44 protein-coding genes and 6 tRNA genes (1 of these 50 only partly in view) are annotated in these 53,554 nt (G+C 63.3%); 38 read left to right on the top strand and 12 right to left on the bottom strand.

Annotation, left to right across the window (positions count from 1 at the left end; genetic code table 11):
• The first annotated feature begins 42 nt into the window (after positions 1–42).
• From ACF8R3_RS13350 to ACF8R3_RS13330, 5 genes are all read left to right on the top strand, one after another.
• Positions 43–118, top strand: a tRNA-Ala gene (locus tag ACF8R3_RS13350).
• A 42-nt stretch (positions 119–160) separates the two neighbouring features.
• A tRNA-Glu gene (locus ACF8R3_RS13345) sits at positions 161–236 on the top strand.
• Positions 237–395: 159 nt separating this feature from the next.
• Positions 396–830, top strand: coding sequence for an acyl-CoA thioesterase (locus ACF8R3_RS13340; protein WP_392515708.1), 435 nt, complete (start codon positions 396–398; stop codon positions 828–830).
• A gap of 50 nt (positions 831–880) precedes the next feature.
• Positions 881–1,852 carry a tRNA-dihydrouridine synthase gene (locus tag ACF8R3_RS13335; protein ID WP_058637682.1) on the top strand — a complete coding sequence of 324 codons (972 nt, stop codon included), beginning with the start codon at positions 881–883 and terminating at the stop codon, positions 1,850–1,852.
• 131 nt (positions 1,853–1,983) lie between these two features.
• Positions 1,984–2,427 carry an Hsp20 family protein gene (locus ACF8R3_RS13330; protein ID WP_027916483.1) on the top strand — a complete coding sequence of 148 codons (444 nt, stop codon included), beginning with the start codon at positions 1,984–1,986 and terminating at the stop codon, positions 2,425–2,427.
• 66 nt (positions 2,428–2,493) lie between these two features.
• Here the strand turns inward: ACF8R3_RS13330 and ACF8R3_RS13325 are convergent, their stop codons facing one another.
• On the bottom strand, positions 2,494–5,778 hold the full coding sequence (locus tag ACF8R3_RS13325; protein ID WP_078478225.1) for a bifunctional diguanylate cyclase/phosphodiesterase: 3,285 nt from the start codon (positions 5,776–5,778) through the stop codon (positions 2,494–2,496).
• Between the two features lie 56 nt (positions 5,779–5,834).
• Entirely contained in the window at positions 5,835–6,713 is an 879-nt protein-coding gene (locus tag ACF8R3_RS13320) for a LysR family transcriptional regulator (RefSeq protein WP_058637680.1), read from the bottom strand.
• 130 nt (positions 6,714–6,843) lie between these two features.
• Here ACF8R3_RS13320 and leuC point away from each other — a divergent pair, with 130 nt between their 5' ends.
• From leuC to ACF8R3_RS13215, 21 genes are all read left to right on the top strand, one after another.
• The gene (leuC, locus tag ACF8R3_RS13315; protein WP_058637679.1) at positions 6,844–8,277 is read left to right on the top strand and encodes a 3-isopropylmalate dehydratase large subunit; all 1,434 of its coding nucleotides are present in this window, start codon (positions 6,844–6,846) and stop codon (positions 8,275–8,277) included.
• Positions 8,274–8,918, top strand: coding sequence for a 3-isopropylmalate dehydratase small subunit (gene leuD, locus ACF8R3_RS13310; RefSeq protein ID WP_058605545.1), 645 nt, complete (start codon positions 8,274–8,276; stop codon positions 8,916–8,918). The genes leuC and leuD overlap by 4 nt, the downstream gene beginning before the upstream one ends.
• Positions 8,919–9,057: 139 nt before the next feature.
• Positions 9,058–9,822 (top strand): class I SAM-dependent methyltransferase, encoded by a 765-nt coding sequence (locus ACF8R3_RS13305; protein WP_058637678.1) that lies wholly within the window; start codon positions 9,058–9,060, stop codon positions 9,820–9,822.
• Between the two features lie 54 nt (positions 9,823–9,876).
• The gene (gene leuB, locus ACF8R3_RS13300) at positions 9,877–10,959 is read left to right on the top strand and encodes a 3-isopropylmalate dehydrogenase (protein ID WP_023535973.1); all 1,083 of its coding nucleotides are present in this window, start codon (positions 9,877–9,879) and stop codon (positions 10,957–10,959) included.
• 62 nt (positions 10,960–11,021) lie between these two features.
• The gene (gene asd / locus ACF8R3_RS13295; RefSeq protein WP_058637677.1) at positions 11,022–12,134 is read left to right on the top strand and encodes an aspartate-semialdehyde dehydrogenase; all 1,113 of its coding nucleotides are present in this window, start codon (positions 11,022–11,024) and stop codon (positions 12,132–12,134) included.
• Between the two features lie 181 nt (positions 12,135–12,315).
• Positions 12,316–13,320, top strand: coding sequence for an aspartate-semialdehyde dehydrogenase (locus tag ACF8R3_RS13290; protein WP_078478227.1), 1,005 nt, complete (start codon positions 12,316–12,318; stop codon positions 13,318–13,320).
• Positions 13,321–13,391: 71 nt separating this feature from the next.
• Complete coding sequence (locus ACF8R3_RS13285) at positions 13,392–16,007, top strand: FimV/HubP family polar landmark protein (RefSeq protein WP_392515707.1); 2,616 nt, start codon at positions 13,392–13,394, stop codon at positions 16,005–16,007.
• A 111-nt stretch (positions 16,008–16,118) separates the two neighbouring features.
• Positions 16,119–16,973 (top strand): tRNA pseudouridine(38-40) synthase TruA, encoded by an 855-nt coding sequence (truA, locus tag ACF8R3_RS13280; protein ID WP_058605539.1) that lies wholly within the window; start codon positions 16,119–16,121, stop codon positions 16,971–16,973.
• Positions 16,974–17,031: 58 nt separating this feature from the next.
• Positions 17,032–17,652 carry a phosphoribosylanthranilate isomerase gene (locus ACF8R3_RS13275; protein WP_145256428.1) on the top strand — a complete coding sequence of 207 codons (621 nt, stop codon included), beginning with the start codon at positions 17,032–17,034 and terminating at the stop codon, positions 17,650–17,652.
• A 218-nt stretch (positions 17,653–17,870) separates the two neighbouring features.
• The gene (gene accD, locus ACF8R3_RS13270) at positions 17,871–18,764 is read left to right on the top strand and encodes an acetyl-CoA carboxylase, carboxyltransferase subunit beta (protein ID WP_058605537.1); all 894 of its coding nucleotides are present in this window, start codon (positions 17,871–17,873) and stop codon (positions 18,762–18,764) included.
• Positions 18,764–20,071 (top strand): bifunctional tetrahydrofolate synthase/dihydrofolate synthase, encoded by a 1,308-nt coding sequence (gene folC, locus ACF8R3_RS13265; protein WP_058637673.1) that lies wholly within the window; start codon positions 18,764–18,766, stop codon positions 20,069–20,071. The genes accD and folC overlap by 1 nt, the downstream gene beginning before the upstream one ends.
• Positions 20,055–20,711 (top strand): SPOR domain-containing protein, encoded by a 657-nt coding sequence (locus ACF8R3_RS13260; protein WP_058637672.1) that lies wholly within the window; start codon positions 20,055–20,057, stop codon positions 20,709–20,711. The genes folC and ACF8R3_RS13260 overlap by 17 nt, the downstream gene beginning before the upstream one ends.
• Before the next feature lie 159 nt (positions 20,712–20,870).
• Entirely contained in the window at positions 20,871–21,428 is a 558-nt protein-coding gene (locus tag ACF8R3_RS13255) for a CvpA family protein (RefSeq protein WP_058605534.1), read from the top strand.
• Positions 21,429–21,470: 42 nt separating this feature from the next.
• A complete protein-coding gene (gene purF, locus ACF8R3_RS13250) occupies positions 21,471–22,976 on the top strand; it encodes an amidophosphoribosyltransferase (protein ID WP_392515706.1) in 1,506 nt (501 codons plus the stop codon).
• A gap of 17 nt (positions 22,977–22,993) precedes the next feature.
• Positions 22,994–24,205 carry an O-succinylhomoserine sulfhydrylase gene (locus tag ACF8R3_RS13245; protein WP_027916499.1) on the top strand — a complete coding sequence of 404 codons (1,212 nt, stop codon included), beginning with the start codon at positions 22,994–22,996 and terminating at the stop codon, positions 24,203–24,205.
• Positions 24,202–24,975 carry an SDR family oxidoreductase gene (locus ACF8R3_RS13240; protein ID WP_058605532.1) on the top strand — a complete coding sequence of 258 codons (774 nt, stop codon included), beginning with the start codon at positions 24,202–24,204 and terminating at the stop codon, positions 24,973–24,975. The genes ACF8R3_RS13245 and ACF8R3_RS13240 overlap by 4 nt, the downstream gene beginning before the upstream one ends.
• Positions 24,976–25,195: 220 nt before the next feature.
• A tRNA-Val gene (locus ACF8R3_RS13235) sits at positions 25,196–25,271 on the top strand.
• Positions 25,272–25,337: 66 nt separating this feature from the next.
• A tRNA-Asp gene (locus ACF8R3_RS13230) sits at positions 25,338–25,414 on the top strand.
• 98 nt (positions 25,415–25,512) lie between these two features.
• A tRNA-Asp gene (locus ACF8R3_RS13225) sits at positions 25,513–25,589 on the top strand.
• 133 nt (positions 25,590–25,722) lie between these two features.
• Positions 25,723–25,799: transfer RNA gene (locus ACF8R3_RS13220), tRNA-Asp, on the top strand.
• Positions 25,800–25,995: 196 nt separating this feature from the next.
• Complete coding sequence (locus ACF8R3_RS13215) at positions 25,996–26,880, top strand: DUF2242 domain-containing protein (RefSeq protein ID WP_196126093.1); 885 nt, start codon at positions 25,996–25,998, stop codon at positions 26,878–26,880.
• A gap of 49 nt (positions 26,881–26,929) precedes the next feature.
• On the opposite strand, the gene ACF8R3_RS13210 is transcribed toward ACF8R3_RS13215, so the two are convergent.
• The 4 genes from ACF8R3_RS13210 to ACF8R3_RS13195 all read right to left on the bottom strand — a co-directional run bounded on the left by ACF8R3_RS13210 (position 26,930) and on the right by ACF8R3_RS13195 (position 30,886).
• Positions 26,930–27,589 (bottom strand): 3-oxoacid CoA-transferase subunit B, encoded by a 660-nt coding sequence (locus ACF8R3_RS13210; protein ID WP_058637669.1) that lies wholly within the window; start codon positions 27,587–27,589, stop codon positions 26,930–26,932.
• Entirely contained in the window at positions 27,586–28,287 is a 702-nt protein-coding gene (locus ACF8R3_RS13205; protein ID WP_058637668.1) for a 3-oxoacid CoA-transferase subunit A, read from the bottom strand. The genes ACF8R3_RS13210 and ACF8R3_RS13205 overlap by 4 nt, the downstream gene beginning before the upstream one ends.
• Positions 28,288–28,722: 435 nt before the next feature.
• Positions 28,723–29,763 (bottom strand): AraC family transcriptional regulator, encoded by a 1,041-nt coding sequence (locus ACF8R3_RS13200; RefSeq protein WP_078478232.1) that lies wholly within the window; start codon positions 29,761–29,763, stop codon positions 28,723–28,725.
• 4 nt (positions 29,764–29,767) lie between these two features.
• On the bottom strand, positions 29,768–30,886 hold the full coding sequence (locus tag ACF8R3_RS13195) for a nitrilase-related carbon-nitrogen hydrolase (protein ID WP_145256411.1): 1,119 nt from the start codon (positions 30,884–30,886) through the stop codon (positions 29,768–29,770).
• Between the two features lie 185 nt (positions 30,887–31,071).
• Between ACF8R3_RS13195 and ACF8R3_RS13190 the strand changes: the two genes are divergently transcribed.
• Both ACF8R3_RS13190 and ACF8R3_RS13185 read left to right on the top strand, forming a co-directional pair.
• Positions 31,072–33,108, top strand: a complete 2,037-nt coding sequence (locus tag ACF8R3_RS13190) for an FAD-dependent oxidoreductase (RefSeq protein ID WP_392515705.1) — start codon at positions 31,072–31,074, stop codon at positions 33,106–33,108.
• A gap of 42 nt (positions 33,109–33,150) precedes the next feature.
• A complete protein-coding gene (locus tag ACF8R3_RS13185) occupies positions 33,151–34,041 on the top strand; it encodes a 1-aminocyclopropane-1-carboxylate deaminase/D-cysteine desulfhydrase (RefSeq protein ID WP_058637664.1) in 891 nt (296 codons plus the stop codon).
• On the opposite strand, the gene ACF8R3_RS13180 is transcribed toward ACF8R3_RS13185, so the two are convergent.
• Positions 34,032–34,577, bottom strand: a complete 546-nt coding sequence (locus ACF8R3_RS13180; RefSeq protein WP_392515704.1) for a cytochrome b — start codon at positions 34,575–34,577, stop codon at positions 34,032–34,034. The two genes, ACF8R3_RS13185 and ACF8R3_RS13180, sit on opposite strands and share 10 nt — an antisense overlap.
• A gap of 129 nt (positions 34,578–34,706) precedes the next feature.
• Positions 34,707–35,636 (bottom strand): DUF1853 family protein, encoded by a 930-nt coding sequence (locus ACF8R3_RS13175; RefSeq protein ID WP_392515703.1) that lies wholly within the window; start codon positions 35,634–35,636, stop codon positions 34,707–34,709.
• A 90-nt stretch (positions 35,637–35,726) separates the two neighbouring features.
• Between ACF8R3_RS13175 and ACF8R3_RS13170 the strand changes: the two genes are divergently transcribed.
• The 10 genes from ACF8R3_RS13170 to ACF8R3_RS13125 all read left to right on the top strand — a co-directional run bounded on the left by ACF8R3_RS13170 (position 35,727) and on the right by ACF8R3_RS13125 (position 47,405).
• Positions 35,727–36,617 (top strand): NAD(+) kinase, encoded by an 891-nt coding sequence (locus tag ACF8R3_RS13170; RefSeq protein ID WP_023533692.1) that lies wholly within the window; start codon positions 35,727–35,729, stop codon positions 36,615–36,617.
• Positions 36,617–37,588 carry a metallophosphoesterase gene (locus ACF8R3_RS13165; RefSeq protein WP_058605522.1) on the top strand — a complete coding sequence of 324 codons (972 nt, stop codon included), beginning with the start codon at positions 36,617–36,619 and terminating at the stop codon, positions 37,586–37,588. The genes ACF8R3_RS13170 and ACF8R3_RS13165 overlap by 1 nt, the downstream gene beginning before the upstream one ends.
• The gene (locus tag ACF8R3_RS13160; protein ID WP_392515702.1) at positions 37,585–38,472 is read left to right on the top strand and encodes a rhomboid family intramembrane serine protease; all 888 of its coding nucleotides are present in this window, start codon (positions 37,585–37,587) and stop codon (positions 38,470–38,472) included. The genes ACF8R3_RS13165 and ACF8R3_RS13160 overlap by 4 nt, the downstream gene beginning before the upstream one ends.
• Before the next feature lie 13 nt (positions 38,473–38,485).
• Complete coding sequence (locus ACF8R3_RS13155; RefSeq protein ID WP_023533690.1) at positions 38,486–38,746, top strand: YeaC family protein; 261 nt, start codon at positions 38,486–38,488, stop codon at positions 38,744–38,746.
• Complete coding sequence (locus tag ACF8R3_RS13150; RefSeq protein ID WP_392515701.1) at positions 38,743–39,573, top strand: DUF2797 domain-containing protein; 831 nt, start codon at positions 38,743–38,745, stop codon at positions 39,571–39,573. The genes ACF8R3_RS13155 and ACF8R3_RS13150 overlap by 4 nt, the downstream gene beginning before the upstream one ends.
• Before the next feature lie 13 nt (positions 39,574–39,586).
• Positions 39,587–42,244 carry an aminopeptidase N gene (gene pepN / locus ACF8R3_RS13145; protein WP_197844335.1) on the top strand — a complete coding sequence of 886 codons (2,658 nt, stop codon included), beginning with the start codon at positions 39,587–39,589 and terminating at the stop codon, positions 42,242–42,244.
• A 276-nt stretch (positions 42,245–42,520) separates the two neighbouring features.
• Complete coding sequence (locus ACF8R3_RS13140) at positions 42,521–43,546, top strand: YCF48-related protein (RefSeq protein ID WP_197844334.1); 1,026 nt, start codon at positions 42,521–42,523, stop codon at positions 43,544–43,546.
• Positions 43,547–43,566: 20 nt separating this feature from the next.
• Complete coding sequence (locus ACF8R3_RS13135; RefSeq protein ID WP_392515700.1) at positions 43,567–45,942, top strand: RND family transporter; 2,376 nt, start codon at positions 43,567–43,569, stop codon at positions 45,940–45,942.
• A gap of 76 nt (positions 45,943–46,018) precedes the next feature.
• Positions 46,019–46,309, top strand: a complete 291-nt coding sequence (locus tag ACF8R3_RS13130; protein WP_392515699.1) for a DUF5629 family protein — start codon at positions 46,019–46,021, stop codon at positions 46,307–46,309.
• Entirely contained in the window at positions 46,275–47,405 is a 1,131-nt protein-coding gene (locus tag ACF8R3_RS13125) for a lactonase family protein (protein ID WP_392515698.1), read from the top strand. The genes ACF8R3_RS13130 and ACF8R3_RS13125 overlap by 35 nt, the downstream gene beginning before the upstream one ends.
• Before the next feature lie 25 nt (positions 47,406–47,430).
• On the opposite strand, the gene ACF8R3_RS13120 is transcribed toward ACF8R3_RS13125, so the two are convergent.
• From ACF8R3_RS13120 to ACF8R3_RS13105, 4 genes are all read right to left on the bottom strand, one after another.
• A complete protein-coding gene (locus ACF8R3_RS13120; protein WP_145256388.1) occupies positions 47,431–48,024 on the bottom strand; it encodes a glutathione S-transferase in 594 nt (197 codons plus the stop codon).
• Positions 48,021–51,665 carry an AAA family ATPase gene (locus ACF8R3_RS13115; protein WP_392515697.1) on the bottom strand — a complete coding sequence of 1,215 codons (3,645 nt, stop codon included), beginning with the start codon at positions 51,663–51,665 and terminating at the stop codon, positions 48,021–48,023. Before ACF8R3_RS13115 ends, ACF8R3_RS13120 begins: the two co-directional genes overlap by 4 nt.
• Positions 51,662–52,897, bottom strand: coding sequence for an exonuclease SbcCD subunit D C-terminal domain-containing protein (locus ACF8R3_RS13110; RefSeq protein ID WP_392515696.1), 1,236 nt, complete (start codon positions 52,895–52,897; stop codon positions 51,662–51,664). The genes ACF8R3_RS13115 and ACF8R3_RS13110 overlap by 4 nt, the downstream gene beginning before the upstream one ends.
• Positions 52,898–53,031: 134 nt before the next feature.
• Positions 53,032–53,554 carry the 3' portion of a BatD family protein gene (locus ACF8R3_RS13105; RefSeq protein ID WP_078478240.1) on the bottom strand. 1,106 nt of this gene lie beyond the right edge of the window, so only the last 523 of its 1,629 coding nucleotides appear in the window; the start codon falls outside the window, past its right edge; it ends in the stop codon at positions 53,032–53,034.

The raw sequence follows: 53,554 nt of genomic DNA, 5'->3' as shown, positions 1-53,554 counted from the left end.
AAGCAGTGTTTCGACAGTGCTGGGCCGCGAGGCTAAAAATCCGGGGCTATAGCTCAGCTGGGAGAGCGCCTGCATGGCATGCAGGAGGTCAGCGGTTCGATCCCGCTTAGCTCCACCAATTACTGCCAGGGTTTGCATTGCAGACTTTTGCGAAGGTTACGTCCCCTTCGTCTAGTGGCCTAGGACACCGCCCTTTCACGGCGGTAACAGGGGTTCGAGTCCCCTAGGGGACGCCACGTTTACCCGCGTTTTGCGGGACTTTAAAGGCTCATTCGCATATTGAATGGGCCTTTTGTTTTTTCTACCGAAAAAATCCCAACGCCGCCCTCCGTTCTGGGGTAGACATTTTTCGTTCGCTCACTGCTAAATCCCCCTTTTGCCCTTGGGACATCAACATGAGCTGGGACCTGCCCACACCTTTCATCATCGACGTGCATGTCGGCAGTGAAGACATCGATGGCCTGGGGCATGCCAACAATGCCGTCTACGTCACCTGGCTGGAGCGGTGCGCCTGGCGGCATTCCCAACGCCTGGGATTGGACCTGGCGGCGTATTGCCGGCTTGATCGCGCCATGGCGGTGGTCCGTCACGAAATCGATTACCTCGCCGCCGCTTACGAAGGTGACGAATTGGAATTAGCCACCTGGATCGTCGACTGGGACCAGCGTCTGCGCATGACCCGACGCTTTCAGCTGCGCCGTGCGCACGATGGGGTGGTATTGCTTCGCGCCCGGACCACCTTTGCCTGTATCGAGCTCTCTACCGGCAAACCCAAGCGCATGCCTGCCGAATTTCTGGAAGGTTACGCGCCAGCGCTGATCCTGGCCTGAAGTACGCGCAAATTTTGCTAGACTGCCGCCTTTTGCGCCGAGATCATTCCATGCAAATTGCCCTGGCCCCGATGGAGGGGCTGGTCGACAACATTCTGCGAGACGTGCTGACCCGCGTAGGCGGCGTCGATTGGTGCGTCAGCGAATTCATCCGCGTCTGTGATCGTCTGCTGCCAGCTTCTTCGTTCCATAAACTGGCCCCCGAGCTGAGCAACGGCGCGCATACGGCGGCAGGGGTGCCCATGCGTGTGCAACTGCTGGGGTCTGACCCGGCGTGCCTTGCCGATAACGCTGCATTGGCCTGCGAGCTGGGCGCCCCGGTAATCGACCTCAACTTTGGCTGCCCTGCCAAGACGGTGAACAAGTCCCGGGGCGGGGCGGTGCTGCTCAAGGAGCCTGAGCTGCTTCACGCCATTGTCCGCGAGGTCCGGCGCGCGGTGCCTGCCTCGATCCCCGTCACCGCCAAGATGCGCCTGGGTTTTGACAGCCCGGACGGGGCGCTGGACTGTGGCGTGGCCCTGGCCGAGGGCGGGGCGGCCCATTTGGTGGTGCATGCGCGGACCAAGGTTGAAGGCTACAAGCCACCCGCGCACTGGGAATGGGTGGCGCGCGTTCAGGACGTGGTCAAGGTGCCGGTGTTTGCCAATGGCGAGATCTGGACAGTCGAGGACTGGCGTCGTTGCCGGGAAGTCAGCGGCGCCGAGCACATTATGCTGGGGCGTGGCCTGGTGTCTCGCCCGGACCTGGGTATGCAGATCGCCGCCGCCAATGCCGGGACGCCCTACCAGGCCATGGGTTGGGATCAACTGCTGCCGCTACTTCAGGCATTCTGGCGGCAGGCCCAGGCCAAACTGTCACCCCGTTACGCCCCTGGACGCATGAAGCAGTGGGTCGCCATGCTAACGCGCAGCTACCCCGAGGCCGTACTTCTGTTTGCCGAGTTGCGCCGCGAAGAGGACTGCACGCGCATCGGGCGCTTGCTTGGCCTGACGCCGACGGCAGATGAAGCACAGGTAGCGTGACCGCCTGGCACCGCCGAAATTTTTTTGGCACTGCCCTTGAAAGCACATTGATGGGCCATATCTCTTGAGTACGCGATGCCGAATTCGGGTCGCGTAATGACTTACTTGCTGATATCTCAGGAGTTATGACCATGACTACCGCTTTCTCTCTTGCACCACTGTTCCGCCACTCCGTTGGTTTCGACCGCTTCAATGACCTGTTCGAATCCGCGGCCCGCAATGAGGCCGGTAGCAGCTACCCACCCTACAACGTGGAAAAGCACGGTGATGACCAGTACCGCATTGTGGTTGCCGCGGCTGGTTTCCAGGAAGAGGATCTCGACCTTCAGGTCGAAAAAGGCGTGCTCACCGTTACCGGTGGCAAGCGTGACAATGGCTCGGCAGAAGTGACATACCTGCACCAGGGCATTGCCCAGCGCGCCTTCAAGCTCTCCTTCCGCCTGGCTGACCACATCGAGGTCAAGGCTGCTGGCTTGGCCAACGGTCTGCTCAGCATCGATCTGCTGCGTATCGTGCCTGAAGAAGCCAAGGCCAAACGCATCCCGATCAACGGCGAGCAACCCGCGCTGAATTGATCCAGCGCATCAACAGGAAGGGCACCCTAGGGTGCCCTTCTTGCGTTGTGCTGGCGCGCCGCCACTTCAGGGCGCTTGCAACAGTTGCCGAAACGCCTGCAGCGGCAAAGGCCGGCTGTGCAGGTAGCCCTGGTACAGGTGACACCCCAGTTTTTCCAGAAACGCCAGCTGTTCGGCCAGCTCTACACCCTCGGCGATTACCGCAAGCCCAAGGCTAAGCGCCATGGCCACGATGGCGCGGACGATTTCAGCATCGTTGGGATCTATCGTCACGTCACGGACGAACGTCTGGTCGATCTTCAGGGCATCGACTGGAAGGCGTTTGAGGTAGGTCAGCGAGGAATACCCTGTGCCGAAGTCGTCCATGGCAAACGTTACCCCGTGGCTTTGCAACTCTCGCATCTTGGCGATGGTGTCTTCTAGGTTCTGGATGACGATACCTTCGGTGATCTCGAGCTTGAGCAGTTTCCTGGGCAGTTGACTGTCGTCGAGGCAGCGCAAGACGCGGCCAACAAAATCTTTCTGGCGAAATTGCCGCGGGCTGATGTTGACGCACAGGCTGAAATCGTCGACATCGATCAAGCCGTCGGCCAGCAGGTGGGCGCAGGCAACGCACGCCTCATCGAGTACCCAGTTGCCCACCTCCAGAATCAACCCGCTTTCCTCCAGGACCTGGATGAACTGGCCCGGCGACTGCTGGCCGAGTTGAGGGTGGTGCCAGCGTAGCAGCACCTCGGCGCCGACGATCCGTTTGTCGCGCGCGTCGACCTGTGGTTGGTAATGCAGGGCCATTTCGCCACGGGCCAGCGCCAGGCGTAGATCACTCTCCATGCGCAGGCGTTCGCTGGCCGCCTTCTGCATGGTGGCGTGAAACAGTTGAGTCGTGTTGCGCCCGGAGTCCTTGGCGCGGTAAAGCGCGATGTCGGCGCGTTTGAGCAGATCGGCTGGGGTTGTGCCGTGGTCCGGGATCAAAGCCACGCCAATGCTGGGGGTCACCTGCAGGCGCTGGCCGTCGAGTGACATGGGCTGGGCCAACAGGGCGCGTACGGTGTCAGCCAGCTGGCGAACCGTATGCTCGACCTCATCACGATTGCCTTCCAGGCCGCTGAGCAGTACCACGAACTCGTCACCACCCAGCCGTGCCACGGTGTCCTCCACACGTACGCTGGCCTCAAGCCTGGCCGTGATGATCTTGAGCACGGCATCACCGACCGGGTGGCCCAGCGAGTCGTTGATGTGCTTGAAATGATCCAGGTCGAGGAAAAGCAGGGCACCACGCAAGTCGCGCCGCTTGAGCAGGGCAATCTGCTGACCCAGCCGCTCCATCAGCAGGGCACGGTTTGGAAGATTGGTCAGCGGGTCATGGTAGGCAAGGTGACGGATCTGTGCCTGGGCTTGTTTCAGTTGGCTGACGTCCCGGGCGGTCATCAGCAGGCACTCTACATCGTTGAGCATGATCTGCTCCACGGACACCTCTACCGTCAGGAGATCGCCGCGCTTGTTGCGCCCCAGCATTTCCCGATGATGTACCCGGCCATGCTCGCGCAGTTCAGCCAGCAAGGCGGTTCGCTGTTGCGCATCGGTCCAGATTCCGATGTCGAATACGGTGCGCCCGACGACGTCGCCCACCGAGTATCCAGTCAGCCGGCAGAAACCGTCGTTGATTTCCAGGTAGCGCCCGGTTAGGCATTCGGTGATGGTGATGGCGTCCGGGCTTGAGTGAAACGCCTTGGCGAATTTCTCTTCGCTGGATTTGAGCGCTGCCTCTGCCCGCTGTTGTTGAGTGATGTCGCGCAGCGTGGTGACGCTGCAGGGTTGGTTGTCCACGGTGATGAGGCGGCTGGAGATCAGGCAGGTCAAGGCTTCGCCACTGCGGTGGTGGACGACCAACGCCACGTTGGTCAAGGCCTGCTCGCGGATGACCCGCTCGATGCGGTGGGCTCGCAGGGCAGATTCGGCCCACAGGCCTATCTCCTGGGCCGTGCGGCCGATCAACTGCTCGGTCGTCCAGCCGAAGGTGTGGGTAAAGGCGGGGTTGATCTCGATGAACTGTCCCGTGTCCTGACGCGTCACGCAGATCGGGTCGGGGCTGACTTGAAACAGGCTGGCAAACTTTTCTTCCGAGGCACTGAGGCGAAGCTCGCGTTCAACCTGGTCGGTGATGTCGAGCAGGGTGCCCGCCATGCGCAGAGGGTTGCTGTGCTCGTCGCGATACAAGCGCGCACGGCTTTCGATATACCGCGAGACGCCGTTCTCCAACTGTACCCGGTACGTGAACTGATAATTGCCGGCCGGCCCTTCGCGCAGGCTGCTGTAGGCCTTGCGCATGGAGAGGCGCTCCTGTTCCGGAACGCCTTCGAAAAACGCATCGAAGGATTCGTGAAAGGCTACTGGCGGCAGCCCGTGCAGTTGTGCAGCCCGGGCCGAACCGTAGAGCATGCCGCTGGGAATGTGCCAGTCCCACGTGCCCAGCTGCGCCGAGTCCAGCGCCAGGTCCAGACGCTCCTGGCTGTCCTTGAGGGCAAGGTCCGCGCGCTTGCGCTCGGTGGTGTCGACGAAGGTACTGAGCTGATAGGTGGTGCCTTCGAGCTCGATGCCCTGGGTGCAAAGGATGCCATCATGGACCTTGCCGTCGCTGCCGCGGAACTGCACCTCCATGGTCAGCGGGCCGCCGCTCAGGCGAGAAGAGTCGAGCATGTGCTGGCGTTGTGCGGCGTCGGCCCACAACCCCAGCGCCACGCTGGTGCGGCCGATGACCTGGCTGGCGGGCCAGGCGAACGTATCTTCGAAGTGCTGATTGACTTCGAAGATCATGCCGTCATCACGACGGGTCAACAAAATGGCATTCGGGCTCAGGTGGAAGAGGGTAGCGAGGCGCTTTTCGGAATTCATTAGCGCGGTTTCCCGCTCGCGCTGGCGCGTGATCTCGCGTACTACCCCAATCATCTGCGGTCTGCCGTGCGGGTCGCAAGTCAGGCTGCCATTGATCTCCAGCCAATGCAGGCTGCCGTCTGGCCAGCGAATGCGGTGGCGCATGGCTCGCCCTACCGGTTCGCCATCGAACACCGCCTGAAACGCCTTGCGTGTTCGCGCGCGGTCCTCCTCGGCCAGCAGGTCCAGGTAGTCGATGTCTCCGGGCAGGGCGCGCAGCGGGTCGAAACCGAACAGGGCCTGGGTGCCCCGGGACCAACTGACCCGGCCGCTTTCGATATCCCAAAGCCACGCACCCAGGCGTGCACCGTTCAGGGCAGCCAACAGCTGCGGCGCACTCTGCCAAGCCTGCTCCGCCGCCTCGGGCTCTGCCGCATGGATTCGCGGCAGGCGCATCAAGCGATTTGCTGATTTGGGCATGATTACCAGACCTTTGGCATGGGACACATCCTTGAAGGGGCCGGGCTGACGGCTATTCAGGCGCTTGCCGCATGGCCATCGAGCAGGGCCATGAACGCCTTGGCAGCGTTGGACAGGGTGCGCTCGGTGTGCAGAATGTAGCCTAGCTGGCGGGACAACCCAATGCCGGGCAAGGCGATGGGCGCCACCTGTTCGTCAAGCATCGTGCGCGGCAGCACGCTCCACGCTAGGCCGATCGATACCATCATCTTGATGGTTTCCAGGTAGTTGGTGCTCATGGCGATGTTCGGTGTCAGGCCTTGGCTTTCGAACAGACGCTGGACAATGTGGTGGGTGAACGTATTGCCCCCTGGAAACACGGCGGGGTGGCACGCCACATCAGCAAGGGTAACGGCGTCGTTGTTGGCCAATGGGTGCTCCGGGGCGGCTACGAAATCCAGCGCGTCCTGCCATACCGGTACAGCGTTGATCAGGGGATGAGGTTCAGGTGCCAGGGTGATGACGGCGAGTTCGGCTCGACCATGCAGAATCTCATCGTAGGCCTGTTCCGAATCCAGGAACTGAATATCCAGCGCCACTGCCGGGTATTGGCGGGTGAAAGCCCGCAGCAGTGGGGGGAGGCGGTGCAGGCCGATGTGATGGCTTGTTGCCAGGGTCAGGCGCCCCCCCACTTCCCCTGACAGATTGGTCAGCGCCCGTCGGGTATCCTCCAGTACGTTGAGAATCTGGTAGGCCCTGGGCAACAGTGCCCGCCCGGCTTCGGTCAAGGTTATCTCGCGGCCCAGGCGGTCGAATAACCGTGTGCTCAACTGCTGCTCCAGGCCAGCAATGCGCTTGCTGACAGCGGGCTGGGTCAGGTACAGGCGTTCTGCCGCACTGGAAAAGCTGCCAGTTTCCGCAATGGCGATAAATGCGCTGAGATTGGCCAAGTCCATTTACTGAATTCCTTTTGGTTATCCAAAGGATAAAAAATATGAATTTGAGTTATTCAATCTAACCCCCTAGCATCGCCCATACAAGCCAAGTGGTCTTTGGCATAGAAAGACGCTGATGAGGAACAGTCCGATGGCTGGCAAAACGCTCTACGACAAACTCTGGGAAGCCCACGAGGTCAAGCGCCGTGACGACGGCTCGTCCTTGATCTACATCGACCGTCACATCATCCATGAAGTGACCTCCCCGCAGGCTTTCGAAGGGCTGCGCCTGGCCAAGCGCAAGCCATGGCGTATCGATGCCAACATCGCCACGCCCGACCATAACGTGCCGACCACCCCCGAGCGCAAGGGCGGGATCGAGGCCATCGTCGACCAGGTGTCGCGCCTGCAGGTGCAGACCCTCGACGAGAACTGTGACGAATACGGCATCGTCGAATTCAAGATGAACGACGAGCGCCAGGGCATCGTTCATGTCATCAGCCCCGAACAGGGCGCTACCTTGCCAGGCATGACCGTGGTCTGCGGCGACTCGCATACCTCAACCCACGGCGCCTTCGGTGCGCTGGCCCACGGCATCGGCACCTCCGAGGTCGAGCACGTGCTGGCTACCCAGTGCCTGGTGGCCAAGAAGATGAAGAACATGCTGGTGCGGGTCGAGGGGCAACTGTCGCCGGGTGTCACGGCCAAGGACATCGTCCTGGCGGTAATCGGCAAGATCGGCACTGCCGGTGGCAACGGTCACGCGATGGAGTTCGCCGGCAGTGCCATTCGCGCGTTGTCGATGGAAGGCCGCATGACCATCTGCAACATGTCCATCGAAGCCGGTGCCCGTGTCGGGTTGGTGGCCACTGACGCCACCACCATCGCTTATGTCGAAGGCCGCCCGTACTCGCCCAAGGGCGAGCAGTGGACCCGTGCTGTCCAGGCCTGGAAAGACCTGGTCTCCGATGAGGATGCGGTTTTCGATACCGTGGTCGAACTCGATGCCACGCAGATCAAGCCGCAGGTCAGCTGGGGTACCTCGCCAGAAATGGTGCTTGCCGTCGACCAGCGTGTGCCGGATCCGGCTGCCGAAGCGGACCTGGTCAAGCGTGGCTCCATTGAGCGCGCCCTGAAGTACATGGGCTTGCAGGCCAACCAGGCGATCACTGATATCCACCTGGATCGCGTGTTCATAGGCTCGTGCACCAATTCGCGCATCGAAGACCTGCGCGCGGCAGCGGAGATCGCCAAGGGCCGCAAGGTGGCGAGCAGCGTCAAGCAAGCCATCGTCGTCCCCGGCTCGGGCCTGGTGAAGGCTCAGGCCGAGCGCGAAGGCCTGGACAAGATATTCGTCGAAGCCGGCTTCGAATGGCGCGAGCCAGGTTGCTCGATGTGCCTGGCCATGAACCCCGATCGGCTGGAAAGCGGCGAGCACTGCGCATCCACCTCCAACCGTAACTTCGAAGGGCGTCAGGGCGCAGGTGGCCGCACGCACCTGGTGAGCCCGGCCATGGCCGCCGCAGCCGCCGTCACCGGCCACTTCATCGATGTCCGCGAGTTGATCCAAGGGAGCGCAGCATGAAAGCTTTCACTCAGCACATTGGCCTGGTTGCGCCGTTGGACCGTGCCAACGTCGATACCGACCAGATCATCCCCAAGCAGTTCTTGAAGTCGATCAAGCGCACAGGCTTTGGCCCCAACCTGTTCGACGAATGGCGCTACCTGGACGTAGGTCAACCCTATCAGGACAACAGCAAGCGCCCGGTAAACGAGGAATTCGTGCTCAATCACCAGCGCTACCAAGGCGCCAGCGTGTTGTTGGCGCGGGAGAACTTCGGTTGCGGGTCCAGCCGTGAGCATGCCCCTTGGGCACTGGACGAGTACGGCTTTCGGAGCATCATCGCGCCCAGCTTTGCCGACATCTTTTTCAACAACAGCTTCAAGAATGGCTTGTTGCCGATCATCCTCAGCGATGAAGACGTCGATGAGCTGTTCAAGCAGGTGGAAGCTGCGCCAGGTTACCAGCTGACCATCGACCTGCAGGCCCAGGCGGTCACACGCCCAGATGGCAAGGTGCTGCACTTCGAGATCGACGCATTCCGCAAGCATTGCCTGCTCAATGGCCTGGACGACATTGGCCTGACCCTGCAGGACAGCGATGCGATCAAGGCGTTCGAGGACAAGCACCGTGCTGCGCAACCCTGGCTGTTTCGCGACGCCTGACTAAAGCCTGCGCGCTCGCCGGCCTGCTTGCCAGCAGGTCGGTGCAAGCGGCGTCACCCACGCACCGTGGCTCAAGCCAGTGCCACTGGCGCAATGGCCGAGCCCATATCGGCGACTACTCCACCACCAGGACATTCCAATGACGCGCACGCAGCATACCGATGTGGTTCAGCGCCAGTTCGGCGATCAGGCTGGGGCCTACCTTAGCAGCGCCGTGCATGCTCAAGGCAGCGAGTTCGCGCTGTTGCAGGCCCAGTTGCAGGGGCAGGTCGACGCACGCGTGCTGGACCTGGGCTGCGGGGCAGGTCACGTCAGCTTCCAGATTGCGCCGTTGGTGGCGCAGGTGGTCGCGTACGACCTTTCCCAGTCCATGCTGGACGTCGTCGCCAACGCTGCCGCCGATCGTGCGCTGACCAATATCATGACCGAGCGTGGCGCGGCAGAATCCCTGCCGTTTGCCGATGCTTCGTTCGATTATGTGTTCAGCCGCTACTCAGCCCATCACTGGAGCGACCTGGGCCTGGCGCTGCGCGAAGTGCGCCGCGTGCTCAAGCCAGGCGGTGTGGCTGCATTCATTGACGTCATGTCGCCGGGTAGCCCGCTGCTGGACACGTATCTGCAAGCAGTAGAGGTGTTGCGCGACACCAGTCACGTTCGCAATTACTCTGCTGCCCAGTGGCAGCGCCAGGTCAGCGAGGCCGGCCTGCGTGTTCGCAGTCATGCCCGGCAGTCACTGCGCCTGGAGTTCGGCAGTTGGGTCGAGCGCATGCGCACCCCTGAGCTGATGCGCCTGGCCATCCGCGAACTGCAGCAAGCCATGGGCGAAGAAGTACGGCAGTATTACCAGATCGAGGCCGATGGCTCGTTCAGCACGGATGTGCTGGTGCTGTGGGCAGAACGTTAAGCCTTTTTCGGCGCGGCCCCATTCGCCGCGCTGCGTGAATGCATAGAGGAAAGCATGAGCAAGCAGATTTTGATTCTTCCGGGTGATGGCATTGGTCCTGAAATCATGGCCGAAGCCGTCAAGGTGCTGGAGCTGGCCAATGACAAGTTCCAGCTCGACCTGAGCCTGACCCATGACGTGATCGGTGGCGCAGCCATCGACAAGCACGGGGTGCCGCTGGCCGATGAAACCCTGGAGCGTGCACGCCAGGCCGATGCCGTGCTGCTCGGCGCCGTGGGCGGTCCCAAGTGGGACAAGATCGAGCGTGACATTCGCCCTGAACGCGGCCTGCTGAAGATCCGCTCGCAGCTGGGGCTGTTTGCCAACTTGCGCCCGGCCATTCTCTACCCGCAGCTGGCCGATGCGTCCTCGCTCAAGCCGGAAATCGTCTCTGGCCTGGACATCCTCATCGTGCGCGAGCTGACCGGCGGCATCTACTTCGGTGCCCCACGTGGTCAGCGCGAACTTGAAGGTGGCGAGCGCCAGGCCTACGACACCTTGCCCTACAGCGAAAGCGAAGTGCGGCGCATCGCCCGCGTGGGTTTCGACATGGCGCGGGTGCGTGGCAAGAAGCTGTGCTCGGTGGACAAGGCCAACGTTCTGGCTTCCAGCCAGCTGTGGCGTGAAGTGGTCGAGAGCGTGGCACAGGATTACCCGGATGTGGAACTGAGCCATATGTATGTCGACAACGCGGCGATGCAGCTGGTGCGCGCGCCGAAGCAGTTCGACGTCATGGTGACCGACAACATGTTCGGCGACATTCTGTCGGATGAAGCTTCCATGCTGACCGGTTCCATCGGCATGCTGCCTTCGGCGTCGCTCGATGCCAACAACAAGGGCATGTACGAGCCTTGCCACGGCTCGGCGCCAGACATTGCCGGTGCAGGGATCGCCAACCCGTTGGCCACCATCCTGTCCGTGTCGATGATGCTGCGCTACAGCTTCGACCAGTCGGCTGCCGCCGAGGCCATCGAGCAGGCGGTCAGCCTGGTGCTTGACCAGGGCTTGCGCACTGGCGACATCTTCTCCGAAGGCTGCCGCAAAGTAGGTACGCAGGAAATGGGCGACGCAGTAGTCGCAGCGCTGCGGAATCTGTAATCTCTCTGGCCCGCCATCCCCAATCCCGATGGCGGCCCACTTTTAGCAAAGGTGTAGTTGCGATGAAACGTGTAGGTCTGATCGGTTGGCGCGGCATGGTTGGTTCCGTGCTCATGCAGCGAATGCTGGAGGAGCAGGATTTCGACCTTATCGAGCCCGTGTTCTTCACCACCTCCAATATTGGTGGCCAAGGCCCGAACGTGGGCAAGGATACCGCGCCGCTCAAGGACGCGTATTCCATCGAAGAGCTCAAGACCCTCGACGTGATCCTGACTTGCCAGGGCGGCGACTACACCAATGAAGTGTTTCCCAAGCTGCGCGAAGCAGGCTGGCAGGGCTACTGGATCGATGCGGCCTCGTCTTTGCGCATGCAGGATGATGCAGTCATCGTGCTCGACCCGGTCAACCGCAAGGTCATCGATCACCAGCTCGACGCCGGTACCCGCAACTTCATCGGCGGCAATTGCACGGTCAGCCTGATGCTGATGGGCCTTGGCGGATTGTTCGAAGCCGGTCTGGTGGACTGGATGAGTGCCATGACCTACCAGGCAGCGTCCGGTGCAGGGGCGCAGAACATGCGCGAGCTGATCAAGCAGATGGGCGCCACCCATGCGGCGGTCGCCGATGACCTGGCCAACCCGGCCAGTGCCATCCTCGACATCGACCGCAAAGTGGCCGAGGCCATGCGCAGCGAGGCCTATCCGGCTGAAAACTTCGGCGTCCCCCTGGCCGGCAGCCTGATCCCCTGGATCGACAAGGAATTGCCCAACGGCCAAAGCCGCGAAGAATGGAAGGCGCAGGCCGAAACCAACAAGATTCTGGGTCGCTTCAAGAACCCGATTCCGGTCGATGGCATCTGCGTGCGCATCGGTGCCATGCGTTGCCACAGCCAGGCGCTGACCATCAAGCTGAACAAGGATGTGCCGATCGCCGACATCGAAGGCATGATCAGCCAGCACAATCCTTGGGTGAAGCTGGTGCCCAACCAGCGTGAAATCAGCATGCAGGAACTGACCCCTACCAAGGTGACCGGCACGCTGAATATCCCGGTTGGACGTTTGCGCAAGCTGAACATGGGTTCCCAGTACCTGGGGGCGTTCACGGTGGGTGACCAACTGCTGTGGGGCGCTGCCGAGCCGCTGCGTCGCATGTTGCGGATCCTGCTGGAACGTTGATACAGCCATCTGTACCCGAACCCGCGCTACTTCCAGCGCGGGTTTTTTTTTGCGGCGCGCAGTGCAGGTGGCAGGGGAAGCCTGCGCACAGCTGGCGACTCCCTGCCACGGGTCGGCGTTGGCCTCGGTTGTGTAATGCAGGTAAAGTGCCGCTCCCGTTTCGCCAGAGGCAGCCTGCAATATGAAACCTTCATTCGATATCGCCGTCGTCGGTGCCACCGGCAGCGTCGGTGAGACGTTGGTCCAGATTCTCGAAGAGCTGGATTTCCCGGTCGCCACCCTGCACCTGCTCGCCAGCATCGAGTCGGCGGGCAGTAGCGTGATGTTCGCCGGCAGGAAGCTCAAGGTACGTGAGGTCGAGGGGTTCGATTTTGCGCAGGTCAAGCTGGCGTTCTTTGCAGCCAGTGCCGCGGTCAGTCGCAGCTTCGCCGCCCAGGCTGTGCAAGCGGGCTGCACCGTCATCGACCTGTCCGGTGCCCTGGACAACGCACTGGCTGTCGTTCCAGAAGCCAACGCCGATCAAGTGGCTGGGCTGAAGCTGCCCGCGCTGATCACCAGCCCCTGTTCAGGCGCCGTGGCCGCCGCCGCCGCCCTGGCCCCGATCAAGCATTTGCTGGACATCGAGCATGTTCAGGTGGTGGCGTCTTTGGCAGTGTCGGCTCAAGGCCGTGAGGCGGTCAACGAGCTTGCGCGGCAAACGGCCGAGTTGCTCAATGCCCGCCCGTTGGAACCGCACTTCTTCGACCGCCAGGTCGCCTTCAACGTGTTGGCCCAGGTCGGCAAGGTCGACGAACAGGGCCATACCACCGTGGAGCGGCGCATGGTGCAGGAGCTGCGCGAGCTGTTGGGCCAGCCTGAACTGAGTATTTCAACAAGCTGCATTCAAGTCCCGGTCTTTTTCGGCGATAGCTTCAATGTGGCCGTGCAGTGCCGCCACGCCGTGGATCTGGCGGCCGTCAACCAGGCGTTGGAGGTGGCGCCTGGCATCGAACGGGTAGACCTGGACGATTATCCAACGCCGGTGGGCGACGCAGTCGGGCAGGACGTGGTCTATGTTGGACGTGTACGCCATGGTGTTGATCAAGCGCAGCAGCTCAACCTTTGGCTGACCACCGACAATGTGCGCAAGGGCGCGGCGCTAAACGCTGTGCAGGTGGCGCAATTGTTGATTAAACACGGTCTGTAAAAGATACTGGCAGGCACTTTTGTCCTGCTCTGCCTGCACGTTTCGGGACGATCCATACAAGGGAAGAGTTCATGCTTCGAATCCGCAAACTGGTTCTGGCCATGGCAGCAGCCTCGGCGCTGTCCTCGGGCATGGCCAATGCTCTGGGCCTGGGAGAGCTGACCCTCAAGTCGGCGCAGAACCAGCCCCTGGAGGCCGAGATCGAACTGCTCGATGTGCGAGACCTGACCGCGGCGCAGTTGGCACCGAGCCTGGCCCCGCCTGAGGAATTCGCCAAGGCAGGCGTGAACTTCTCGAGCGCCCTGCAGGACTTGCGCTTCACGCCCGTGATCAACCCCAATGGCCGAAGCGTGCTTCGCGTGACCTCCAGCCAGCCCATGCCGGGGCCAGTGGTCAAGTTCCTGGTGCAGGTGATGTGGCCTCAAGGCCGCCTGTTGCGTGACTACAACGTCCTGCTGGATCAGGCCAAGGCCCAGGGCCCAGAAGCCGCAACAGGCAATGTCGCCGCTGCGACCACCGGCCCTGGCAGCTACACGACCCAGCGCCGCGATACTCTGTGGCAGATCGCAGCGCGTAATGCCCAGGGTGGATCGATCCAGCAAACGATGATCGCGATCCAGGCGCTGAACCCGGATGCGTTCATCGGCAACAACATCAACCAGCTCAAGGTTGGCCAGGTATTGCGCCTGCCCGATCAGCAACAGATCCAGAGCATCGCCCAAGGCGAAGCCAATCGCGAGGTCGCTGAGCAGTACGCGGCTTGGCGCGAGGGGCGTCGCCTGGGGCCGCGTGCCCGCCAGCTCGACGCCACCCGGCGTGGTGCCGCAGACGCCGCGCCCGCTGCCATCGCCCAAGGCGACAACCTGCGTCTGGTCAGCCCCGGCAACCAGCCTGGTGCTGGGCAGGCCAAGGCGCTGAACGACAAGTTGGCAGTGGCGCAGGAAAGCCTGGACACCAGTCGCCGCGACAACGAAGAACTCAAAAGCCGCATGTCCGACCTGCAGAGCCAGTTGGACAAGCTGCAGCGCCTGATCGAGCTCAAGAACGATCAGTTGGCCCGGCTGGAAGCGCAAGGCGCGGCTACCCCTGCGCCAGCAGCGACTGTCCCTGGCGAGCCCGGTCAGCAGGCCCCGGCGCCGTCCCAGGCGGCTGTGCCTGTGACCGATCCGGTGCCGACAGCGAGCCAGCCGACCGTTCCCGATCAACCCGTGATCGCGCCAGCGCCCTCGGTTGCGCCAGACGCTCAACCCGCCGCACAAACCTCGTCGGATAGCACCCTGGACGACGTGCTGGGAAGCCGCTGGTTGCTATGGCTGATCGCCGGTTCTACCGTCTTGGTCCTGGCGCTGCTGCTCTGGCTGCTGGCGCGTAAGCGCAGGGCCCAACAGGAAGCCGAAAAGCATTTGCGCATGGCGCGCGCTTTGGAGGAGGAGCAGATCGAGGGTTTCGATCCAGAGGACGACAGCCTTGATGGCGTAGAAGTCGTGTCCCCGACCGTTACGCTGTCGCCAGCGGCAGTCGCCGCCTCAGCGGCAGCCGCAGCGGCCTCTGAAAAAACGGCTGCACAGCCTGTGCGTGAGCCTGCGGCAGACCCTTATGGGCCATTGTTGGCACAGGCGGACACGTGCATTGCCGAAGGCCGCCTGAACCGCGCCACCGAGCTGCTGGAGCCTGCAGTTGCCAGCGCGCCCAGACGCGATGACCTGCGCTTGAAGTTGATGGAGGTCTATGCCCGCCAAGGTGATCAAAGCGCATTCGCCGAGCAGGAGCGCCAGTTGCCGGCGACGGCCGGGAACACGGCAGAAGTGGCCAGCCTTCGCGAGCGTTACCCGGCGATGTTGGCCCTCGCCGCGGCCGGCGTGGGTGCGGCTGCCTTGGCAGCCAAGCTAGACGAGCAGTATGTGCAAGGGCTGCTCGATGATCAGCCGGGTTCACCGCATGCAGAGCCAGCAGAGTCGGACACACAGGCCGCCGCCGGGCCGGACGCCTTCAACGATATTCCGACGCTCGACACTGCGGCGCTGGATGATCAGGCGCTGGAGGACAACTTCGACTTGAGCCTGGACGACCCTTCTCCCGAACCCGCGACATCGGCTGCCCACCCGGCCGATGAGGCGCTCTCTGCAGGAGGGCAGATGCAAGACCCGGCCGATGCAGACTTCGAAACCTTGCTGGCGCAGGCCAGTGCTGAAGCTCAACCAGCCCAGGACCTGTCCGATTTCGACCTGGACATCGGGGAGCCCGAGGGGGCGGGTGGTCGGGATGACGCTGCGCCAAGTACGGTCGATCCGGTACCGGCTTTCGATCCGGCCACCGATTTCGACCTGCCGGCGGACTTCGACCTGTCCCTGCAGGACGACTCGCCAGGCGCGCAGCAGTTCGCCTCCGAGCTCGATGACGTCAACGCCGAGCTGGACAAGCTTTCACAAAGCCTGGAGTCGCCCTCCCTGGAGCCTCACTTCACTGCCGAGGACGCCGCTGCGCAACCTGAGCTCGAACCGATCGACGACCTGGATTTCGATTTCTTTTCCGGAGCCGACGAAGTGGCCACCAAGCTCGATCTGGCCCGCGCCTACATCGATATGGGTGATCACCAGGGCGCCCGCGACATCCTCGATGAAGTGGTCAAGGATGGCGATGAGCGTCAGCGCGAAGAAGCAGAGGACATGCTTTCGCGTCTGGTCTAGGCCCTCGCGTGAAGCCCTTGGGTTGTAACGCGTGAACCTGATGGCAGCCCTGAACGGCTGCCATTGTCGTTATAATCCCCGGCATTTGGTTCACCAACAGGTTGCAGATTCTTGGACATCATCGACACCGCCTCGGCCGAATCCGCTGCCGAAGGCTGCACGCGCATCGCCCTGGGTGTGGAATACAAGGGCGCCCGCTACCGCGGCTGGCAACGTCAGGCCAGCGGCGTGCCCAGCGTTCAGCAAGCGTTGGAACAGGCACTTTCCAAAGTGGCCAACGAACCCATTTCAGTCGTCTGTGCTGGGCGTACCGATGCCGGCGTGCATGGCTGTGGGCAGGTCGTGCACTTCGACACCCGAGCGGTGCGTGATGAACGTGCCTGGACCATGGGCACCAATTTCAACTTGCCCCATGACATCAGCGTCGTGTGGTCCAGGCCCATGCCTGCCGATTTTCATGCGCGGTTCAAGGCTTGTGCCAGGCGCTATCGCTACGTGATTTACAACGACCCGATTCGGCCTGCTCACCTGGCCGAGGAGGTGACCTGGAATCATCGCCCGCTCGACGTCGAGCGCATGGCCCAGGCTGCCTCAAGTTTGCTTGGCACCCATGATTTCAGCGCGTTCCGCGCTAGCCAGTGTCAGGCCAAGTCGCCGATCAAGCACATTTACCACCTGCGGGTGACGCGTCACGGGCAGATGATCGTGCTGGATGTCCGGGCTACCGCCTTCCTGCATCACATGGTGCGCAACATTGCTGGCGTGCTGATGGCTATCGGCGCAGGGGAGCGGCCGGTTGAGTGGGCGCGCCAGGTGCTGGAGGGACGGGACCGCCGCGAAGGTGGCGTCACGGCCCACCCCTACGGGCTTTACCTGGTCCAGGTGGAGTACCCGGAGGCGTTTGCGCTGCCTGAGCGTTACATTGGCCCACACTTTCTGACGGGCTACGATGCATTGGCGGACTGACGCACGAAGCGCCATTTGCTAAGATTCCGCCTTTGACCGCGCAAACAGGTGGCTGCCCATGAGCATCGTTCGCAGTAAAATCTGCGGGATCACCCGCATCGAAGACGCTCTTGCAGCTGCCGAGGCCGGCGCCGATGCCATCGGGCTGGTCTTCTATGCCAAGAGCCCGCGTGCCGTGAGCGTACAGCAGGCGCGTGCCATCATTGCCGAGCTGCCGCCCTTCGTGACCACGGTCGGGTTGTTCGTCAATGCCACGCGTTGCGAGCTGAGCGAAATACTCGAAGCGGTGCCCCTGGATCTTTTGCAGTTCCATGGTGATGAAACCCCGCACGATTGCGCAGGCCATCACCGGCCGTGGATCAAGGCACTGCGAGTACGTCCGGATGACGACCTGAAGCTTGCGTGCCGGCAATATGCTGGCGCATCCGGTATCTTGCTGGACACCTTCGTGCCGGGTGTGCCTGGGGGCACGGGCGAAGCGTTCGACTGGTCACTGGTGCCTGCCGACCTGGGCAAGCCGATCATCCTGGCCGGTGGCCTGTCGGCGGACAACGTCGGGCAGGCGATCGCCCAGGTGCGCCCGTACGCGGTCGATGTCAGCGGCGGGGTCGAGCAAGCCAAGGGCATCAAGGATGCGGCCAGAATAGAAGCATTCGTACGCGCGGTGAAACAGGCTTGAGCAGATGTGACGGCAGGCAGCGTGCCATCGTCCATAGCTATCTCAGCCCGTGGGCCGGCTGGCCCCGCGTGGGGCGGTCAACCGAATTGTTCAGGGTGGCGCGGCAGGGGTACTGAACCCGGGTCGCCGTTTCACCCACGTTTTAAGCATTTGAGCTCAAAAGGGAAGGGCAGGCCGGCTACGCTGGTCCCCTCCCGCCGATACTGGAGAAAGAAAGCATGAGCAACTGGTTAGTCGACAAACTGATCCCTTCCATCATGCGTTCCGAGGTGAAGAAGAGCTCGGTACCTGAAGGCCTGTGGCACAAATGCCCGTCCTGTGAGGCCGTGCTGTACCGTCCGGAGCTGGAAAAGACCCTGGACGTATGCCCCAAGTGCAACCACCACATGCGCATCGGCGCACGTGCTCGCATCGATATCTTCCTGGATGCCGAGGGCCGTGCCGAGCTGGGTGCCGACCTGGAGCCGGTCGACCGGTTGAAGTTCCGCGACAGCAAGAAGTACAAGGACCGCCTGACCGGCGCGCAGAAACAGACCGGTGAAAAGGACGCCCTGATCTCCATGAGCGGCACCCTGATGGGCATGCCGATCGTGGTCAGTGCATTCGAATTCTCCTTCATGGGCGGTTCCATGGGTGCCATCGTCGGCGAGCGCTTCGTGCGCGCAGCCAACTATGCCCTGGAGCATCGCTGCCCAATGGTGTGTTTCTCGGCTTCCGGCGGTGCCCGCATGCAGGAAGCGCTGATCTCGCTGATGCAGATGGCCAAGACCTCTGCCGTGCTGGCGCGTCTGCGTGAAGAAGGCATCCCGTTCATCTCGGTACTGACCGACCCGGTCTACGGTGGCGTGTCCGCCAGCCTGGCGATGCTGGGCGATGTCATCGTTGGCGAACCCAAGGCCCTGATCGGCTTTGCCGGCCCGCGCGTCATCGAGCAGACCGTACGCGAGAAGCTGCCTGAAGGCTTCCAGCGCAGCGAATTCCTGCTGGAGCACGGTGCCATCGACCTGATCATCTCTCGTGGCGACCTGCGTCCACGGCTGGCGCGCCTGCTGGCCCAGATGACCGGCCAGCAGACGCCGGTCGAAGCCCTCGAGGCGGCTGCGGTCGCGTGATGACCCAACGGACCCTTGGCGAGTGGCTCGCCTATCTTGAGCAGTTGCACCCCTCGGCCATCGACATGGGGCTGGAGCGGTCGCAGGCGGTGCTGGCGCGCCTGGCGTTGGGCAAGCTTGCCCCACGTGTGGTGACGGTAACGGGCACCAACGGCAAGGGGTCGACCTGCGCGTTCCTCGCTTCGCTGCTGCGTGCCCAGGGGTTGAAGGTTGGCGTGTACAGCTCGCCGCACTTGCTGCGCTACAACGAGCGGGTGATCATCGACGGCGTCGAAGCCAGCGATGCGCAGTTGTGCGAGGCGTTCGCAGCGGTCGAGGCGGCGCGCGGCGAAATCTCCCTGACCTATTTCGAGATGGGTACCCTGGCGGCGTTCTGGCTGTTCGAGCGTTCGCAGCTCGACGCAGTGGTGCTGGAAGTCGGGCTGGGCGGGCGGTTGGACACGGTGAATGTCGTGGACGCCGACATCGCGCTGGTGACCAGCATCGGGGTCGACCACATCGATTACCTGGGCGATACCCGCGAGCAGGTGGCCTTCGAGAAGGCCGGTATCTTCCGTGCCGGCAAGCCTGCGCTCTGTGGCGACCTCGATCCACCCCAGCCGCTCCTGGACAAGGCCAGCGAACTGGCGGCCCCGCTGCGGTTGCGGGGTCGCGACTTCGACCTTCAGGTGGCCGAGCATGGCTGGAGCTGGTACGGGACGTCCGGCGAAGGTGAAAAAGTCGCCTTGATGGACCTGCCCCTGCTGGACCTGCCCATGGAAAACGCAGCCTTGGCCCTGCAAGCCTACCTGCTGAGCGGCCTGCCCTGGAGCCCTGCGCAGCTGAGCCAGGCATTGGTCCAGACGCGCATCACGGGTCGTCTCGACCGGCGCGTGATCCACTGGCGTGGCGTCGCGGTGGAGCTGCTGCTGGATGTGGGGCATAACCCACATGCAGCGCAGTACCTGGCCCGGCGTCTGGCATCCCGACCACTGATCGGTCGGCGTCTGGCCGTGTTCGGCTTGCTTTGCGACAAGGACCTCGAGGGTGTGATTGCGTCCTTGCATCCCTTGGTCGATGAGTGGGCCGTTGCGCCGCTTGCCACCCCGCGTACCCGGCCCGCCGCGCAATTGGCAGAGGCCCTGACGAACCTCGGCGCCACGGTGAAGTCTTATGCCAGCGTCGACGCTGCCCTGGAGGGGCAGTGCGCGAACGCCACGGCAGATGATCAGATCCTGCTGTTCGGTTCGTTTTTCTGTGTCGCTCAGGCGCTGGAATGGTTGCAGCGGCATCCCCAGGAGGGTGGGATAGATGGCAGTGCTGGATAAAGGAATGAAGCAGCGCATGATCGGTGCGCTGGTGCTGGTGGCGCTGGCGGTGATTTTCCTGCCGATGCTGTTTTCGCGGCAGGATGAAATGCGTGAGGTGCATGTCGATGCCCCAAAAGCGCCTGCTGCACCGTCGCTGCCTGAAGTAAAGGTCGACCCTGTTGCCGTGCCAGAACCCCAGGCCTTGCCGGAGCAAGCGGACCCGTCGCCGGTGGTGGTAGACGAGTCGTCCGCGCCTGCGCGTGCGCCCAGCCAACCCATCACGCCGTCGCCGCAGACACAGCAGGCCCAGCCTGCTCCGGCGGCCGTGGCCAAGGCCGAGCCCAAGGCGCCGGCCGCTTCTGCGCCAGCTGCGACGTCGACCAAAGCTGCCGCGTCGTCCAAACTCGACGCCAACGGCCTGCCGGTCAGTTGGTCGATCCAGTTGGCGAGCCTGTCCAACCGGGCAGGCGCCGAGAAGCTTCAGCAGACCTTGCGTAGCCAAGGCTACAACGCCTATATCCGTGCGGCCGGTGGCATGAACCGGGTGTATGTCGGCCCGCTTATCGAGCGTGCCGACGCCGAGCGCACCCGCGATGCCATCAACCGCCAGAACAGCCTCAAGGGCTTTGTCGTGCGCTTCCAGCCGGAACGCAGCTGAAGGCGAGGGGCGGCATCACCGTCCCGTGCCAGGCAGCGAGCCTGCGGGCGGTGCCCTGCAGGCTCGCTGTGCTGGCTGGATCATCCACTGACATTCCGCTTACCCAAGCCCTCGTCGCTCTGGTAAAATCCGCCGCCTCAACGATCTGCAGGCAGCACCGTGGCATTTACCCTGGTTGATTGGGCGATCATTGCGATCATCGCCGTCTCCACACTGATCAGTCTCAAACGCGGCTTCGTCAAGGAAGCCCTGTCCTTGCTCATCTGGATCATTGCCGGTGCGGTGGCGTGGATGTTCGGTGGCTCGCTTTCGGTGTACCTGGAAAGCTATATCCAGACGCCCTCCATGCGCGTGATCGCAGGCTGCGGTATCTTGTTCGTCGCCACCTTGCTGGTGGGGGCGATGCTCAACTTTCTCATCGGCGAACTGATTCGTGTCACCGGCCTGTCGGGCACCGATCGTTTTCTGGGCATGGTCTTCGGCGCCGCCAGGGGCGGCCTGCTGGTGGTCGTGGCACTCGGGCTGCTGAGCCTGGGGCCGGTTCAACAAGACACGTGGTGGCAGGAGTCTCGCCTGATACCCCGGTTTCTACTGGTAGCCGACTGGTCCAAAAACCTGGTTGTGGGCTTCACCAGCCAATGGATGTCCGGCGGAGCGATCAGTACACCGTCTGATCTTCCGTTCAAGGAGCAGCTGCTCGGGCCGACCCGGCCTTGAGCGCTATTCACTCAAGTTTCATCAAAGTAGGGGTTGCGTCGCATGTGTGGCATCGTCGGTATCGTCGGTAAGTCGAACGTCAATCAGGCGCTGTATGACGCGCTTACGGTCCTCCAGCACCGCGGCCAGGACGCTGCCGGTATCGTGACCAGCCATGACGGCCGGTTGTTCCTGCGCAAGGATAATGGCCTGGTGCGCGATGTGTTCCAGCAGCGCCACATGCAACGCCTGGTGGGGAGCATCGGCATCGGCCATGTGCGCTACCCGACGGCGGGCAGCTCGACCTCCGCCGAGGCCCAGCCGTTCTACGTCAACTCGCCCTACGGCATCACCCTGGCCCACAACGGCAACCTCACCAACGTCGAGCAGTTGGCCAAGGAGATCTACGAGTCGGACCTGCGTCACGTCAACACCAACTCCGATTCCGAAGTGCTGCTCAACGTATTCGCCCATGAGCTGGCCGTGCGCGGCAAGTTGCAGCCTAGCGAAGAGGACGTGTTCGCCGCGGTCTCCCATGTACACAGCCGTTGCGTCGGCGGTTACGCTGTCGTTGCCATGATCACCGGCTACGGCATCGTCGGTTTCCGCGATCCCAACGGTATCCGCCCGGTCGTCTTCGGTCAGCGCCACACCGACGAAGGCGTGGAGTACATGATTGCTTCGGAAAGCGTTGCGCTCGACGTGCTCGGCTTCACCCTGATTCGCGACCTGGCGCCAGGCGAGGCGGTCTACATCACCGAAGAAGGTCAGCTGTACACCAAGCAGTGTGCCGAGGCGCCGAAACTGCAGCCCTGCATTTTCGAACACGTCTACCTGGCCCGCCCGGACTCGATCATGGACGGTGTCTCGGTGTACAAGGCGCGTCTGCGCATGGGCGAGAAGCTCGCCGACAAGATCCAGCGCGAACGCCCGGACCACGGCATCGACGTGGTCATCCCCATTCCGGACACCAGCCGCACGGCCGCGCTTGAGTTGGCCAACCACCTGGGCGTGAAATTCCGCGAAGGCTTCGTCAAGAACCGCTACATCGGCCGCACCTTCATCATGCCGGGCCAGGCTGCCCGCAAGAAGTCGGTCCGCCAGAAGCTCAATGCCATCGAGCTTGAGTTCCGCGGCAAGAACGTCATGCTGGTTGACGACTCCATCGTGCGCGGCACCACCTGCAAGCAGATCATCCAGATGGCGCGCGAGGCCGGCGCCAAGAATGTCTATTTCTGCTCCGCAGCCCCTGCAGTGCGCTACCCCAACGTCTACGGCATCGACATGCCGAGCGCTCACGAACTGATCGCCCACAACCGTACCACCGAGCAGGTGGCCGAGTTGATTGGCGCCGACTGGCTGGTCTACCAGGACCTGCCTGACCTGATCGATTCGGTCGGTGGCGGCAAGATCAAGATCGAGCACTTCGATTGCGCGGTATTCAACGGTGAGTACGTCACTGGCGATATCGACGAAGCCTACCTTGACCGCATCGAGCAGGCCCGCAATGACCTGGCCAAGGTCAAGACGCAGGCGGTCAGCGCAATCATCGACCTCTACAACAACTGATTTCAGGGAGCGATGGCATGACCGATCAATGGGATGCCGGGCGACTGGACAGCGACCTGGAGGGTGTCGGCTTCGACACCCTGGCAGTGCGCGCCGGTCAGTGCCGTTCACCGGAGGCCGAGCACAGCGAAGCGCTGTTCCTGACCTCCAGCTACGTGTTCCGTACAGCTGCCGATGCGGCTGCGCGTTTTGCCGGTGAAACCCCGGGCAATGTCTATTCGCGCTATACCAACCCGACCGTACGGGCATTCGAAGAGCGCCTGGCGGCGATGGAGGGTGCCGAGCAGGCCGTGGCCACCTCCACCGGCATGGCGTCGATTCTGGCCGTGGTCATGTCGCTGTGCAGTGCAGGCGACCACGTACTGGTCTCTCAGAGCGTGTTCGGGTCGACCATCAGCCTGTTCGAGAAGTATTTCAAGCGCTTCGGCTTGCAGGTGGACTACGTGCCGTTGGTCGATCTTGCCGGCTGGGAGCAGGCCATACAGGCCAATACCAAGCTGCTGATCGTCGAGTCGCCGTCCAACCCACTGGCCGAATTGGTCGATATCGCTGCGCTCAGCGAAATCGCCCATGCCCGTGGGGCCATGCTGGTGGTCGACAACTGCTTCAGCACACCGGCCTTGCAGCAACCGCTCAAACTCGGTGCCGACATCGTCTTCCACTCCGCCACCAAGTTCATCGATGGCCAAGGCCGCTGCATGGGCGGTGCAGTGGCAGGCCGTGCCGAACAGATGAAGGAAGTGGTCGGTTTCCTGCGCACGGCAGGCCCGACGCTCAGCCCATTCAACGCGTGGGTATTCACCAAGGGCCTGGAGACGCTGCGTCTGCGTATGCGGGCTCACTGCGAGAGTGCTCAGGCACTGGCGCAATGGCTGGAACAGCAGGACGGTATTGAAAAAGTGCATTACGCCGGCCTACCAAGCCATCCGCAGCACGAATTGGCCAAGCGCCAGATGAGTGGCTTCGGCGCTGTGGTGAGCTTCGAAGTCAAGGGCGGCAAGGAAGGGGCCTGGCGCTTCATCGATGCTACACGGGTCGTTTCGATCACCACCAACCTGGGTGACAGCAAGACCACCATCGCTCATCCGGCCACCACCTCCCACGGCCGCCTGACGCCCCAGGAACGTGCGGCTGCCGGCATCCGCGACAGCCTGATTCGTGTGGCCGTAGGCTTGGAAGACGTGGCGGATCTGCAGGCCGACCTGGCGCGTGGACTGGCGGCATTGTGATCGAAATTGGTCTCAACACGCCCGGCCACAACGGCCGGGTCGCTTTGGTCACCGGTGCTGCGCGCGGTATCGGCCTTGGCATCGCCGCCTGGCTGATCTGCGAAGGTTGGCAGGTGGTGCTCAGTGACCTCGACCGCCAGCGGGGGGCGAAAGCGGCCAAGGCCCTGGGGGATAACGCCTGGTTCATCACCATGGATGTGGCAGATGAGTCCCAGGTCAGTGCCGGGGTGTCCGAGGTGCTCGGGCAATTCGGCAGGCTTGACGCGCTGGTGTGCAATGCTGCGATTGCCAACCCCCACAGCCAGACGCTTGAAAGCCTGAGCCTGGCTCAATGGAACCGCGTGCTGGCCGTCAATCTCAATGGCCCGATGCTGCTGGCCAAGCACTGTGCGCCTTACCTGCGCGCGCACAATGGCGCCATCGTCAACCTGACGTCCACGCGGGCGCGGCAGTCCGAGCCTGACACTGAAGCTTATGCCGCCAGCAAAGGGGGCCTTGTGGCACTCACCCATGCGCTGGCCATCAGCCTGGGCCCGGAGATTCGTGTCAACGCCGTGAGCCCGGGGTGGATCGATGCCCGGGATCCCTCTCAGCGCCGTGCCGAGCCGTTGAGCAATGCTGACCACGCCCAGCACCCCACCGGTCGCGTGGGCACCGTCGAGGACGTTGCAGCGATGGTCGCCTGGCTGCTGTCCCGGCAAGCAGCGTTCGTGACCGGTCAGGAGTTCGTGGTCGACGGCGGCATGACCCGCAAGATGATTTACACCTGAAGGCCCTTTTGGACAGACCAGAAGAGGAGGGGACCGCAAGGTCCCTTTTTCGTGCCCGGGCTTGGCTGGGCACAAATCAAGGTGTGCTCGGCTTTGCACTGGGTTAGCGTTAGCCGCACCTGCGAGTTGGAAAAAAACTCAACAGGGCTATTGACTTAGCGTCGTCACCTGCGTAAATTTCGCGGCCTCAGCGAAGCAAACGCAACACGTTACATCGCGAGGGTGATTAGCTCAGCCGGGAGAGCATCTGCCTTACAAGCAGAGGGTCGGCGGTTCGATCCCGTCATCACCCACCACTTCCTGAGATGTTCCTGACGCTCAAGGCTTCGCAAGAAGCTAACAGCCAGAGAGGAATGCACTGCGCAGCGGTAGTTCAGTCGGTTAGAATACCGGCCTGTCACGCCGGGGGTCGCGGGTTCGAGTCCCGTCCGCTGCGCCATTTTGATTAACAGATGGGTGCTTGTCGCCGGTCTGAAGCCACAAGGTCCAGCACCTTGGGCTGACCCAGTTTCAATCGGGCGCAAGCCTGAACGATACGCAGCGGTAGTTCAGTCGGTTAGAATACCGGCCTGTCACGCCGGGGGTCGCGGGTTCGAGTCCCGTCCGCTGCGCCATCTTCGCTCCAAGGTCCCTAGAACACCTTGAGGCACCCATGAACGAATGGTCATTGCACCGTTTTTCATGCCTTCCCCCAGCTTATCTGGTGGGTAGACCCAAGTTTCAATCGGGCGTAAGCCTGAATGATACGCAGCGGTAGTTCAGTCGGTTAGAATACCGGCCTGTCACGCCGGGGGTCGCGGGTTCGAGTCCCGTCCGCTGCGCCATCTTCGCTCCAAGGGCCTTTGAACACCTTGGCGCTACGTGAAAGCGACCTTCGGGTCGCTTTTTGCGTTTTTGGCGTTTGCCGTATTTACCTTGCCGCCTGCATGAAACCTTGCGGGTACTTCACCGACCAGTGGTTCCTGTACCTGGCTGCTGTGTTGCACAATAGGCACCTTCTTGAAATACCCGGAACCCTCGATGACAAGATCTTCCGTTTCTGGTGCGCTCGTGCTGGCCGCCCTGTTGGCCGTACTGAGCGGTTGTGCGTCCAAGAAACCTGCGGTGTACGAGCATGAGAACTTCGATGACTCAGGCACGTTCTCGCGCAGCTTTCCCGTAGGTGATGCCAACTCCTGCGAAGCGGCCCGCCGTGCGTTGCTCAGCCAAGGCTATATCATCACCAGCAGCGGCCCCAACCAGGTGGTCGGCAACAAGAGCTTCCAGCAGAACAGCGATAACCACCTGCAGATCAGCTTCAACGTCACGTGTGCCCCGGATGCGAGCGACGAACAGCACTCGACCATGTTCGCCAATGCCCTGCAGGACCGCTATGCCCTGAAAAAGTCCAATACATCGGCAAGCTTGGGCGTAGGGGTGCTGGGTTCGGTGTCGATGCCGATTGGCTCGAGCGATGACTCGATGGTGAAAGTCGCCAGTGAGACAGTCACGGCCGCGCAGTTTTACGACCGCTACTTCGCGTTGGTGGAAAGTTACCTGCCCAAGCCCAAGCCCAAGCCCAAGGCGCAATCGTTGAGCCAGCCCAAGGCCGAACAACCCGCGCCGAAGACCGAGAAGCCTGCGGTGGAACTGGGCTTGCCGGAGCAGGCTGCGGCCAGCCCGGCGCCGGTACCGGTCGAGGCTGCACCGGCTGCGCCAGACACGGCCCCCAAGGACGGTGCCTCACCCGCCGCGTTCGCGCCCGACCAGCAGACTGTCCAGGCACCTGCCAGTGGGGATCAACTGAGCTCGCAGCCCGTCGCGCCTCCCGCCGATGCAGCACCCATCGAGGTGCAGCAGGCTGAGCCGGTCACGCCAGCCCCGCAGGATCAAACGGCCCCTCAAGGCCAGCCCTCGACGCCATGAGTCTGCAGGGCCGGTGCCGCCACGATTCGGGCGTCGAGGCGGCCAGGCCCTAGCCAGGTTTGACAGACCGGTCGATCAGCGGCACGCCGCTGAGTTCTTGCAGCGCTTGGAACGTGATTTGCGCGCAAATCTCGACCACTTCGAGCCCCGCTGGTGTCACGTCCATTACCGCGAGGTCCGTGTAGATGCGGCTCACGCAACCAATGCCTGTCAGCGGGTAGGTGCATTTGCTCACCAGTTTGCTTTCGCCGGTTTTGGTCAGGTGGTCCATCATCACGAACACCTGTCGGGCGCCGGTGGCCAGGTCCATCGCGCCGCCCACTGCCGGGATCGACCCCTCGGCGCCGGTGTGCCAGTTAGCCAGGTCGCCGTTTACGGAAACCTGGAAAGCGCCGAGCACGGCGATGTCCAGATGCCCACCGCGCATCATCGAAAATGAATCGGCATGGTGGAAATAGGCGCCACCGGTCAGCAGCGTCACATGCTGCTTGCCAGCGTTGATCAAGTCATCGTCCTCCTCGCCTGGCGCAGGGCTTGGGCCCATGCCCAGTACACCATTTTCACTGTGCAGGAACACTTCCTTGTCGCCCAGGTAGTTGGCGACCAGGGTGGGTGCGCCGATACCCAGGTTGACGTAGGCACCTTCCTCGATGTCGGCTGCAACGCGCTGGGCCATTGCCTCACGCGAGCGTCGTTGGGTGATGGTCATGGACGGGCCTCAGAATGGGTGATTGGATGGGCGGCGTCCGGGACCGCCACCACGCGTTGCACGAAGATGCCCGGTGTGACGATATGCTCCGGGTCCAGCTCACCCAGCGCGACGATCTGGTCGACCTGGACGATTGCAGTCTTGGCAGCCATGGCCATGATCGGTCCGAAATTGCGGGCGGCCTTGCGGTAGATCAGGTTGCCCCAGCGATCACCCTTGTGCGCCTTGATCAAGGCGAAATCGGCATGCAACGGCATCTCCAGTACGTACTGGCGACCGTCGATCTCCCGCGTTTCCTTGCCTTCGGCGAGCAAGGTGCCATAGCCGGTGGGTGAAAAGAAGGCGCCGATGCCAGAGCCTGCCGCGCGAATGCGCTCGGCCAGGTTACCTTGCGGTACGACCTCCAGCTCGATCTTGCCAGCCCGGTACAAGGCGTCGAAAACATACGAGTCGGATTGGCGCGGGAACGAACAGATGATCTTGCGCACGCGTGCGGCCTTGAGCAATGCAGCGAGGCCGGTGTCGCCGTTGCCAGCATTGTTGCTGATGATGGTCAGGTCGCGTGCACCCGTGGCGATCAACCCGTCTATGAGCTCAGAGGGCATGCCAGCGGTACCGAAGCCGCCGACTAGCAGGGTCGAGCCATCGGTGATGCCCGCCACGGCGCTGGCAATGGTTGCATGGGTCTTGTCGATCAAGGCGTAGCTCCCGTCGATGCTTTTAAAAATGCCATCGTGCAGTGCACGATGCGCCCAGCACTGGCTGGCGCTTGATGGGGGATGAACGTGAGCTAGCTTGCCGCAAGCCGGGCCATGGGCGCAGTGGTCAAGGCAGTTTCTGGGCGATTACCGAACCATTGTTGCAAGCGCGCGCCGCGTCGGTCCGTGTTAGGGACGTATTGGATTAAACGAACGCGCCCGCCCACAGGTCCATGTTCCTGATACGAGAGGGCGCACGGCGCGAAAAGCATCGTCACGTCACCCCCATGTCATGTCACCGCTAAGGTGCCGACGAACTCAGCAACCCGTATTCGGATAAGGACGCAGGAAGATGGACGATTACCAGGAAGAGCTACTGGAATTTCAGGCCCACGAGATGGACACGCCCGAACCGGCAGAAGACGCAACCGAACTCTAGTCCCCGCGTCGCTGCGTGCGGCGGTACGTGCCAGGCGTAAGGCCAGTCCAGCGCTTGAACGCGCGCTGGAAGGCCTCTGCCGAAGCGAACCCCAGCAGGTAGGCGATTTCGCCGAAGCTCAACTGGGTATCGCGGATGTAGGTCTCGGCCAGGTCACGCCGCGTGCCGTTCAACAGGTCACGAAAACGCGTGCCTTCTTCTGCCAGCCTGCGCCGCAGCGTCCAGGGCGGCAGTTGAAGCTGCAGGGCAATTTCGTCGAGCTCCGGCTCACGTCCCCCATTGAGCAGCGGCCCGAGCAGGTGGGTGATGCGTTCGCCCAGGCTACGCACGCGCGTCAGCTGCTGCATGTGTGCCTCGCTTACGGTCAGCAGTTGATGCCAGGTGCTGGGGCAATGCCTGGGGTTTGGCAGTTGCAGCGTGGCGCGGCTCAGGCGCAACTGGTTGCACTCGGCGGCAAAGCGGACCGGCGCGCTGCACAGGGGCTGATAGAGGGGGGCGTAGCTTGGGGCTGCAAACTCGATGTCCACGCGCTCGGCCACCACTGGCGTACCGACCAGGTCGCCCAGCTGGGCCAGCCAGCCGGCGAGCAGCGAGTCGACCACAAAGCGGTTGTAGGCGTTGTACGGGCTGATGGAGTAAAAACGCAGCCAGGCGCCTTCGCCATCTTCGCAGTAGGTGGACTGGCCTCGATAGTTGGAGGCGTACAGCGGTTCGAAGCGCAGCAAGGTGCGCGCCGCCTCGCCCAGGGTTGGCGCTTGCGCTGCCGTGACCCCGGCCAGCCCGGTATGGGCCAGCCGGCTCAACTGGCCAATCTGCAAACCCAGTGCAGGTTCGGCGCACAATGCGATGGCGGCGTGGCCCAGGTGCATGTAGCGCGGTATCGACAGGCGCGCATTGGCCTGGGCCAGCCGCGCCGTGTCCAGGCCATAGCGTTCGAGCAAGGGTGCAGGGTCGTGGCCCAGCCGTCGAATCGCGTCCGCCAAGGGTTGCACGAAGCCTACCGACAGGTCGCCCAGCCTTACCTGCGGGCGGCTCATGGTGCTAGAGCCATATATTCAGCAAGCGGGCACCTGGGCTGGGTGGCCCGGTCAACAGGTCGCCGGCTTGCCAGGCAAATCCTTGCCCATCGGCGCCTTGCTCCCAGAACTGGCCGCGCATGAAGACGCTCACACTGCTCACCTGATGACCGACAGGCGCGGTCAGCCGGTGCCAGGCCTCTTGCTCGCTGACCTCGCCACGCTTGACGGGCAAGCGCGTGCTGACAGGCTGGTGGCGATTGCCGCGCCAGGGTGTCAACCAGCTGTGCCTGCCGCTCAGAAAGGCAGGGATGGCCACCAGTTCGACCGATTGGGCCAGCAGCTGCTGGTGATTTTCCGGATACCAGCTGTCGCTCCCCACCAATACCCCAAGCCGCCCCGCAGGCGTGTGCAGCACCTGCAGAGGCTGGTCCACACCAGGGTGGATGAACCGCCTGTTCTCGCTGTCCGGATAGTGCTGGCGCTGGGGTTGGCCCAGGATGTTACCGTCACCGGCGAATACCACGCTGCTGTTGAACAGCGGCCCGCGCCCGGGGTGCAATGCACCCTCGCTGACATAGGGCTGCGGAAGCACGATCGAGCCAGCTACCAGAGTGACGCCGAATTCCTTGGCCAAGCCGCCGAACACCTGCTGGTAATCGGCTGCCATCTGATCGGCCTTCATGCGCAGATGGGCATCGGCCCGTCGGTCATCGCCCTCGGCCGCAAGCATGGCCCAGCCATAGCGGAGCGGGTTACTCAGTTCGAACCATTGCAGTGCTTCACGCTGCTGGGTCACCTGGTAGAACGCGTTTTTCTCGCCACGTGCCCACAGCCAGGTACCGATGTGCTCAGGCAATACCACCACGGTGCGAGGCGTGATCAGGCCTAGCGTGCGCGCCTGCTCGAGGTAGGCGGCAAGTTTGCGGTGCAGGCGTTGCAGGTCCTGGTAGTCCCCTGGGTACAGCAGCGGCTCGACGCCCAGCAGGTTGCCATGCTCGCCGGGTTGCCCGTGGTTGACTGCCAGCTCGATGCGCAGATCGGACAGGTAGTGCCCCTGTGGGCGCTGTTGGGTCCAGAAGGCGTAACCACACAGGGCGGCGATCACCCCCAGCAGCAGGGCACTTGTCAGAAATTTTTTCATGAAACGCTACAAGGCAATGGGCATGAAGGAGCCTTAGGGTAGACGCGCTGTTCGGGATGATCAATAACTTGTCAGTTCTGGTCATTGAGCCGGTTCAAACGGCTGTTTACTGTCTGCTTCATATAACGACAGGGCCGCCTCAGGGCGCAATGCCCGTTTACCGTGATCACCAGAGAAGCCGAACCATGACCGACACTCGCTACCCGCACCTGCTGGCCCCGCTGGACCTGGGCTTCACCACGTTGCGCAACCGTACCCTGATGGGCTCCATGCACACGGGGCTTGAGGAACGTCCAGGCGGGTTCGAGCGCATGGCTGCCTATTTTGCCGAACGGGCGCAGGGCGGCGTAGGGCTGATGGTCACCGGTGGCATTGCACCCAACGATGAAGGCGGTGTTTACGCAGGCGCCGCCAAACTCAGCACCGAAGCCGAAGCCGAGCAGCACCGTATCGTCACCGAGGCGGTGCACGCCGCAGGGGGCAAGATTTGCCTGCAGATCCTTCACGCCGGGCGCTATGCCTACAGCCCGCGCCAGGTGGCGCCAAGCGCCATTCAAGCGCCGATCAACCCGTTCAAGCCGCGGGAATTGGACGAGGCGGGGATCGAAAAGCAGATTGCCGACTTCGCCCACTGCGCGCTGCTTGCGCAGAAAGCTGGTTACGACGGTGTCGAGGTCATGGGCTCGGAAGGCTATTTCATCAACCAGTTCCTCGCCGCCCACACCAACCATCGCACCGACCGTTGGGGCGGCAGCTACGACAATCGCATGCGCCTGGCCGTGGAAATCGTCAGCCGGGTGCGCCGCGCGGTGGGCCCTAACTTCATTATCATCTTCCGCCTTTCGATGCTCGACCTGGTCGAAGGCGGCAGCACTTGGGACGAGATCCAGACCCTGGCCAAGGCCATCGAGCAGGCGGGGGCAACGTTGATCAATACCGGTATTGGCTGGCACGAGGCGCGCATTCCCACCATCGCCACCAAGGTGCCGCGTGCAGCCTTCAGCAAGGTCACCGCCAAGTTGCGCGGGGTAGTGGGTATTCCTTTGATCACCACCAACCGTATCAATACGCCAGAAGTGGCCGAGGCGGTGCTGGCCGAAGGGGATGCGGACATGGTGTCCATGGCCCGTCCGTTCCTGGCCGATCCTGCCTTCGTCAACAAGGCTGCAGCCGGGCGTGCTGATGAAATCAATACCTGTATCGGCTGCAACCAGGCGTGTCTGGACCATACGTTTGGCGGCAAGCTGACCAGTTGCCTTGTGAACCCAAGGGCCTGCCATGAAACCGAACTCAACTACCTGCCCGTGCGCATGGCCAAGCGCATCGCTGTCGTGGGCGCCGGCCCAGCAGGCCTTGCCGCTGCAACGGTGGCTGCTGAGCGTGGCCATGTGGTGACCTTGTTCGAATCGGCCAGCGAAATTGGCGGTCAGTTCAATGTTGCCAAGCGCGTGCCAGGCAAGGAGGAATTCAACGAGACCCTGCGGTATTTTCGCAACAAGCTGCGCAGCACTGGCGTCGACGTGCGCTTGAACACGCGCGTCGACGTGCCAGCGCTTGTGGCCGGCGGCTATGACGACGTCATCCTCGCGACCGGCATCCTGCCGCGTGCACCGGCGATCCCGGGGATCGCGCACCCCAAGGTGCTCAGCTACCTGGATGTGCTGCTCGAGCGTAAGCCTGTGGGCAAGACAGTGGCCGTGATCGGCGCAGGGGGCATCGGTTTCGATGTCTCCGAATACCTGGTGCATCAGGGCGTGTCCACCAGCCTGGACCGCGAAGCGTTCTGGAAGGAGTGGGGTATCGACACCCACCTCGAAGCCCGCGGCGGTGTAGCCGGTATCACACCCCAGCCCCACCCACCTGCCCGGCAGGTGTACCTGATGCAGCGCAAGACCTCCAAGGTAGGGGATGGCCTGGGCAAGACCACTGGCTGGATCCACCGTACCGGCTTGAAGAACAAGCAGGTGAAGATGCTCAATGGGGTCGAGTACCTGGCCATTGATGACGCAGGCCTGCACGTGCGCATTGGCGGTGGCGAGCCACAGGTGCAGGCGGTGGACAACGTGGTGATCTGCGCAGGCCAGGACCCGCTGCGCGAATTGCAGGACGGGCTGGTGGCTGCGCGGCAGTCGGTACACCTGATCGGCGGTGCTGACGTGGCGGCAGAGCTCGACGCCAAGCGGGCGATCGACCAGGGGTCGAGGTTGGCGGCGCAGCTTTGATTCACCGCCCGCGCCAGATGCTCTGCTGATAGACTGGCGCCCATGCCTGTCGAACTCCCCTTGGCCCCTCTGCAACGCCTGACATTGCCCTGGCTGGCGAGGGCCCAGGTCGAGGCTGCCATCCTGCGCCTTGACCTGATCGACCCCCTGATCAGCGGCAACAAGTGGTTCAAGCTGCGCCACCATCTGGAGCAGGCGCTCGATGCCAAGGCCCCCGGCCTGGTGAGCCTGGGCGGCAACCATTCCAACCACCTGCATGCTCTGGCCGCTGCCGGCAAGCGCTTGGGCCTGGCCACGGCCGGCCTGCTGCGGGGTCATCCACGCCAAACACCCACCGTGCAGGATTTGCAGGCCATGGGCATGCAACTGCACTGGCTGGGCTACGAGGGCTACCGTGGTCGTAACGAGGCGGGTTTCTGGACGCCTTGGCACACGCACTATCCCGGCTGGCATTGCATCCCCGAAGGCGGAGGCGGGCAGGCCGGTGCGCAGGGGTGCGCGTCGATCGTGACTCAACTGCACGCGCAGCTTGCGACGCTGGGCTGGTCGGACTATGACGCCTGGTGGTTGGCCGCTGGCACGGGCACCACGCTGGCGGGCCTGGTACTGGCCGAATCAGGGGCCCATGCCGTGCATGGGGCGCTGGCCGTACCCGAGCACTATGGCGTGGCCGAGACCGTGGCGGCACTAGCCGGCACGCAGGGCTACCGCCTGCACAGCGCCAGCCGGGGCGGCTTCGGCAAGTTCGACGATCAACTGCTGGCCTTCATCGCCGATTGCGAGCAGCAGGCCGGCGTTCCTTTCGAGGCGCTCTACACCGGCAAGGCATTGCTTGCGCTCAAGGCTCAGGTCGAAGCCGGGCTGTTCGCGCCCGGCACTCGCCTGGTGTTCGTCCATACCGGCGGTTTGCAGGGCCGCCGGGGTTACTTGTAAGGCAGCATGCGCAACAACGTATTGTCGCGTTTGACGTAGTGATGATAAAGGCCGGCCAGTGCATGCAGTCCGATCAGCCAGTAGCCCCAGGTGCCGATACGCTCATGCCAGCCTTTGATGAACTTGGCCAGGTCCAGATCAGGACCGATCAGGTGCGGCAACTCCAGGCCATAGAACGGCACCGGTTTGTCGGCGGCGCTGAGGATCAACCAGCCGGCCAGCGGCATGCCGATCATCAGCAGGTAGAGCAGCAGGTGAACCAGATGGGCCAGGCCGGTTTGCCAGGCAGGGGGTTTAGGGGATATGGGCGGCGCGCGATGAAGCACGCGCATGGCCAGGCGTAGCCACACCAGCACGAATACGCTCAGGCCCAACATGAAATGCAGGTCTTTCATCAGGTTGCGCTCTGCACTGTCGCGCGGGAAGAGTCCGCGAAACTCGATGCAGGCATAGACAGCGGCCAGCAGCACCAGCATCAGCCAGTGCAGGACAATGGACACGCGCGCGTAATGGCGCGCCGGGGTGCTCGAAACCATGCTTGTTCCTCATCGGTCGGTGGGGTAGCGCTCTTGGTGGCGCTCAGGTCCAGTTTACTGGGTACCTGTGCAGCATCATTGCTCCAGGTCGGTGAAAAAATGGTTGTCATCCCTGAGCAAGCGCTGCGGTCAGAGAGCCAAGGCGCCCGGCCACTGATCGGCAACCAGAAATACCCGCTCTAGCTCTTGCCAGCTGCCGTCGTGCTGGCGTTGCATGTTCACCAGCAATTGCGCAGGCGCATCGGGTGGCAGCAGGTGCAGCCACGCGGCGAACTGAGCAGCGCTCCAGACCTCGCATGCCGCGCACCGTGCAGGGGCAAGCCAGGCGCTGCGCGCCAGCGGCTGCCAATGCGCGCCGGGTGCGCTGATCCAGTCCTTGCGATGCAACCAGCGGCCACGCAGGTGCAGGGGGTGTACACCCAGTGGCGCCTCGCTCGGGGCCAGCGCCGGGTAGAACAGGTAGCCCCCCATCCACATGCTGGCCTGCACCGGGGGCAGGTCGAGCCGCTCAAGGGCGGTACGGCCCTGGGTGCTGGCCGACATGGGCAACTGGTGGCGGCGGATGTGTTCCAGCTTGGCTTGCAGGCGATCGTGGCAGCCAGGCCCTAGCCAGCCGCCCGGGTCGGTACCAAAGCGCTCGGGGCCCAGGTACAGCTTGATGGCCAGCTCCAGGTGATGCACCCCGTCGCGATCACGCAGCACCACATCCAGCTCGCCCAGGGTCCGGCCGTCTTCACGGATAGCCAAGTTGGCCGCCAACAGTTCCACGCCGGGCGCCTGTTGCAACGCAAATTGCCACAGGCGCTCGTAATACAGCCCAAGGCGGCGACTGCCAAGGCCCTTGAGCCAGTGCTGCAAGGGCGTGTCATCAATGTCCAGCCCGTACAACCAGGCCTGCAATGCCTGCGGCCGTTCGATCCAGAGGCTGCCTGCCAGCGGGTGGCGCTGGGGGCAGCCTGCGCGCTCGAGCAGCGGCGGCGAGAGCAGGGTCCAGGCAAGGTCACGCACCGCAGGGCGCTGTAATAGCCGGGGCAGGTGCACGAGCGAAGGAAATGGCATCATCCTGCGAGCATAGCCGGTTTGCCGCTGCTTCGTGGTTCGCCCATAATCGCTGCATCGTCACCCGTCGCAGAGCCTTGCAGGAGCCCCATGGAGCAATTTCGCAATATCGGTATCATCGGTCGTCTCGGCAGCTCGCAGGTGCTGGACACCATCCGCCGACTGAAAAAATTCCTCCTCGAGCGCCACTTGCACGTGATCCTCGAAGACACCATCGGTGAAGTCCTGCCGGGCCATGGGCTGCAGACCTCCACCCGCAAGCTGCTGGGCGAGGTCTGTGACCTGGTCATCGTGGTCGGCGGCGACGGCAGCCTGCTGGGCGCTGCGCGTGCCCTGGCGCGGCATAATATCCCGGTACTGGGCATCAACCGGGGCAACCTGGGCTTTCTTACCGACATTCGTCCGGATGAGTTGGAAGAGAAAGTCTCCGAAGTGCTCGATGGTCACTACCTGGTCGAGAACCGTTTCCTACTGCAAGCCGAAGTGCGCCGTCACCAGGAGGCGATCGGCCAGGGTGATGCGCTCAACGACGTGGTCCTGCACCCAGGCAAGTCCACCCGCATGATCGAATTCGAGATCTACATCGACGGCCAGTTCGTCTGCAGCCAGAAGGCCGACGGCCTGATCGTCGCCACCCCGACCGGCTCCACGGCCTACGCTTTGTCCGCCGGCGGCCCGATCATGCACCCCAAGCTTGATGCAATCGTCATCGTGCCCATGTACCCGCACACCTTGTCTGGGCGGCCGATCGTCGTCGATGGCAACAGCGAACTGAAGATCGTGGTGGCCAAGGACCTGCAGATCTACCCGCAGGTGTCGTGCGACGGTCAGAACCACTTCACCTGTGCACCCGGTGACACCATCACGGTGAGCAAGAAGCCCCAGAAGCTGCGCCTGATCCACCCGCTGGACCACAACTACTACGAAGTCTGCCGCACCAAGCTTGGCTGGGGCAGCCGCCTGGGGGGCAGGGACGACTGATGCTGGATCCGGCGCGCAGTTTCGACATCATCGGTGACGTTCACGGCTGTGCCTTGACCCTTGAGCGCTTGCTCGATGCCCTCGGTTACCAGCGCATTGCCGGCGTCTGGCGCCACCCTCGGCGGCAGGCGCTGTTCTTGGGCGATATCGTGGACCGCGGCCCGCGTATCCGCCAAGCCCTGCACATCGTTCACGACATGGTCGCCGCCGGGCAGGCGCACTGCATCATGGGCAATCACGAATACAGTGCACTGGGCTGGGTGACGCCGGCACTGCCGGGCAGCGGCAAGGCCTTCGTGCGCGAACATACCCCTCGCCACGCCAGGCTCATCGACGAAACCCTCACCCAGTTCGCCAATCACCCTGCGGACTGGCAGGCGTTTCTCGACTGGTTCCAGACGCTGCCACTGTTCATCGATGCCGGTCGTTTCCGCCTGGTGCACGCCTGCTGGGATGCAAGCCTGATCGAGCCGCTGCGGCGCCAGTACCCCGACGGGCGCGTCGATCGCCACTTCGTCCAAGCCTCGGCGGTGAGCGGCAGCTTTGCCGCCAACGTTTGCAACCGCCTGCTGCGCGGCACCGACATGCGCCTGCCCGATGGCCTCACCCTGACCGGTGGCGATGGCCTGACCCGCGCGTTCTTCCGCACCAAGTTCTGGGAAGATGATCCGCAGACCTATGGCGATATCGTCTTCCAGCCCGATGCGCTGCCGGCGGAGGTGGCCAACACACCGCTCAGCCACAGCCAGAAAAGCGCGTTGCTGCGCTATGCCGAGGACGAGCCCATGCTGTTTGTTGGCCATTACTGGCGCAGCGGCCGGCCCGCCCCGATTCGCAGCAACCTGGCCTGCCTGGACTACAGCGCCGTGCTGTACGGCAAGCTGGTCGCCTACAGGCTGGACGATGAAACCCGTATCGACCCCCGCAAGTTCGTCTGGGTGGATGTCGACCGACCACAGGCTAGCCAATGAACATTATCCAAGTGATGCGCCTGCCGCTGACGGTCGACCTCAGCGGTTTCGTGCAGATGCTGCAACGCTTGCAGGTGCCGCACCGGGTCAGCGAGGAGGGCGAGGACCAGGTACTCTGGGCGCCTGAGGCCCTGGCTGACGAGGTGTTGCACCTCTACCAGCGCTACCCCGATGGCAACGCCGACCTGCAGGCCGAGCCTGACGCCGCGCTGTCCGACCAGCAGGTGCAGGACATGCCACAGCCGTCGCTGCTGGCCCAGGCCAAGGCCTGCAAGGTCACCGCCCTGACGCTGTTGCTGACGTTCGTGGTCGCCGGGCTTACGGGCCTGGGCGACAACTTCACCACCATCGGCTGGTTCACGTTTCTCGATTTTCACGTGCAGGGCGATTACCTGTACTTCACGCCGCTGGCCGAGGGTCTGGCGCACGGGCAATGGTGGCGGCTGGTCTCGCCGATGCTGCTGCATTTCGGTGCGCTGCACCTGGCCATGAACAGCCTGTGGTTCTGGGAGCTGGGCAAGCGCATCGAATTGCGCCAGGGCCCATGGACGCTGCTGGGGCTTACCGCGCTGTTCAGCCTGGTATCGAACCTGGCCCAACATTTCACCACAGGGCCTGGCCTGTTCGGTGGGCTTTCAGGCGTGCTCTATGGCCTGCTCGGGCACATCTGGCTGTATCAATGGCGGGCACCGAACCCGCACTTCAACCTGCCCAAGGGCGTGCTGGTGATGATGCTCCTCTGGCTGGTGGTGTGCCTGACCGGCGTCGTCGGCACGCTGGGGCTGGGCCAGATCGCCAACGCCGCGCACGTCGGTGGGTTGCTCATCGGATGCCTGACCGGGCTCTTGGGTGGGGCGCTCGCCCGGCGTAAACTGTCGGCTTGAATCAGGAGACAACATGTCCACTTTCGCGCAAATGATCGAAAACATCACCCCGGAAATCTACGAGAGCCTGAAGCTGGCCGTGGAAATCGGCAAATGGTCGGACGGCCGCAAGCTGACTGCCGAGCAGAAAGAGCTGTCCCTGCAAGCGGTCATTGCCTGGGAGATGAAAAACCTGCCCGAGGACCAGCGCACCGGTTACATGGGCCCGCAGGAATGCGCGTCCAAATCCGCCCCCGTCCCCAACATCCTGTTCAAGTCGGACTCGGTACATTGATCGAACTCGCTCGTGGCTCGTTGAGCAAGATGGCCGTCAGCCTGGCCGACCCCGTGGTGCAATACAGCTTTCGCCTAGGCGATACCCTGGTGCCAGTCAACCCCCTGATCGGCAAGCCGCTGCGCCTGCAATACCTGGGTGCCATCCACTGCAGCCACTGCGGCAAGCGCACCAAGAGCAGCTACAGCCAGGGTTACTGCTACCCCTGCATGACCAAGCTGGCCCAGTGCGACATGTGCATCATGGCTCCGGAGCGCTGCCACTACGACGCAGGCACCTGCCGCGATCCGTCCTGGGGCGAGCAGTTCTGCATGACCGACCACGTGGTCTACCTGGCCAACTCCTCCGGTATCAAGGTCGGTATCACCCGCGCCACCCAGCTGCCCACCCGCTGGCTCGACCAGGGGGCCAGCCAGGCCTTGCCTATCCTCAGGGTGGCCACCCGGCAGCAGTCCGGGCTGGTCGAAGACCTGCTGCGCAGTCAGGTGCCGGACCGCACCAATTGGCGCGCCCTGCTCAAGGGGGACGCCGAGCTGCTCGACCTGCCGGCATTGCGCGATCAGGTGCTGGAGGCATGTGCCGAAGGGCTTGGCCAGCTGCAGGTGCGCTTCGGCCTGCAGGCGATTCAGCCTCTGACCGACGCCGAGGTCGTGCACATGACATACCCGGTCCAGGCTTACCCGACCAAAGTGGTCAGCTTCAACCTGGACAAGAACCCGGTCGTGGAGGGTACGCTGCTGGGCATCAAGGGCCAGTACCTGATCTTCGACACCGGTGTGATCAATATTCGCAAGTACACGGCCTACCAGTTGGCCGTGCTCCAGTAAAAGGGACCTGCAGATGCGTACCGAACAACCGCAAGTGATCCATCTCAAGGACTACAAGGCGCCTGAGTACCTGATCGACGAGACGCACCTGACCTTCGAGCTGTTCGAAGACCACACCCTGGTCCACGCGCAACTGATCATGCGCCGCAACCCGGTGCACGGGGGCGGCCTGCCTGCGCTGGTGCTCGACGGCCAGCAACTCGAACTGGTGCGCGCCGCCCTGGACGATGAACCCTTGCAGGAAGGCGACTACCAGATCGACGCAAGCAGCCTGACCGTTCAGCCACGGGCAGAGCACTTCACCCTCGACACCACCGTCAGGATCCATCCCGAAACCAACACGGCGCTCGAGGGCTTGTACAAGTCCGGCAAGATGTTCTGCACCCAGTGCGAGGCCGAGGGTTTCCGCAAGATCACCTACTACCTCGACCGCCCCGATGTGATGAGCATCTTCACCACCACGGTGATCGCTGAACAGCACCGCTACCCGGTGCTGCTCTCCAACGGCAACCCGGTAGGCAGCGGCCCTGCCGAGGACGGCCGTCACTGGGCGACCTGGGAAGACCCGTTCATGAAGCCGGCCTACCTGTTCGCCCTGGTCGCAGGCGACCTGTGGTGCGTGGAAGACACCTTCACCCGCCAATCGGGCCGTGATGTGACCCTGCGCATCTATGTGGAGCCGGAGAACATCGACAAGTGCGACCACGCCATGGTCAGTCTGAAAAAGTCCATGCGTTGGGATGAAGAGGTCTACGGCCGCGAGTACGACCTGGACATCTTCATGATCGTCGCGGTCAACGACTTCAACATGGGGGCCATGGAGAACAAAGGCCTGAACATCTTCAACTCCAGCTGCGTGCTGGCGCGCGCCGAGACGGCCACCGATGCCGCGCACCAGCGGGTCGAAGCCGTGGTGGCCCATGAGTACTTCCATAACTGGTCGGGCAACCGCGTTACCTGCCGCGACTGGTTCCAGCTGTCGCTCAAGGAAGGCTTCACAGTGTTCCGCGATGCCGAATTCAGTGCCGACATGAATTCACGCACCGTCAAGCGCATCGAGGACGTTGCCTACCTGCGCACCCATCAGTTCGCCGAGGATGCGGGCCCCATGGCCCACCCGGTGCGCCCGGACAGCTTCATCGAGATTTCCAACTTCTACACCCTGACCGTGTACGAGAAAGGCTCGGAAGTGGTACGCATGGTGCGCACGTTGCTGGGGGCCGAAGGCTTCCGCCAGGGCAGCGACCTGTATTTCGAGCGTCACGATGGGCAGGCGGTGACCACCGACGACTTCATCAAGGCCATGGAAGACGCCAACGGTGTCGACCTGACGCAGTTCAAGCGCTGGTACAGCCAGGCCGGTACGCCGCGTCTGGAAGTGACCGACGCCTACGACGAAGCGGCGAGCACCTATAGCCTGACGTTCCGCCAAAGCTGCCCACCCACCCCGGACAAGGCCGAGAAGCTGCCCTTCGTGATCCCGGTCGAACTGGGCCTGCTCGATGCCCAGGGCAACGACCTGCCGCTGCAATTGGCGGGCGAGTCCTCGGCAGTGGGCAGCACCCGGGTGCTGTCGGTGACCGAGGCCGAGCAGACTTTCGTCTTCCAGGGCATCCAGGCACGGCCGTTGCCGTCGCTGCTGCGCGGTTTCAGTGCCCCGGTCAAGCTGAGCTTCCCGTACGACCGTGACCAGTTGATGTTCCTGATGCAGCACGACAGCGACGGCTTCAACCGCTGGGAAGCCGGTCAGCAACTGGCCGTGCAGGTGCTGCAGGAGCTGATCGGCCAGCACCAGCGTGGTCAGGCGCTGCAACTGGACCCGCGTCTGGTCAGGGCGTTGGCTACGGTACTGGGCGACACTTCGCTCGATGCTGCCATGGTGGCCGAAATGCTCTCGCTGCCAGGGGAGGGCTACCTGACCGAGATCAGCCAGGTGGCCGATGTGGACGCCATCCACGCAGCCCGCGAGTTCGCCCGGCGGCAAATCGCCGAGCAATTGTTCGAGCCGCTCTGGACGCGTTACCAGGCCAACCGCGCGGTCTCGCGTGACACCGCGTACGTTGCCTCTGCCGAGCACTTTGCCCGCCGCAGCCTGCAGAACATCGCCCTGTCGTACCTGATGCTCAGCGCTGAACCGCAGGTGCTGCAAGCGACCCTGGAGCAGTTCGAGCAGTGCGACAACATGACCGAGCGCCTCACGGCCCTGGCGGTGCTGGTGAACTCACCCTTCGAGGCCGAGCGCGCCAAGGCCCTGGAAAGCTTTGCAGAGCACTTCAAGGACAACCCCCTGGTCATGGACCAATGGTTCAGCGTGCAGGCGGCCAGTACCTTGCCAGGGGGCCTGGCACGGGTGAAGGCGTTGATGCAGCACCCCGCGTTCAACCTGAAGAACCCGAACAAGGTGCGCGCGGTGGTCGGTGCCTTTGCCGGCCAGAACCTGGTCAACTTCCATGCCGCCGATGGCTCCGGTTATCGCTTCCTGGCGGATCTGGTGATCGAGCTCAATGCCCTTAACCCGCAGATCGCCTCCCGGCAGTTGGCGCCGCTGACCCGCTGGCGCAAATACGACGCCGCCCGCCAGGCCCTGATGAAGGGTGAGCTGGAGCGGATTCTGGCTTCTGGTGAGCTCTCCAGCGACGTCTATGAAGTGGTGAGTAAAAGCCTGGCATGACGCCGGGGCCCGCTTGAGGGCCCCGGTTGCAACTGCCGACGTTGTTACGCTGCACAGGCAGCACCTGCGGGTGAGTCGTGTTCGCCCGCAGGCGCTGCATCCTCTGCCCGCGAACGGCTCGTCCTGCGCCGATAACAAAACATAACACCCCGCCCGTTGTGCTCCGCCAAATCCTCCCGTTACGATCACCGCACGCCCTTGCAGGCCTCTATTGCGGGCATTTGTGCGTCCTGCAAGGTATTGACCCACCCAACAAAAATACAATCGGGGGCAGTCATGAGGAAATGGAGCAGGCGCGCTGGATGGCCGGTAGCGGCCGCTGCAGCGCTCACCCTTGCACTGAGTGGATGGCAAGGCGCGCAGGCTGCGTCAGCCGATGAATACTCCACCGAATCGGCCAAGGCCAGTCAAAGGCTGTTGATCGACGCTGCCCATGCAGGCACGCGTGTGGTCGTGGTCGGCGACCGGGGCCATATCCTGTTCTCTGACGACCAGGGCAGCACCTGGACCCAGGCCCGTGTGCCAACCCGCCAGCTGCTGACGGCCGTTTTTTTCCTTGATGACAAGCGCGGTTGGGCCGTCGGCCACGATGCGCAGATCCTCGCCACTGGCGACGGCGGGGCGACCTGGAGCAAACAGTTCGAAGACCTGTCACGCGAAGCACCCTTGCTCGACATCGTGTTCCTCGACGCCCAGCACGGCCTGGCCGTGGGCGCCTACGGCGCTTTGCTCGAAACCACGGACGGGGGCCAGCATTGGCGGGACGTGGCCGAGCGCCTCGACAACCCCGATCAGTTGCACCTCAATGCCATCGCCCAGGTACGTGACGCTGGCTTGTTCATCGTTGGGGAGCAGGGGGGCATGTTCCGCTCCGAGGACAATGGGCAGCACTGGCAGAAAGTCGAAGGGCCTTACCAGGGGTCGCTGTTCGGCGTGATCGGCACTGCCCAGCCGCGTACCTTGCTGGCGTTCGGCTTGCGCGGCAACCTGCTGCGCTCCACCGACTTCGGCGACACCTGGCAATCCATCCCCTTGCAGGCTGCGCGAGGCGAGCTCGAGTTCGGCCTGGCCGGTGCCACGCTGCTCGACGATGGCACCGTCGTGGTGGTCGGCAACGGCGGCAGCGTGCTGCGCAGCACCGATGCCGGCCAGACCTTCAGCGTCCACAACCGCCCGGACCGCATCGCCCTGTCCGGTGTCAGCGCCCTGCCCAACGGCGAGCTCCTGCTGGTAGGGCAGGGCGGCGCCCACATCGCCAATGCCAAGGGGCTCGACGCCGCCGACAGTGAGGCACAGCCATGAGCAGCCAGGAGCACCTTCCCATGCAGCCGCATCATCAGGACAAAGCCACACTGCTCGAACGCCTGATCTTCAACAACCGGCCGGCGGTCATCATCCTCTGTGTGCTGGTCAGCCTCTTCCTGTTCTGGCAGGCCACACAAATTCGCCCCTCCACCAGCTTCGAGAAAATGATCCCGTTGCAGCACCCCTTCATCGAACAGATGATGGAGCACCGCAACGATCTGGCCAACCTGGGCAATACCGTGCGTATCTCGGTCGAGGCGGTCAATGGCGACATCTTCGACAAAAACTACATGGAGACCCTGCGCCAGATCCACGACGAGGTGTTCTACATCCCAGGCGTCGACCGGGCCGGGCTCAAGTCGCTGTGGAGCCCGAGCGTACGCTGGAGCGAAGTCACCGAGGAGGGGTTTTCCGGTGGCGAGGTGATTCCCAACACCTATGACGGCTCGCAGGCCAGCCTCGATACCCTGCGCGACAACGTGCTGAGGTCCGGGCAAATAGGCCGGCTGGTGGGCAACAACTTCAAATCCAGCATCATCGACGTGCCACTGCTGGAAAGTTACCCCGACCCGCAGGACCCGGGGCGGGTGGTCAAGCTCGACTACCAGCAGTTCTCCCACTTGCTCGAAGAAAAGATCCGCGACAAGTTCCAGGCCCAGAACCCCAATGTGAAGGTGCATATCGTCGGGTTCGCGAAGAAGGTCGGTGACCTCATCGACGGGCTGGTCATGGTGGTGATGTTCTTCGGCATCGCCCTGCTGATCACCTGGGTGTTGTTGTACTGGTTCACCTGGTGCATCCGCAGCACCATCGCGGTGCTGATTACCACTTTGGTGGCGGTGGTGTGGCAACTGGGGCTGATGCACGCGGTCGGCTTCGGCCTGGATCCGTATTCGATGCTGGTGCCGTTTCTGATCTTTGCCATCGGTATTTCCCACGGTGTGCAGAAGATCAACGGCATCGCCCTGCAATCGAGCGATGCAGACAACGCCCTCACGGCGGCAAGGCGCACGTTCCGGCAGCTGTTCCTGCCGGGCATGATTGCCATCCTCGCCGATGCCGTGGGCTTCATCACCCTGTTGATCATCGACATCGGCGTGATCCGCGAACTGGCCATCGGTGCCTCCATCGGCGTCGCGGTGATCGTCTTCACCAACCTCATCCTATTGCCGGTGGCCATCTCCTATGTGGGTATCAGCAAGAAAGCCATCGAGCGCAGCAAGCGCGATGCTACGCGCGAGCATCCGTTCTGGCGTCTGTTGTCGCGCTTTGCCAGCCCCAGGGTGGCGCCTGTTTCCATTGCCCTGGCCCTGGTCGCCTTCGCCGGGGGCCTGTGGTACAGCCAGAACCTGAAGATCGGCGACCTCGACCAAGGGGCACCGGAGCTGCGGCCCGACTCGCGCTACAACCAGGACAACAACTTCATCATCAGCAACTATTCCACCAGCTCCGATGTGCTGGTGATCATGGTCAAGACGGCCGCCGAGCAGTGTTCGGTGCATTCGACCCTGGCGCCGATCGACGAGCTGATGTGGACCATGGAAAACACGCCTGGGGTGCAGTCGGCCATTTCCCTGGTCAGCGTGTCCAAACAGGTGATCAAGGGCATGAACGAGGGTAGCCTCAAGTGGGAAACCCTCTCGCGCAACCCCGATGTCCTCAACAACTCCATCGCACGGGCCGATGGCCTGTACAACGGCGATTGCTCGCTGGCGCCGGTACTGGTGTTTCTCAATGACCACAAGGCCGAGACCCTCGAACGGGTGACGGCGGTTGCCAAGGCGTTTGCCGACAGCCATGACAGGGAAGGCTTGCAGTTCCTGCTGGCTGCCGGCAATGCCGGTATCGAAGCGGCCACCAACGAGGTGATCAAGTCGGCCGAGCTGACCATCCTGATCCTGGTCTACCTGTGTGTGGCGATCATGTGCCTGATCACTTTCCGTTCCTTCGCCGCGACCCTGTGCATCGTGCTGCCCTTGGTATTGACCTCGGTGCTGGGCAACGCGTTGATGGCGTACATGGGCATCGGCGTCAAAGTGGCGACGCTGCCGGTGGTTGCGCTGGGCGTGGGTATTGGCGTGGACTATGGCATCTACATCTACAGCCGCTTGGAGAGCTTCCTGCGCGCTGGGCTGCCGTTGCAGGAGGCCTATTACCAGACCCTGCGCTCCACCGGCAAGGCTGTGCTGTTCACCGGCCTGTGCCTGGCCATCGGGGTGTGTACCTGGATCTTCTCGGCGATCAAGTTCCAGGCGGACATGGGCCTGATGCTGACCTTCATGCTGTTGTGGAACATGTTCGGTGCGCTGTGGCTGCTGCCGGCGCTGGCGCGGTTCCTCATCAAGCCCGAGAAGATGGCAGGCAAGGCGGGGGGCTCGATTTTCGCCCATTGAAACGACCGGGTGTTGCGCGGCCATGGGGGTATAATGCGGGGCTTTTCCACACGCAATGTCCCGTACAGGTACCCCCATGTCCCCTCTCGCCAGCGCCTTGCAACACTGCGACATGCTCTTGATAGACGGCCTTCACGCGTTCGATTTCACCTGCGACGAGCAGGGCCTTGCCATCGAATGCATGGACGGCCGCCAACTGCGCCGTTGGGTATTCACCGCCGCGCAGGTCGATGCAGCCAGTAAAGAAGTGAACGACTGGTGCATCTGCACTGCCGAAAGTGAGCACCGACTCATCTGTCTGGATGCATTTCGCGCCCCGGAAGAAGAAGACCATGAACCGGACCTGGAAGACCCTGCTAACCGCTAGTTGCATGACCCTGACCTACACTGCCCAGGCTACCACCTTGCTGGTTGGCACCTACACAGACGGTGCCAGCCAAGGCATCTACCGCTACGCCTTCGACAGCGAAGCCGGCACAATCCGCCCCGAGCCGCTGCAGGTGGTAGAGAGCGTCAGCCCCTCGTGGCTGGTGCTTTCCGAAGACAAGCGCCTGCTGTTTGCCGTCAATGAAACCGCAGACGGTCACGTCAGCGCATTCAACATTGCCAGTGATGGGAATGTACGCCTGCTCGATCAACTGTCTAGCCAGGGCGACGAGCCTACCCACGCCAGCCTTAGCCAGGACCAGCGTTACCTGTTCGTGGCCAACTACGCGGTCGATCCCGACCCAGGCGGCGGCCTTTCGGTGTTGCCGGTTGACAGGCAGGGTGCCTTGCAGCCGGTGATTCAGCAGGCGCGCCACCAGGCCAGCGGGGTCAACCCCGAGCGGCAGGCCAGCGCCCATGTCCATTCGGTGGTGCCGTCCCCGGACGGCCAGCATGTCTATGCCAGCGACCTGGGTGCTGACAAGGTGTTCGTCTACCGCTATGACGGGGCGAGCACGAACAAGCCACTGACCCCGTCACAGCCTGCCTCGGTTTCGTTGCCTGCGGGCAGTGGACCACGCCACTTGTTGTTCGACGCCAGCGGTAAGCATGCCTACCTGACCTTGGAGATGCATGCCGAAGTGGTGATGTTCGATGTCCGGGAGGGCGACCTGATCGAACGCCAGCGTCTGCCACTGACCGAGCGCCAGGAGGCGGCTGCCAAGGCGGGCGCGGGCTTGCACCTGTCGGCAGACGGTCGCTTTCTGTACGTCAGCAACCGCGGCACGGCCAACGAGATCGTCGTGTTCAGCGTCGGCAAGCAGGATGGACGGTTGGCGTTGGTGCAACGTCGGTCGGTCGAAGGTGACCACCCCCGTGAATTCGCGCTGGACCCCAGTGACAGGTTCCTGCTGGTCGCCAATCAGAAGAGCAACCAGATCAAAGTCATGCGCCGCGACCCGCTCACGGGCAAGCTGGGGGAAACGGTACAGACTTTCGATCAGCCGGCGCCGTCGGATCTGAAGTTCATGCGCTGACCTTCGCGTGCGATGACAGCTGTTGTCACTTGGCCATAATGGCTCTGAATAAGTCCGAGTCCAACCAGCCCTGCAGCCAGCCACGCACCCGCGGGTAGGGGGCTGTGGCAAACCAGTCGGGCTGGACCGCGGCGAACTGCCGGATCAGCGGCAACAGTGCGGCGTCGGCGATACTTGGGTGCTTGGCCAGAAGGTAGGGTCGGCCGTGAAGCAGGTGCTCCAGGCGTTCCAACCAGTGTTGCGCAGCTTCGCGGTAGTCGTGCTGTGAGTGCTGTGGATAGCGCTCGGCATACTTGTACAGGTTCACTTGGGCCTTGAAGGTGGTGTCGTTGACGGCAATCAGCGCTTCGGCTTGCTGCGCCGCTTCGGGCGAGCTCAACAGGCGCCAGTCTTGCGGGTCGTTCTGCGCCAGTGCCCAGCGCATGATATCCAGGCTTTCATCGAGCACCTGGTTCCCGGTGTCCAGCACCGGAACGGTGCCCTTGGGTGACAGCGCCAGCAGGGCGGCGGGCTTGTGTTTCATTGCCACCTCCTGCACGGTCACCTCACAGCCGGCATAGCGCAACGCGAGCCGGGCACGCATGGCCCAGGGGCAGCGGCGAAACGAATAGAGGATCAACCGCACACCTCGACGTCACTCAGGCCGTTGCCCAGACGCCGGACCTGAATTTGCACCGGTATGCGCTCGTGCATTTCCTGCACGTGGGAAATCACCGCGACCTTGCGACCCTGGGCCTGCAAGCCGTCCAACGCGTCCATGGCCAGTTGCAAGGACTCGGGGTCGAGGCTGCCGAAACCTTCGTCGATGAACAGCGACTCGATGCGCAACGTGCTCGATGCCATCGAGGCGAGCCCCAAGGCCAAAGCCAGGGAAACCAGGAAGGTCTCACCCCCTGACAGCGAGTGCACCGAGCGCAGTTCATCGCCCATTTCGGTGTCCAGTACCAGTAACCCCAGCGCACTGCCGCCGCGCTTGAGCCGATAGCGCCGCGCCAGTTGACGCAGCTGGGCATTGGCATGGTGCAACAGCAGATCGAGGTTGTAGCCTTGGGCGATCTTGCGGAACACATCGCCCGAGGCCGAGCCGATCAGGCCGCTGAGCCGAGCCCAGCGCTGCCACTGCTGACGGGCCTGCTCGATCTGCTCGGCCAGGGCCTGCGAGGCGTGCTGACGTCGCTGGTCATCGGCCTGTTGGGCCCGCAGTTCGGCGCAGGTCTGCTCGTGAACGACCAGACGCTCGCGCAGTTCGAGCAGCGCCTGGTCCACATCCTGGACCGAGGTGTCGAGCGTCATCAGCGCCGCGTGCTGGCGCAGGCGCTGCTCGCGCTCCTGAAGCAGCACACGGCTCTGCTCGAGGGCTTTTTCCGCGCCCTGCAGGCGCTGGCGCAGTTCACTGGCCTGGGTGTCGTCCATGGCCAGCAGGCGATCAAGCCCTGCATCGTCCAGCTCCGGGTGTGTGGCGCGCCACTGGGCGATCTGATCCTGCAGCTGCTCGGCTTCTTGCTCCAGCGCCTGCAACTGCTCGGTGCTGGCCTTCAGTTCACCGGCCACCTGCACAGCCTGGGTGTGCAGGCCTTGCAGGCGCTGGGCGAGGTCCGCTTCGACCGCGCGCGCTTGCTCCAGCGCGGCGTCCATGTGCTGTTGCCAGGCCTCGGCACTGACGTGCTCGCCCAGTAACTGCGCGAGCATGGCCTGGGCATGCTCGCGCTGCTCCTCCAGGGCTTTGAGCTGCTGGTCACGCTGGGCGAGGCTTTGCACACGCACCTGCTGTTGATCGTGCAGTTTGTCCAGCTGGACCTGGCGAGCTTGCTGTTCTTCCAGCTCATCCTTGCGCTGGTCGAGCTGTTGCAGGCGCTGGGCGATCTGTTGGTCAAGGGCAAGAAACGCGTTGGCCGGATCGTCTCGCAGCGCCTTGAGCGCTTCGTCGGGCAGGACCCCAGCCAAGTCCGCGAGCCCTTGCTGCAGGAGGCGCTCGTCGTTTTCCAGGGCCAGGTGCTGTTGCTCCAGGTGCCGCTGCGCTTGTTGGTGCGCATCCTGGGCGGCTTGCAGTTGCTGGTTGAGACGCGCGGCCTCTTTCTGCAGGCTGAGCAAAGCCCGCTGGCGCTTTTCGTCGTTGCCGATCTCTGTATCCAGGCGCCGTAATTGGCCGTCGAGCCAACTGCTACGGGCATGGTCGTCCTGGGGCGCCAGCGCAGGCCAGAGGGCATGCTCATGAAGCTGCGCAACCAAAGGCTGCAACTGCTCGTCCAGCGCCGGCAGTTGTTGCTGAAAGTCCTTGAGCTGAGCATTGACCACCCCTAGCTGGGTGCGCAGCTCGACCAGGCGCGTGTTGAGCGCTGCCACCTGACGCTGGGCAGCCTCTTCTTCGGCCTGGTCATGTTCGCCCAGGCTTTGCAGCAACACCTCGGGCTGATGGAACGGGTGTTCGGCGCTGCCGCACACAGGGCAGGGCTCGCCGTCGCGCAGTTGCTCGCGCAGGGCTTGAACCGTGGTGTTGCGGGCCAGCCGCTGGCGCTCCAGCAGTTGACGCGTCAGGTTCAGCGCCTGCTCGGCGCTTTCCAGTTCAGCCTTGGCGGCGGTGCCTTCGCCAATCAGGCGCTGGCGCTCGACCATGGCGTGCTGCTGGCGATCACGCAGGGTGGCCTGTTGCTGACTCAACTCGAGCACGCGGGCGTGTACACGCGTCAATTGCTCCACGGCGCGATGCTGCTTGCGGTTGTCCTGCAGCATGCTGCCGAGCAGGTCGATTTGTTCTGCCAGGGCGTTGGGCTGCGCCTTGGCTTCGCGGAACAGGGCGTCATGGGCGTCGCGCTCGGCCTGCAGGTGGGCAGTGGCCTGGCTGGCTTGAGCCTGCAGGCCGGGCAGTTCCTCGCGGCCTTTGCCCAGCCGGCCGCCGATCAGCATCACCTGCTTGAGCTGCGGCAGATAGGCATGCCACGCACCGGCCAGCCCGGCCAGGTGCTGGCTCTCGGCCAACGCCGTGTCGATCTGGGCCAGTTGCTGTTGACTGCGTTCTTGGCTGGCTTGCAGTTGCTGCAACTGCTGTTGGCCCTCAGCCACTTGATGTTCGGCCTGCTGGCTGTCGCTGCGCTGGACGGCCAGTTGCTGATCGAGGCGGGCCAGGTTGTCCTGGGCCGTATAGGCTTGGCGCAGCAGCGGGCCTGCCTCGCTATGGGCGGCCTGGGCGGCGGTCAATGCAAGATGTGCTGTTTCCAACGCCTGCTGCTGCTCGGCTGTCCGCTGTTGCAGCTCGGCGTGATGCCGGGTGTGTTCGGCAAGCCTGGCGATGATCGGCGCGCGCTGCGCCGCCAGTGCCTGCTGGCGGTGAAACTGATGGCGCTGCGGGGCAAGACGCTCCAGGCGCGCCAGGTCCAGGCGCGGCTCGGCCAAGGCTTGCCAGTCCTGCTCGGCAGCCTCCAGGGCAGTGCGGGCCTGCGCCTGCTGGGCTTGCAACTGGTCATGTTCGATCAACCCACTGCGCTGCTGCTCCAGCTGTCGCTCGCCAGCCTGGGCGGTTTTGAGCTCGCGTTGCGCTTGTTCCAGACGTTGGTCCAGGTCGGCGCGGGCATCCGCGGCCATGGGCAGCAGGTGGCTGGCTCGCTCTTTCAAGGCGGCATGCGCCTCGCCCGCCTCGCGTGCTCGGGCAAAGGCCCGTTGGCCCAGGCGCGAATAGATCGCGGTATTGGTCAGTTTTTCCAGCAGTTCGCTGCGTTCGCGGTCGTCGGCCTTGAGGAACGCCCCGAACTCGCTTTGCGCCAGCATCACGGCGCGGGTGAACTGTTCGAAGTTAAGGCCCAGGCGCGTCTCGATCAGCTGCTTGTATTCGTTCTTGCCGCTGCCCAGCACCTGCTCGCTGTCCAGGTCGTAGAAGCTCTGGCGGCTGAGCTGGAGCTTGCCGTTGGCCTTGTCGCGAGCACGGTTCGCCTCCCAGCGCGCCCGGTAGCGGCGCCCGTCGACGCCGACGAAATCCACCTCGGCAAAGCCACTGCCGGTACCGCGGCGCAACAGGTTGCGCGGGTCCGAAGTGGGGATCTCGCCATCGCCGTCCGGCACCTTGGCCTCACGGCCGATGTCATTCAGACGTGGCACCGTACCGAACAGCGCCAGGCACAGCGCGTCGAGCAGGGTGCTTTTACCCGCCCCGGTGGGGCCGGTGATGGCGAACAGACCCGCGCCTGCCAGGGGCTCCTGGGTGAAGTCGATATCGATCGGGCCCGCCAGCGATGCCAGGTTCTTCAGGCGAATGGCAAGAATCTTCATGGTTGCTCTTCTTCGTGCTGTACGTCCTGCAGCAGCAGGGCGAAATCGGCCAGCGTCTGCTCATCGGCAGGGTCCCCATAGGCTTGCGCCCAGGCACGGCTGAACAGGTCTTGCGGGGTCATCTGGGCCAATTCGACGAACGCCGGGCCTTCGTCGTCGGCCGTTCGGCCGGCGTACTCGGCACCGATGCGAATCAACCGCACGGCTTTGGCGTGCAGCGCGGTTTCGATCTGCTGGCGCAGGTCGGGCTGCGGCTCGTTCAATACAACGCGCACCTCCAGCCAAGGCTGGCGGTTGGGGTCATCGAGCAGGTCCACCACGGGCAGGTCGGCCAATTGCGTCAAGACCTCGTTCAGTGGGGCCGGCCCTATGCGTTGCAGCGGCACGGCACGCGGAACTGGGCGAGCCTCGACACTGGCCAGCGCCGCGCCGTCGAAAGTGACTTCCAGCACCTGGTGGGGGTAGTTGACCTCCGCGAACGACAACGGAATGGGCGACCCGCTGTAGCGGATACGGTCTTCGCGGTTGACCTTCTGGGGCTTGTGCAGGTGGCCCAGGGCGACGTAGCTGATGGCCTTGTCGAAGAGCTTGGCCGGCAATGCCTCGGCGTTGCCGATGATCAGGCTGCGCTCGGAGTCTTCGGAGACCGCACCGCCGGCCATGTGCGCATGGCTGATGGCGATCAGCGCTTGGTCCTTGCGCTGCCTGGCCTGGGCGGCGGCGATCAGTTGCTGGTGGACCCGCGTGATGCCTTGCAGGTAGTCGTCGCCCAGTTGCAGGCCGGTCACCTCCGCCGGCCGCAGGAACGGCAAGGCCAGGCACCAGGCGGTCACCTTGCCGCGCGCGTTGGTCAGCGGAATCAGCAGCCGCTCGACATCCAGTTGCCCATCGTCCAGCCAGTGCACGCGGCCCAGTGCATGGGTGCGCAGGCGGCGCATCAACGGCGCAGGCAGCTCGATGCGCGAGCCGGAGTCGTGGTTACCGGCGATCATCACGATATCCAGTTTCGGCTGCTGTTTGTGGGCCCTGACGATGAAATCGTACAATCGCTCCTGGGCTTTGACCGGCGGGTTGACGGTGTCGAAGACGTCGCCTGCGATCAACAGCGCATCAGGCTGGCGCAGGTGCAGTTGGCCGAGCAGCCAGTCGAGGAAGCAGGCGTGTTCGAAGTCGCGTTCCTGGCCATGGAGGCTTTGGCCCAGGTGCCAATCGGAAGTGTGAAACAGACGCATGGATGACCTGTGGGTATGAAGGTGCACGGGCGGGCAAGGGCGTTATGGTACCCCATGGACGCGGCCCTGTGCGGGCTGGTAAAGCCGGTCAGTACGCGGCGCGACGCCGGTCGACGATGTGCGGCGCTACCGGCTCACTTGGGGTACAGCGGTGGCAGGCTGCCGCTCTCGCCAGTGGGCAGCAGCACCTGTTCGGCCGGTGGAATGGTGCCGATCGCCCGCCACAGGTCTTCGCCTTGCCAGTGCTGGCCGCTTTCGCTGTACAGCGCACCGTTCAATCCATCCAGGGCGTCGGACAAGGGCACGAAGCGCGCTGCCATTTCGGCCAGGGTCTGCGGTTGTTGCCGCGCCCAGGCATCCAGGGCCTGGCGCGTGGCCTGGGGGTCGTTGGCCAGGCAGGCACGCTTGAGGTCGTCCAGCAGGGTCCGAGGGCTGGGCCCTGTCTGTGCCGCACGCAGCACCGCTGGCTGCGAACGGGCGCGCCACCACAGGGTGAAGCCCAGTAGCGTGGTCAACGCAAGCACAAGGGTCGCCACCTGCCAAGGCCACAGCAGCATGCTGCTGCCATTGCCCACCACCGGAGTCTCGGCCACCAGGGCGGGGTTGTCCTGCACGGTGATCGAGCGTGCAGGCAGGCCACTGTGCTCGAGGTGATCT

Source organism: Pseudomonas sp. FYR_7 (genome assembly GCF_043106155.1).
Classification (GTDB): Bacteria; Pseudomonadota; Gammaproteobacteria; order Pseudomonadales; family Pseudomonadaceae; genus Aquipseudomonas; species Aquipseudomonas parafulva_B.
Note: the sequence above shows the minus strand (reverse complement) of the source record. Positions and strands in the feature narration are given on the sequence as shown.

What these genes read in the sequence shown, in the direction of transcription:
- ACF8R3_RS13340 (WP_392515708.1), top strand. Translation starts at nt 396, where the DNA reads ATGAGCTGGGACCTGCCCACACCTTTCATCATCGACGTGCATGTCGGC.
- ACF8R3_RS13335 (WP_058637682.1), top strand. Translation starts at nt 881, where the DNA reads ATGCAAATTGCCCTGGCCCCGATGGAGGGGCTGGTCGACAACATTCTG.
- ACF8R3_RS13330 (WP_027916483.1), top strand. Translation starts at nt 1,984, where the DNA reads ATGACTACCGCTTTCTCTCTTGCACCACTGTTCCGCCACTCCGTTGGT.
- ACF8R3_RS13325 (WP_078478225.1), bottom strand. Translation starts at nt 5,778, where the DNA reads ATGCCCAAATCAGCAAATCGCTTGATGCGCCTGCCGCGAATCCATGCG.
- ACF8R3_RS13320 (WP_058637680.1), bottom strand. Translation starts at nt 6,713, where the DNA reads ATGGACTTGGCCAATCTCAGCGCATTTATCGCCATTGCGGAAACTGGC.
- leuC (WP_058637679.1), top strand. Translation starts at nt 6,844, where the DNA reads ATGGCTGGCAAAACGCTCTACGACAAACTCTGGGAAGCCCACGAGGTC.
- leuD (WP_058605545.1), top strand. Translation starts at nt 8,274, where the DNA reads ATGAAAGCTTTCACTCAGCACATTGGCCTGGTTGCGCCGTTGGACCGT.
- ACF8R3_RS13305 (WP_058637678.1), top strand. Translation starts at nt 9,058, where the DNA reads ATGACGCGCACGCAGCATACCGATGTGGTTCAGCGCCAGTTCGGCGAT.
- leuB (WP_023535973.1), top strand. Translation starts at nt 9,877, where the DNA reads ATGAGCAAGCAGATTTTGATTCTTCCGGGTGATGGCATTGGTCCTGAA.
- asd (WP_058637677.1), top strand. Translation starts at nt 11,022, where the DNA reads ATGAAACGTGTAGGTCTGATCGGTTGGCGCGGCATGGTTGGTTCCGTG.
- ACF8R3_RS13290 (WP_078478227.1), top strand. Translation starts at nt 12,316, where the DNA reads ATGAAACCTTCATTCGATATCGCCGTCGTCGGTGCCACCGGCAGCGTC.
- ACF8R3_RS13285 (WP_392515707.1), top strand. Translation starts at nt 13,392, where the DNA reads ATGCTTCGAATCCGCAAACTGGTTCTGGCCATGGCAGCAGCCTCGGCG.
- ACF8R3_RS13275 (WP_145256428.1), top strand. Translation starts at nt 17,032, where the DNA reads ATGAGCATCGTTCGCAGTAAAATCTGCGGGATCACCCGCATCGAAGAC.
- accD (WP_058605537.1), top strand. Translation starts at nt 17,871, where the DNA reads ATGAGCAACTGGTTAGTCGACAAACTGATCCCTTCCATCATGCGTTCC.
- folC (WP_058637673.1), top strand. Translation starts at nt 18,764, where the DNA reads ATGACCCAACGGACCCTTGGCGAGTGGCTCGCCTATCTTGAGCAGTTG.
- ACF8R3_RS13260 (WP_058637672.1), top strand. Translation starts at nt 20,055, where the DNA reads ATGGCAGTGCTGGATAAAGGAATGAAGCAGCGCATGATCGGTGCGCTG.
- purF (WP_392515706.1), top strand. Translation starts at nt 21,471, where the DNA reads ATGTGTGGCATCGTCGGTATCGTCGGTAAGTCGAACGTCAATCAGGCG.
- ACF8R3_RS13245 (WP_027916499.1), top strand. Translation starts at nt 22,994, where the DNA reads ATGACCGATCAATGGGATGCCGGGCGACTGGACAGCGACCTGGAGGGT.
- ACF8R3_RS13215 (WP_196126093.1), top strand. Translation starts at nt 25,996, where the DNA reads ATGACAAGATCTTCCGTTTCTGGTGCGCTCGTGCTGGCCGCCCTGTTG.
- ACF8R3_RS13210 (WP_058637669.1), bottom strand. Translation starts at nt 27,589, where the DNA reads ATGACCATCACCCAACGACGCTCGCGTGAGGCAATGGCCCAGCGCGTT.
- ACF8R3_RS13200 (WP_078478232.1), bottom strand. Translation starts at nt 29,763, where the DNA reads ATGAGCCGCCCGCAGGTAAGGCTGGGCGACCTGTCGGTAGGCTTCGTG.
- ACF8R3_RS13195 (WP_145256411.1), bottom strand. Translation starts at nt 30,886, where the DNA reads ATGAAAAAATTTCTGACAAGTGCCCTGCTGCTGGGGGTGATCGCCGCC.
- ACF8R3_RS13190 (WP_392515705.1), top strand. Translation starts at nt 31,072, where the DNA reads ATGACCGACACTCGCTACCCGCACCTGCTGGCCCCGCTGGACCTGGGC.
- ACF8R3_RS13185 (WP_058637664.1), top strand. Translation starts at nt 33,151, where the DNA reads ATGCCTGTCGAACTCCCCTTGGCCCCTCTGCAACGCCTGACATTGCCC.
- ACF8R3_RS13180 (WP_392515704.1), bottom strand. Translation starts at nt 34,577, where the DNA reads ATGGTTTCGAGCACCCCGGCGCGCCATTACGCGCGCGTGTCCATTGTC.
- ACF8R3_RS13175 (WP_392515703.1), bottom strand. Translation starts at nt 35,636, where the DNA reads ATGCCATTTCCTTCGCTCGTGCACCTGCCCCGGCTATTACAGCGCCCT.
- ACF8R3_RS13170 (WP_023533692.1), top strand. Translation starts at nt 35,727, where the DNA reads ATGGAGCAATTTCGCAATATCGGTATCATCGGTCGTCTCGGCAGCTCG.
- ACF8R3_RS13165 (WP_058605522.1), top strand. Translation starts at nt 36,617, where the DNA reads ATGCTGGATCCGGCGCGCAGTTTCGACATCATCGGTGACGTTCACGGC.
- ACF8R3_RS13160 (WP_392515702.1), top strand. Translation starts at nt 37,585, where the DNA reads ATGAACATTATCCAAGTGATGCGCCTGCCGCTGACGGTCGACCTCAGC.
- ACF8R3_RS13155 (WP_023533690.1), top strand. Translation starts at nt 38,486, where the DNA reads ATGTCCACTTTCGCGCAAATGATCGAAAACATCACCCCGGAAATCTAC.
- pepN (WP_197844335.1), top strand. Translation starts at nt 39,587, where the DNA reads ATGCGTACCGAACAACCGCAAGTGATCCATCTCAAGGACTACAAGGCG.
- ACF8R3_RS13140 (WP_197844334.1), top strand. Translation starts at nt 42,521, where the DNA reads ATGAGGAAATGGAGCAGGCGCGCTGGATGGCCGGTAGCGGCCGCTGCA.
- ACF8R3_RS13135 (WP_392515700.1), top strand. Translation starts at nt 43,567, where the DNA reads ATGCAGCCGCATCATCAGGACAAAGCCACACTGCTCGAACGCCTGATC.
- ACF8R3_RS13130 (WP_392515699.1), top strand. Translation starts at nt 46,019, where the DNA reads ATGTCCCCTCTCGCCAGCGCCTTGCAACACTGCGACATGCTCTTGATA.
- ACF8R3_RS13125 (WP_392515698.1), top strand. Translation starts at nt 46,275, where the DNA reads ATGAACCGGACCTGGAAGACCCTGCTAACCGCTAGTTGCATGACCCTG.
- ACF8R3_RS13115 (WP_392515697.1), bottom strand. Translation starts at nt 51,665, where the DNA reads ATGAAGATTCTTGCCATTCGCCTGAAGAACCTGGCATCGCTGGCGGGC.
- ACF8R3_RS13110 (WP_392515696.1), bottom strand. Translation starts at nt 52,897, where the DNA reads ATGCGTCTGTTTCACACTTCCGATTGGCACCTGGGCCAAAGCCTCCAT.